Annotated in this window: 58 protein-coding genes and 1 pseudogene (1 of these 59 cut by a window edge); 24 read left to right on the plus strand and 35 right to left on the minus strand. The window is 75.4% G+C overall.

The genetic code is table 11. From position 1 onward, the window contains the following. Positions 1-147: 147 nt before the first annotated feature. Positions 148-2,502, minus strand: a complete 2,355-nt coding sequence (gene lon, locus ACI8AF_RS21400; protein WP_456541777.1) for an endopeptidase La — start codon at positions 2,500-2,502, stop codon at positions 148-150. A 139-nt stretch (positions 2,503-2,641) separates the two neighbouring features. Here lon and ACI8AF_RS21405 point away from each other — a divergent pair, with 139 nt between their 5' ends. Continuing rightward, positions 2,642-2,944: a LysR family transcriptional regulator gene (locus ACI8AF_RS21405; RefSeq protein ID WP_456541778.1), complete on the plus strand. Its 303-nt coding sequence runs from the start codon at positions 2,642-2,644 to the stop codon at positions 2,942-2,944. Positions 2,945-3,016: 72 nt separating this feature from the next. Here the strand turns inward: ACI8AF_RS21405 and ACI8AF_RS21410 are convergent. The 3 genes and pseudogenes from ACI8AF_RS21410 to ACI8AF_RS21420 form a co-directional block, all read right to left on the minus strand. After that, positions 3,017-3,708, minus strand: a pseudogene (locus ACI8AF_RS21410) (SDR family NAD(P)-dependent oxidoreductase). Positions 3,709-4,022: 314 nt separating this feature from the next. Beyond that, positions 4,023-4,652, minus strand: coding sequence for a hypothetical protein (locus ACI8AF_RS21415; protein WP_456541779.1), 630 nt, complete (start codon positions 4,650-4,652; stop codon positions 4,023-4,025). A gap of 54 nt (positions 4,653-4,706) precedes the next feature. Further along, positions 4,707-5,153, minus strand: coding sequence for a hypothetical protein (locus tag ACI8AF_RS21420; protein ID WP_456541780.1), 447 nt, complete (start codon positions 5,151-5,153; stop codon positions 4,707-4,709). Between the two features lie 106 nt (positions 5,154-5,259). Between ACI8AF_RS21420 and ACI8AF_RS21425 the strand changes: the two genes are divergently transcribed. Then, positions 5,260-5,751 carry a hypothetical protein gene (locus tag ACI8AF_RS21425; RefSeq protein WP_456541781.1) on the plus strand — a complete coding sequence of 164 codons (492 nt, stop codon included), beginning with the start codon at positions 5,260-5,262 and terminating at the stop codon, positions 5,749-5,751. Between the two features lie 3 nt (positions 5,752-5,754). Here ACI8AF_RS21425 and ACI8AF_RS21430 read toward each other — a convergent pair whose 3' ends face one another. After that, a complete protein-coding gene (locus ACI8AF_RS21430) occupies positions 5,755-5,943 on the minus strand; it encodes a hypothetical protein (protein ID WP_456541782.1) in 189 nt (62 codons plus the stop codon). Positions 5,944-6,152: 209 nt separating this feature from the next. Here ACI8AF_RS21430 and ACI8AF_RS21435 point away from each other — a divergent pair, with 209 nt between their 5' ends. The 3 genes from ACI8AF_RS21435 (at position 6,153) to ACI8AF_RS21445 (ending at position 7,171) form a co-directional block, all read left to right on the plus strand. Beyond that, positions 6,153-6,569 carry a hypothetical protein gene (locus ACI8AF_RS21435; RefSeq protein WP_456541783.1) on the plus strand — a complete coding sequence of 139 codons (417 nt, stop codon included), beginning with the start codon at positions 6,153-6,155 and terminating at the stop codon, positions 6,567-6,569. A gap of 49 nt (positions 6,570-6,618) precedes the next feature. Further along, positions 6,619-6,861 carry a hypothetical protein gene (locus ACI8AF_RS21440; RefSeq protein ID WP_456541784.1) on the plus strand — a complete coding sequence of 81 codons (243 nt, stop codon included), beginning with the start codon at positions 6,619-6,621 and terminating at the stop codon, positions 6,859-6,861. Positions 6,862-6,967: 106 nt separating this feature from the next. Beyond that, positions 6,968-7,171 (plus strand): cold-shock protein, encoded by a 204-nt coding sequence (locus ACI8AF_RS21445; protein WP_263551050.1) that lies wholly within the window; start codon positions 6,968-6,970, stop codon positions 7,169-7,171. Positions 7,172-7,243: 72 nt separating this feature from the next. Here ACI8AF_RS21445 and ACI8AF_RS21450 read toward each other — a convergent pair whose 3' ends face one another. Then, positions 7,244-7,705, minus strand: a complete 462-nt coding sequence (locus ACI8AF_RS21450) for a hypothetical protein (protein WP_456541785.1) — start codon at positions 7,703-7,705, stop codon at positions 7,244-7,246. Between the two features lie 168 nt (positions 7,706-7,873). Here ACI8AF_RS21450 and ACI8AF_RS21455 point away from each other — a divergent pair, with 168 nt between their 5' ends. Together ACI8AF_RS21455 and msrB are read left to right on the plus strand one after the other, a co-directional pair. After that, a complete protein-coding gene (locus tag ACI8AF_RS21455) occupies positions 7,874-10,426 on the plus strand; it encodes an ExeM/NucH family extracellular endonuclease (RefSeq protein WP_456541786.1) in 2,553 nt (850 codons plus the stop codon). Positions 10,427-10,586: 160 nt separating this feature from the next. Further along, on the plus strand, positions 10,587-11,006 hold the full coding sequence (msrB, locus tag ACI8AF_RS21460) for a peptide-methionine (R)-S-oxide reductase MsrB (RefSeq protein WP_456541787.1): 420 nt from the start codon (positions 10,587-10,589) through the stop codon (positions 11,004-11,006). Between the two features lie 46 nt (positions 11,007-11,052). Here the strand turns inward: msrB and hemQ are convergent, their stop codons facing one another. The 3 genes from hemQ to ACI8AF_RS21475 all read right to left on the minus strand — a co-directional run bounded on the left by hemQ (position 11,053) and on the right by ACI8AF_RS21475 (position 12,874). Beyond that, positions 11,053-11,781 carry a hydrogen peroxide-dependent heme synthase gene (hemQ, locus tag ACI8AF_RS21465; RefSeq protein WP_456541788.1) on the minus strand — a complete coding sequence of 243 codons (729 nt, stop codon included), beginning with the start codon at positions 11,779-11,781 and terminating at the stop codon, positions 11,053-11,055. 62 nt (positions 11,782-11,843) lie between these two features. Further along, the gene (locus ACI8AF_RS21470) at positions 11,844-12,371 is read right to left on the minus strand and encodes a YceI family protein (RefSeq protein WP_456541789.1); all 528 of its coding nucleotides are present in this window, start codon (positions 12,369-12,371) and stop codon (positions 11,844-11,846) included. Further along, entirely contained in the window at positions 12,368-12,874 is a 507-nt protein-coding gene (locus ACI8AF_RS21475; protein WP_456541790.1) for a hypothetical protein, read from the minus strand. Before ACI8AF_RS21475 ends, ACI8AF_RS21470 begins: the two co-directional genes overlap by 4 nt. Positions 12,875-13,024: 150 nt before the next feature. On the opposite strand from ACI8AF_RS21475, the gene ACI8AF_RS21480 reads away from it, so the two are divergent. Further along, positions 13,025-15,823: an ATP-binding protein gene (locus tag ACI8AF_RS21480; protein WP_456541791.1), complete on the plus strand. Its 2,799-nt coding sequence runs from the start codon at positions 13,025-13,027 to the stop codon at positions 15,821-15,823. Here ACI8AF_RS21480 and ACI8AF_RS21485 read toward each other — a convergent pair. From ACI8AF_RS21485 to hemE, 3 genes are read right to left on the minus strand one after another with little or no spacing between them, the layout of a single operon-like run. Then, on the minus strand, positions 15,783-15,947 hold the full coding sequence (locus tag ACI8AF_RS21485; protein WP_456541792.1) for a hypothetical protein: 165 nt from the start codon (positions 15,945-15,947) through the stop codon (positions 15,783-15,785). The two genes, ACI8AF_RS21480 and ACI8AF_RS21485, sit on opposite strands and share 41 nt — an antisense overlap. A 60-nt stretch (positions 15,948-16,007) precedes the next feature. Beyond that, the gene (gene hemG / locus ACI8AF_RS21490) at positions 16,008-17,372 is read right to left on the minus strand and encodes a protoporphyrinogen oxidase (RefSeq protein ID WP_456541793.1); all 1,365 of its coding nucleotides are present in this window, start codon (positions 17,370-17,372) and stop codon (positions 16,008-16,010) included. Beyond that, positions 17,369-18,421 (minus strand): uroporphyrinogen decarboxylase, encoded by a 1,053-nt coding sequence (gene hemE, locus ACI8AF_RS21495; protein WP_456541794.1) that lies wholly within the window; start codon positions 18,419-18,421, stop codon positions 17,369-17,371. Before hemE ends, hemG begins: the two co-directional genes overlap by 4 nt. A 125-nt stretch (positions 18,422-18,546) precedes the next feature. On the opposite strand from hemE, the gene ACI8AF_RS21500 reads away from it, so the two are divergent. The 4 genes from ACI8AF_RS21500 (at position 18,547) to ACI8AF_RS21515 (ending at position 23,913) form a co-directional block, all read left to right on the plus strand. Then, complete coding sequence (locus tag ACI8AF_RS21500) at positions 18,547-19,170, plus strand: DUF3000 domain-containing protein (RefSeq protein ID WP_456541795.1); 624 nt, start codon at positions 18,547-18,549, stop codon at positions 19,168-19,170. Between the two features lie 68 nt (positions 19,171-19,238). Continuing rightward, positions 19,239-20,480, plus strand: coding sequence for an HRDC domain-containing protein (locus tag ACI8AF_RS21505; RefSeq protein ID WP_456541796.1), 1,242 nt, complete (start codon positions 19,239-19,241; stop codon positions 20,478-20,480). A gap of 113 nt (positions 20,481-20,593) precedes the next feature. Continuing rightward, positions 20,594-21,802, plus strand: a complete 1,209-nt coding sequence (locus ACI8AF_RS21510; RefSeq protein ID WP_456541797.1) for a thiolase family protein — start codon at positions 20,594-20,596, stop codon at positions 21,800-21,802. Beyond that, entirely contained in the window at positions 21,799-23,913 is a 2,115-nt protein-coding gene (locus ACI8AF_RS21515) for a 3-hydroxyacyl-CoA dehydrogenase NAD-binding domain-containing protein (protein WP_456541798.1), read from the plus strand. The genes ACI8AF_RS21510 and ACI8AF_RS21515 overlap by 4 nt, the downstream gene beginning before the upstream one ends. 103 nt (positions 23,914-24,016) lie before the next feature. Here ACI8AF_RS21515 and ACI8AF_RS21520 read toward each other — a convergent pair whose 3' ends face one another. The 7 genes from ACI8AF_RS21520 to ACI8AF_RS21550 all read right to left on the minus strand — a co-directional run bounded on the left by ACI8AF_RS21520 (position 24,017) and on the right by ACI8AF_RS21550 (position 31,165). Next, positions 24,017-24,319, minus strand: a complete 303-nt coding sequence (locus ACI8AF_RS21520) for a thiamine-binding protein (protein WP_456541799.1) — start codon at positions 24,317-24,319, stop codon at positions 24,017-24,019. Then, positions 24,316-26,247, minus strand: a complete 1,932-nt coding sequence (gene dxs / locus ACI8AF_RS21525) for a 1-deoxy-D-xylulose-5-phosphate synthase (RefSeq protein ID WP_456541800.1) — start codon at positions 26,245-26,247, stop codon at positions 24,316-24,318. Before dxs ends, ACI8AF_RS21520 begins: the two co-directional genes overlap by 4 nt. A 94-nt stretch (positions 26,248-26,341) precedes the next feature. After that, positions 26,342-27,055, minus strand: coding sequence for an SGNH/GDSL hydrolase family protein (locus tag ACI8AF_RS21530; RefSeq protein WP_456541801.1), 714 nt, complete (start codon positions 27,053-27,055; stop codon positions 26,342-26,344). A 99-nt stretch (positions 27,056-27,154) separates the two neighbouring features. Further along, entirely contained in the window at positions 27,155-27,523 is a 369-nt protein-coding gene (locus ACI8AF_RS21535) for a hypothetical protein (RefSeq protein ID WP_456541802.1), read from the minus strand. A 48-nt stretch (positions 27,524-27,571) separates the two neighbouring features. Beyond that, complete coding sequence (locus tag ACI8AF_RS21540) at positions 27,572-27,799, minus strand: DUF4177 domain-containing protein (protein ID WP_456541803.1); 228 nt, start codon at positions 27,797-27,799, stop codon at positions 27,572-27,574. After that, positions 27,796-29,127, minus strand: a complete 1,332-nt coding sequence (locus ACI8AF_RS21545; protein WP_456541804.1) for a class I SAM-dependent RNA methyltransferase — start codon at positions 29,125-29,127, stop codon at positions 27,796-27,798. Before ACI8AF_RS21545 ends, ACI8AF_RS21540 begins: the two co-directional genes overlap by 4 nt. Continuing rightward, positions 29,120-31,165, minus strand: a complete 2,046-nt coding sequence (locus ACI8AF_RS21550) for an APC family permease (RefSeq protein WP_456541805.1) — start codon at positions 31,163-31,165, stop codon at positions 29,120-29,122. The genes ACI8AF_RS21545 and ACI8AF_RS21550 overlap by 8 nt, the downstream gene beginning before the upstream one ends. Positions 31,166-31,321: 156 nt before the next feature. On the opposite strand from ACI8AF_RS21550, the gene ACI8AF_RS21555 reads away from it, so the two are divergent. Both ACI8AF_RS21555 and ACI8AF_RS21560 read left to right on the plus strand, forming a co-directional pair. After that, positions 31,322-31,993 carry a potassium channel family protein gene (locus ACI8AF_RS21555; protein WP_456541806.1) on the plus strand — a complete coding sequence of 224 codons (672 nt, stop codon included), beginning with the start codon at positions 31,322-31,324 and terminating at the stop codon, positions 31,991-31,993. Then, a complete protein-coding gene (locus ACI8AF_RS21560) occupies positions 31,990-32,667 on the plus strand; it encodes a potassium channel family protein (RefSeq protein WP_456541807.1) in 678 nt (225 codons plus the stop codon). The genes ACI8AF_RS21555 and ACI8AF_RS21560 overlap by 4 nt, the downstream gene beginning before the upstream one ends. Here the strand turns inward: ACI8AF_RS21560 and ACI8AF_RS21565 are convergent, their stop codons facing one another. The 7 genes from ACI8AF_RS21565 to ACI8AF_RS21595 all read right to left on the minus strand — a co-directional run bounded on the left by ACI8AF_RS21565 (position 32,668) and on the right by ACI8AF_RS21595 (position 37,246). Further along, on the minus strand, positions 32,668-33,558 hold the full coding sequence (locus ACI8AF_RS21565) for a DUF3159 domain-containing protein (protein WP_456541808.1): 891 nt from the start codon (positions 33,556-33,558) through the stop codon (positions 32,668-32,670). 64 nt (positions 33,559-33,622) lie between these two features. Further along, positions 33,623-34,000 carry an OB-fold nucleic acid binding domain-containing protein gene (locus ACI8AF_RS21570; RefSeq protein ID WP_456541809.1) on the minus strand — a complete coding sequence of 126 codons (378 nt, stop codon included), beginning with the start codon at positions 33,998-34,000 and terminating at the stop codon, positions 33,623-33,625. After that, positions 33,997-34,803 (minus strand): alpha/beta hydrolase family protein, encoded by an 807-nt coding sequence (locus ACI8AF_RS21575; protein WP_456541810.1) that lies wholly within the window; start codon positions 34,801-34,803, stop codon positions 33,997-33,999. Before ACI8AF_RS21575 ends, ACI8AF_RS21570 begins: the two co-directional genes overlap by 4 nt. A 1-nt stretch (position 34,804) precedes the next feature. Further along, positions 34,805-35,539, minus strand: coding sequence for a DUF3710 domain-containing protein (locus ACI8AF_RS21580; protein ID WP_456541811.1), 735 nt, complete (start codon positions 35,537-35,539; stop codon positions 34,805-34,807). A gap of 2 nt (positions 35,540-35,541) precedes the next feature. Further along, positions 35,542-36,021: a dUTP diphosphatase gene (dut, locus tag ACI8AF_RS21585; RefSeq protein WP_456541812.1), complete on the minus strand. Its 480-nt coding sequence runs from the start codon at positions 36,019-36,021 to the stop codon at positions 35,542-35,544. Between the two features lie 9 nt (positions 36,022-36,030). Further along, the gene (locus tag ACI8AF_RS21590; RefSeq protein WP_456541813.1) at positions 36,031-36,930 is read right to left on the minus strand and encodes a hypothetical protein; all 900 of its coding nucleotides are present in this window, start codon (positions 36,928-36,930) and stop codon (positions 36,031-36,033) included. Between the two features lie 13 nt (positions 36,931-36,943). Beyond that, a complete protein-coding gene (locus tag ACI8AF_RS21595) occupies positions 36,944-37,246 on the minus strand; it encodes a DUF4193 domain-containing protein (RefSeq protein ID WP_456541814.1) in 303 nt (100 codons plus the stop codon). A 317-nt stretch (positions 37,247-37,563) separates the two neighbouring features. On the opposite strand from ACI8AF_RS21595, the gene ACI8AF_RS21600 reads away from it, so the two are divergent. Both ACI8AF_RS21600 and ACI8AF_RS21605 read left to right on the plus strand, forming a co-directional pair. After that, positions 37,564-38,610: a phosphotransferase family protein gene (locus ACI8AF_RS21600; RefSeq protein WP_456541815.1), complete on the plus strand. Its 1,047-nt coding sequence runs from the start codon at positions 37,564-37,566 to the stop codon at positions 38,608-38,610. A gap of 49 nt (positions 38,611-38,659) precedes the next feature. Next, complete coding sequence (locus ACI8AF_RS21605; protein WP_456541816.1) at positions 38,660-39,205, plus strand: LytR C-terminal domain-containing protein; 546 nt, start codon at positions 38,660-38,662, stop codon at positions 39,203-39,205. A 12-nt stretch (positions 39,206-39,217) separates the two neighbouring features. On the opposite strand, the gene ACI8AF_RS21610 is transcribed toward ACI8AF_RS21605, so the two are convergent. After that, positions 39,218-40,027, minus strand: a complete 810-nt coding sequence (locus tag ACI8AF_RS21610) for an inositol monophosphatase family protein (protein ID WP_456541817.1) — start codon at positions 40,025-40,027, stop codon at positions 39,218-39,220. A 68-nt stretch (positions 40,028-40,095) separates the two neighbouring features. Between ACI8AF_RS21610 and ppgK the strand changes: the two genes are divergently transcribed. From ppgK to ACI8AF_RS21635, 5 genes are all read left to right on the plus strand, one after another. Continuing rightward, positions 40,096-40,845 carry a polyphosphate--glucose phosphotransferase gene (gene ppgK / locus ACI8AF_RS21615; protein ID WP_456541818.1) on the plus strand — a complete coding sequence of 250 codons (750 nt, stop codon included), beginning with the start codon at positions 40,096-40,098 and terminating at the stop codon, positions 40,843-40,845. Positions 40,846-41,297: 452 nt separating this feature from the next. Further along, a complete protein-coding gene (locus ACI8AF_RS21620; RefSeq protein WP_456541819.1) occupies positions 41,298-42,431 on the plus strand; it encodes an RNA polymerase sigma factor in 1,134 nt (377 codons plus the stop codon). A 511-nt stretch (positions 42,432-42,942) separates the two neighbouring features. Then, complete coding sequence (locus tag ACI8AF_RS21625) at positions 42,943-43,158, plus strand: DUF7455 domain-containing protein (protein WP_448627903.1); 216 nt, start codon at positions 42,943-42,945, stop codon at positions 43,156-43,158. A 144-nt stretch (positions 43,159-43,302) separates the two neighbouring features. Next, complete coding sequence (locus ACI8AF_RS21630) at positions 43,303-45,552, plus strand: VanW family protein (RefSeq protein WP_456541820.1); 2,250 nt, start codon at positions 43,303-43,305, stop codon at positions 45,550-45,552. Between the two features lie 83 nt (positions 45,553-45,635). Then, complete coding sequence (locus ACI8AF_RS21635) at positions 45,636-46,772, plus strand: YihY/virulence factor BrkB family protein (protein ID WP_456541821.1); 1,137 nt, start codon at positions 45,636-45,638, stop codon at positions 46,770-46,772. Here ACI8AF_RS21635 and ACI8AF_RS21640 read toward each other — a convergent pair. Further along, positions 46,748-46,978 (minus strand): DUF3039 domain-containing protein, encoded by a 231-nt coding sequence (locus tag ACI8AF_RS21640; protein WP_456541822.1) that lies wholly within the window; start codon positions 46,976-46,978, stop codon positions 46,748-46,750. The genes ACI8AF_RS21635 and ACI8AF_RS21640 overlap by 25 nt on opposite strands. Before the next feature lie 50 nt (positions 46,979-47,028). On the opposite strand from ACI8AF_RS21640, the gene ACI8AF_RS21645 reads away from it, so the two are divergent. Together ACI8AF_RS21645 and ACI8AF_RS21650 are read left to right on the plus strand one after the other, a co-directional pair. Continuing rightward, positions 47,029-47,970, plus strand: a complete 942-nt coding sequence (locus tag ACI8AF_RS21645) for a pseudouridine-5'-phosphate glycosidase (protein WP_456541823.1) — start codon at positions 47,029-47,031, stop codon at positions 47,968-47,970. 3 nt (positions 47,971-47,973) lie between these two features. Continuing rightward, positions 47,974-48,849: a carbohydrate kinase family protein gene (locus tag ACI8AF_RS21650; protein WP_456541824.1), complete on the plus strand. Its 876-nt coding sequence runs from the start codon at positions 47,974-47,976 to the stop codon at positions 48,847-48,849. Here ACI8AF_RS21650 and ACI8AF_RS21655 read toward each other — a convergent pair. Then, positions 48,846-49,199 (minus strand): DUF3099 domain-containing protein, encoded by a 354-nt coding sequence (locus ACI8AF_RS21655; RefSeq protein WP_456541825.1) that lies wholly within the window; start codon positions 49,197-49,199, stop codon positions 48,846-48,848. The two genes, ACI8AF_RS21650 and ACI8AF_RS21655, sit on opposite strands and share 4 nt — an antisense overlap. A 117-nt stretch (positions 49,200-49,316) precedes the next feature. Next, entirely contained in the window at positions 49,317-49,904 is a 588-nt protein-coding gene (locus ACI8AF_RS21660) for an HhH-GPD-type base excision DNA repair protein (RefSeq protein ID WP_456541826.1), read from the minus strand. Positions 49,905-50,034: 130 nt separating this feature from the next. Between ACI8AF_RS21660 and ACI8AF_RS21665 the strand changes: the two genes are divergently transcribed. After that, positions 50,035-50,400, plus strand: a complete 366-nt coding sequence (locus tag ACI8AF_RS21665; RefSeq protein ID WP_456541827.1) for a hypothetical protein — start codon at positions 50,035-50,037, stop codon at positions 50,398-50,400. 34 nt (positions 50,401-50,434) lie between these two features. Here ACI8AF_RS21665 and ACI8AF_RS21670 read toward each other — a convergent pair whose 3' ends face one another. The 5 genes from ACI8AF_RS21670 to ACI8AF_RS21690 all read right to left on the minus strand — a co-directional run. Then, positions 50,435-52,783, minus strand: a complete 2,349-nt coding sequence (locus ACI8AF_RS21670) for an arylsulfatase (RefSeq protein ID WP_456541828.1) — start codon at positions 52,781-52,783, stop codon at positions 50,435-50,437. Between the two features lie 382 nt (positions 52,784-53,165). Beyond that, positions 53,166-53,861, minus strand: coding sequence for an alpha/beta fold hydrolase (locus ACI8AF_RS21675; RefSeq protein ID WP_456541829.1), 696 nt, complete (start codon positions 53,859-53,861; stop codon positions 53,166-53,168). Between the two features lie 16 nt (positions 53,862-53,877). After that, positions 53,878-54,594, minus strand: a complete 717-nt coding sequence (locus tag ACI8AF_RS21680; RefSeq protein ID WP_456541830.1) for a Crp/Fnr family transcriptional regulator — start codon at positions 54,592-54,594, stop codon at positions 53,878-53,880. A gap of 18 nt (positions 54,595-54,612) precedes the next feature. Continuing rightward, positions 54,613-55,461, minus strand: a complete 849-nt coding sequence (locus ACI8AF_RS21685; protein WP_456541831.1) for an ABC transporter ATP-binding protein — start codon at positions 55,459-55,461, stop codon at positions 54,613-54,615. After that, positions 55,458-55,780: the 3' end of a FecCD family ABC transporter permease gene (locus ACI8AF_RS21690; protein WP_456541832.1), read on the minus strand. The gene runs 736 nt beyond the window's last position; only the last 323 of its 1,059 coding nucleotides appear in the window; its start codon lies off the right edge, out of view; its stop codon occupies positions 55,458-55,460. Before ACI8AF_RS21690 ends, ACI8AF_RS21685 begins: the two co-directional genes overlap by 4 nt.

Raw genomic sequence — 55,780 nt, forward strand, 5'->3', positions numbered from 1 at the left:
CCCCCCCCCCCCCCCCCCCCCCCCCCCCCCCCCCCCCCCCCCCCCCCCCCCCCCCCCCCCCCCCCCCCCCCCCCCCCCCCCCCCCCCCCCCCCCCCCGGCGGGGAGGAGCCGGGCGACATCCCGGTCCGCAGCGGGCGCGCCTGGGCTCATGCCGCGAGCGAGGGCGCCGTGGTGGTGGCGGCCGGCTCCAGGGCGAGGGCGACGACGTCACGGACGTCACCGACCAGGTGGACGGTGAGCGCCGCCCGCACGGCCTCCGGGACGTCGTCGAGGTCGGGCTCGTTGCGGGCCGGGAGCAGCACCGTGCTGATCCCGGCGCGGTGCGCGGCGAGCAGCTTCTGCTTGACCCCGCCGATGGGCAGCACCCGGCCGGTGAGGGACACCTCGCCGGTCATGGCGACATCGCTGCGCACCGGCCGCCCGGACAGCGCGGAGGCCAGCGCGGTCACCATGGTGATACCGGCACTGGGCCCGTCCTTCGGTACCGCCCCGGCGGGCACGTGCACGTGCACCTCGCGTTCCCGCAGGTCGGAGACCGGCAGCTCCAGCTCCGCCCCGTGCGACCGCAGGAACGACAGCGCGATCTGCGCCGACTCCTTCATCACGTCGCCGAGCTGCCCGGTCATCCGCAGCCCGGTGCCGCCGGTCTCCGGATCCGCCAGCGACGCCTCCACGAACAGCACGTCACCGCCGGTGCCGGTCACCGCCAGCCCGGTGGCCACGCCGGGGACCGCGGTCCGCTCGGCCGGCTCCGGGGTGAACCGCGGCCGGCCCAGCAGCTCCCGCAGGAGGGGCCGGTCGACGACCACCGGACCGGAACCGGTGGCCAGCCGCGTGGTCACCTTGCGCAGGAGCCGCGCGAGCTGGCGCTCCAGGTCGCGGACGCCGGCCTCGCGGGTGTGCTCGGCGGCCAGCGCCCGCAGCACCTCGTCGGTGACCGTGGCTTCCTCGGCGGTCAGCCCGGCGCGCTCGAGCTGGCGCGGCAGGAGGTGGTCCCGGGCGATGACCAGCTTCTCGTCCTCGGTGTAGCCGTCCAGCCGCACGACCTCCATCCGGTCCAGCAGCGGGGCGGGGATGCCCTCGAGCACGTTGGCCGTGGCGAGGAAGACCACGTCGGAGAGGTCCAGCTCCACCTCGAGGTAGTGGTCGCGGAACGTGTGGTTCTGGGCGGGGTCGAGGACCTCCAGCAGGGCGGCCGCGGGGTCGCCGCGGTAGTCGCTGCCGAGCTTGTCGACCTCGTCCAGGAGCACGACGGGGTTCATCGACCCGGCCTCCCGGACGGCCCGGACGATGCGGCCGGGCAGCGCGCCGACGTAGGTGCGGCGGTGGCCCCGGATCTCGGCCTCGTCACGCACGCCCCCGAGGGCCACGCGCACGAACGAGCGGCCCATCGCGCGGGCCACCGACTCCCCCAGCGAGGTCTTGCCGACCCCCGGCGGACCGACCAGGGCCAGCACGGCGCCGCTGCGCCGGCCGCCCACCACGCCCAGCCCGCGCTCCTCGCGACGCTTGCGCACCGCCAGGTGCTCGGTGATCCGGTCCTTGACCTCCTCGAGGCCGGCGTGGTCGGCATCGAGCACCGCCCGGGCGCCGACCACGTCGTACGCGTCGTCGGTCCGCTCGTTCCACGGCAGTTCCAGGACGGTGTCCAGCCACGTGCGCGCCCAGCCGGCCTCCGGGGACTGCTCGGAGGTCCGCTCGAGCTTGTCGACCTCGCGCACGGCGGCCTGCCGGACGTGCTCGGGCAGGTCGGCGGCTTCCACGCGGGAGCGCAGGTCGGCCGGCTCGTCGCCGTCGCCGCCCTCCAGCTCGCGCAGCTCCTTGCGGATCGCGTCCAGCTGCCGCCGCAGCAGGAACTCCCGCTGCTGGCGGTCCATGCCCTCCTGGACGTCCTTGCGGATCGTCTCGGCGACGTCGAGCTCGCCCAGGTGCTCCCGCGCCCAGCCGATGGCCAGCTCCAGGCGCCGGGCGACGTCCGCCGTCTCCAGCAGGGTGAGCTTCTGCTCGGCCGTCAGGTAGGAGGCGTAGCCAGCGGTGTCGGCGACCTCGGCCGGGTCGCCGAGCCGCTGCACGCCGTCGATGAACTGCCAGGCGCCGCGCGCCTGCAGCACGGACACGACCAGGCCCTTGTACTCGCGGGCGAGCTCCTTGGTCCGCTCGCCGTCGACCTCCTCGGCCATCGGGGTGACGTCGACCCACAGGGCACCGCCGGGGCCGCTCGCTCCGGCGCCGATCCGGGCGCGGGCCAGGCCGCGCACCAGCGCACCCGGCTGCCCGCTCGGCAGCCGGCCGATCTGCTCCACGGCGGCGATCGCGCCGACCGCGGCGTGCCGGCCGTGCAGCCGCGGCGCCAGCAGGACGCGCGCCGAGCCGTCGGCGGAGCGCGCGGCCTCGACCGCGACCCGCACCTCGGCCTCGCTCAGGTCCAGGGGGACCGCCATGCCGGGCAGGACGACCACGTCGTCCAGCGGCACCAGCGGCAGGTTCTCGGTACTGCTCATCACGTCCTCCACGAGCCGGTGTCCTCTCACCGGTCGCGCGGACAACGCGGGCCCGGCGCGCCGCATGCCGGCGTTCGCCCACAGCGGAGCCGGGCGGCCGGGACGCGGCCCTGTTCCCCTCCGCTCCGCGGTGGTGGCCATGCCCCGTGGACGTGCACGTGCGCGATCTCCGGTACTTCCTCGCGGTCGCCGACGAGCTGCCGCGCAGCGGTCGTTCGTGTCGCAGCCGGCGCTCAGCCGGCAGATCCGCGCCCTGGAGCAGCACCTGCGCACCCCGCTGTTCGGACGGCGGCCCGCGGGGGTGGTGCTGACCCCGGCCGGTCGAGCCCTCGTGCCGCACGCCCGCAGCGTGGTCGCGGCCTGGGACAGCCAGTTGTGCGGGGGTGATGCCCTTCTCCTCCGCGAGGTCACCGAGGGGCCCATGAGGACCATCACGCCGTAGCCCGCGGCCGACCGCGCTGTCCGATGCGCGACCCGAGGGCGAGGCGGAATGGCGGCCGGCGGCGCCGAGCGGTCACCAGGGGACGGGGCGCCCGTCGCGGAAGAAGCCACCGGTCGGACCGTCATCGGGGAGGTCGACCGCGAACAGGACGCCGGCGGCACCCTCGGCGACCGGGCGACCACCCCGCCCGCCCATGTCGGTGGCCACCCAGCCCGGGCAGACGGCGTTGACCAGCACACCACGCGGCCGCAGGTCGGCGGCGAGCTTCACCGTCAGCATGTTCAGCGCCGCCTTCGACACCGAGTACGCCGGCACGCCGCCGGCACCGTCGGTCTCCCCGGAGGAGCCGGCGCCGCTGGACACGTTCACCACCCGCCCGCCGCGACGCAGCAGCGGTCCGAGCGCGACGGCGGTGCGCCAGGCCCCCACGAGGTTGACCGCGAGCGCGTCGGCGACCACCGTCAGATCGGCTTCCACGGCGCTCTGCCAGGTGTCGTAGTCGACCCCTGCGTTGTTGACCAGCACTCCAGCCCCCCGTGCTCGGCGCGCACCCACTCGGCCAGCGCCTCGACGCTGTCCGGGTCCGTCACCTCGAGCGGGCGGACCACGACCGGACCGGTCATACCCCGGGCGGCCTCCTCCCCCCGGCCCGGGTCGCGCGCACCCAGCACCGTGGTGACCCCTCGAGCGGCCAGGCGGCGCACGACCTCCCGGCCGATCCCGCGGTTGGCACCGGTCACCACGGCCACACCGGCGTCCCTCACCGTCGACCCGCCGTCACGTCCGGCTCCAGCCTGGGGCGATGGCGACGGGCGCGGCCGCCGACCGGACAGGCGTCATGACGCTCCTCCTGCGATGGCCGGTCGGTCGATGGCCGGTCGGTCACCTGGCAGCCACAACGAACCGGCACTCCGGCGCGGAGTCCAATGGCAACTCCCATGACGCGACCCCATGACCGACCGGGGCACGACCACTGCCTCGGGCGCGGCGGGGACCGGCAGCGCCCCCGGCCTGCGCGGACAGGGACGGGGGTGCGCCCCGCAGGTGAACCCAGGGTGGCGGTCGGACGACCGGTAGGTCAGCCGGGCGTGGTCCCGGTCACACCGATCGGTGCACGCGGCGCCGGGACGACGGCGTCGGGCTGCCGCAGGCCCAGCTCGACGAGCGCCTCCTCGAAGCTCTCGTGCAGCAGGACGAGCCGGTCGACCAACCGGCCCACGTAGTCGGCGGACGAGCGCACCGCCACCGGCCGCTGCATGAGGAACCAGAAGAAGCGGTCGAGGTCGCGGCCGTCGTCGTACTCGCGGTGCTCCTCGGCGGACGGGACGTACCCGATGGCGGCGAGGAACCGGGAGGCCACGCGGCGGTGCAGCGCCGCCGTCGTCCGGGCGTGGGCGCCGACCGCGTCGTCGATCTGGTCGGCGGTCATGCCGGCGGGCGGGTGCCAGCCGTCCGTCGCGGTCGGCGGGGGGACGACGAGCCCGACCGCCCGGCCCAGGAGCGGGACGAGCCGCGGGCGGTCGGCATCGGTGAGCAGGTCGTTGGCGTGCCGCAGGACGGCGGCCAGCTCGCGGTCGACGCAGGCGGGTGCGTCGCTGAAGCGCTCACCGGCGATGAGCGACGTGTACTCCAGGAAGCAGGCGCCGCGCGACGGGTGCTTGTGCTTCCCCCGGCTCAGCACCGGCATGGAGTCCGGGATGGCGGCCATGAGGCAGGCTAGCCGTGACCCCGGTCACAGCGGGGGTCTGCGCGCGCGGGTCCCTCAGGCGGCCGAGCGGTGGCGACCCGTGGTGCGCTCCACCGCCGACGACCAGCTGCTGGCCAGCGCGGCGATGGCCGCCATGGCCTCCTCGTAGATGCGCTCGTGCGACTCGACGGGCCCCGGGGCGATCATCTCGACGGCCGCCTCGGCCACCTCCTCGGCAGGAGCGTCCTCGGCGGCAGCCTCCTCGGCCGGGGCCTGCTCCACGGGCGCCTCTTCCGCGGCGGCCTCGGCCACGGCAGCGACCGCCACGGGGACCGAGACCATCGCCGCGGGGGTCACCGCGGCGATGGTCTCGGTCGCCGGGGCCGCGGCCTGCTGCGGGACCGGGACCGGGACCGGGACCGGCGTCGGCTCGGCGATGGTCAGCGCCACCGTGGGCGCCGGCCCGGCCGCGCCGGGAACCGGGATGCGGGGCAGCACCTGCGTGTCACCGGAGTTCGTCACGCCTCTCCGTATCGGCGGCTGCCGGAGGCTGCGTGACCGATCCTGTGAAAAGACTTGAGGCCCTCAACCGTCCCGAGGACGGGCCCCCGCGGGCCAGGATGCGGAGGTGGAGCCGTACCGCCCCGAGGCCTGGTCGGACCTCGCCGTCGCCGCGGTCGGCGCGTGCGCCGCGCTGACCGGGCTGCTCTTCGTGGCGGTCTCGATCAACCTCGCCCGCGTGCTGGAGTTCCCCGACCTGCCCGGGCGCGCGGCGCGGACCCTCGGTCTGCTCGTCGGCCTGCTCGGGGCCGGCGTGTGCGTCCTGGTGCCGGGCCAGCCGGTCGGCGCGCTGGCCGCGGAGCTGGGGGCCGTCGGGCTGCTGCTGGTGGTCGCCGCGCTGGTTCCGCTGCTCCGCGGCGGGACGTCGTCCGGGACGTCGCTGCGGCGGCTGGTCGCCCCGGTGCTCCTGCTCGTGCCGTCGGCGGCGCTCGTGGTAGGCGCGGTCAGCCTGCTCGCCGGCGCCGGCGGGGGGCTCTACTGGCTGGCGGTCGCCCTGGTGACCGGCATGGCGGGAGCCAGCGCCAACGCCTGGGTGCTCCTGGTGGAGATCAACCGCTGAGGGTCACCGGGCCAGCAGCATCGCCGTGACGTCGAGGTCGTGGGCCCCCTGAGCGTCGGCGTCGGTCCGGATCGCGAAGGCCACCGAGACGGCGCGGGCGAGCACCGCGCGGCCGCGCTCGTCGGCGGGCAGGAAGTGCGTGGCGGCCAGCCGCGGGCGGGCGACGGGGGCGAAGGCGGTGGCGGGGGGCACGGGGGACTCCTGTCGTCGGTGCGGGCCGGGCTGTCCCGGTCACCGACGAGCCTGCGGGCCGCACCGCACGCCTGCCGCGCGGGAACCGCACGATCAGCGCAAGACGGCGGTGCTCACCCGGACGGGTGACGCCGTCGCGGTTCCGCCCCTCTCCGGCTCTCGCCGGGGCACCGACCTGTCGTTGCTCCACCGTCGAGCGAGGAGAGGAGGTGGACGTGCGGATCCCGTTCCTGGTCTACGGACTGCTCTACGTGCTCGTGGAGCTGGTCGGGGCGCGCCTGGAGGAGATCGGCTGGCCCCAGCTGACCGCCCTGGACGTCGCCACGGCCGTCGTCCACTCGGTGTTCACCGTCTGCGTCGGGGTCGCCGTCCTCCTCGGGGTCGACGTCGTGATCCGCCACTGGCGCCGCTCGCGGGCGGCCTGGCACGCCGGGCAGGCGCACCTCGCGGCGGAGGCCGAGCCGGAGACGATCACCGTCCAGGCCTGGCGCGCCGAGCCCCTGGCGCTGCCCGCCGGCAGCGCCGGCGGCCCGTTCACCGGCCCGGACTACTCGACCCGGGACGACGGGGCGCTGCCGCTCTACGTCCCCTCGGAGATCCTCGACCGCGACGGCCGCCGCCTGTAGTGAGCCGGGGGTAACGCCGCCGACACATCGACGGCGCATGCTCCCGGGCATGACGTGGAGCCGGTACGCCGCGGGTGCGGCGGAGGTCGGGACGGCCGAGACGCTCTGCTGCGGCGAGTCCCGCACGCTGCACCGCCCGGTGGGCGTGGCGCACGCGGTGCCCGCCCCGGCCGTGGGCGGTGCCGGCCACGCGGTGTGCGGGGAACCGGTCACCGTGGTCGGCGGGCTGGACTGGCAGATGGTCTGGGGCGTCCCCCGCTGCCCCGCCTGCCGGCAGCTGGTCGGCTGCTGACGCGGGTCCTGCCCCATCTCGCCCCGGGTACGGCTAGTGTGCTGCGCGTCGGGAACACACTGCGCAATGGCAGGACCCCGATGCACCACTCAGCTAGGAGCAGGGAATGCCCGAAGGAACTGTCAAGTGGTTCAACGCGGAGAAGGGGTTCGGCTTCGCCACCCCTGACGGTGGTGGACCGGACGTCTTCGTCCACTATTCGTCCATCCAGACCAGCGGATACCGCTCGCTCGACGAAGGGCAGCGCATCTCGTTCGACATCGAGCAGGGCCAGAAGGGCCCGCAGGCGGCGAACGTCCACCCGCTCTGATCTGAGACACCGTCTCTCGACAGCGCCCCCGTCCGGTCCGCCGGGCGGGGGCGCTGCCGCGTCCGGCGCGGGTCAGCGGCGGCGCGGGACGTAGCCCCCGACGAGCGCGGCCATCAGCAGCGCGCCGTCGTCGTGGCCGAGGGCGTCGGCGGCCTGCGCCATCGCCCGCCAGCGCTCCCGCTCGACCTCGGTGGGTGCGTTCTCCACCCGAGCGGCCAGCTGCTCGAGCAGCCGCTCCCACTCCCCCTGCGGCGTCGGCCAGAGCCCGGCCAGCCGCCGGGCCTCCGCCGAGATGCCGGTGAACCGGACGATCTCGCCGGCGTAGTTGGTCAGCGCCTCGACGTACCCGGCCGACACCAGCGCCCGCGCCGCGGCCGCCACCTCCGGCTTCGCCAGACCGCTGGCCGGCACCACCTGCCCGAGGTAGGGCGCACCCCCGTGCGTGGGCGCGTCCACCAGCCGCGCGATCGCCCGCAGCACCGGCAGGTCGCGGGTGAACCAGACGTCGTCCAGCGGTCGGTCCAGCGGCTCCACGGGGACACACGGTACGGGCACCCCGCAGCTGCTGAGCAGTGGCAACCTTGTCACCGACGGTCAACTTGACGTCACTGTGGGATAAGCGAGGATGGCCAGGTTCGTAACTCCGGTCGTCCGAGGAGCCCCGTGTCCCCACGCCCGTCCCTCCGTCCCGCAGTCCTGGGGGTGACCGTCGGCGCGCTCGCCGCCGGGAGCCTGGTGCTCGCACCCGCCGCCTCCGCGGCCCCGACCGACGCCCGCGTCACCGAGATCCACTACGACGACGCCGGCGGCGACGAAGGCGAGTCGATCGAGGTCACCGCGCCGACGAACGCCGACCTGACGGGCCTGCGGATCCACCTCTACAACAGCAACGGCGGCACGGTGTACAGCGCGACCGCCGGCATCCCCGTGCCGGCCGGCACCGACGGCGTCGCCGTCCTGACCTTCCCGACCGACGGCGTGCAGAACGGCTCTCCCGACGGCATCGCGCTCGTCGACGCTACGGGCACGGTCCTCGAGTTCCTCAGCTACGAGGGCACGTTCACCGCCGTCGGCGGCCCGGCGAACGGCCTGACCAGCACCGACATCGGCGTCAGCGAGAACGGCGCACCGGAGGGGCAGTCGCTCCAGCGGCTCCCCCTCGGCACCGGCTGGGGCGACTGGACCGGCCCGGCGAGCAACACCTTCGGCACGCGCAACGGCGGCTCCACCCCGGACCCCGACCCGGAGCCGGCGGAGCTGACCTGCGACGCCGGGACCGTGACCATCGGCTCGGTGCAGGGCCCGGCCGACGCCAGCCTGCGCGACGGGCAGACGGTCACCGTGGCCGGCACCGTCGTCGGCGACCTGCAGGAGGGCGGGTTCGCGGGGGTCCACGTGCAGGACGGCGGGGACGGCGACGACGCGACGTCCGACGGCATCTTCGTGTACGGCTCCTCGCTGCCGCCGCTCGAGCTCGGCGACTCGGTCGTCGTCCGCGGCACCGTGGACGAGTACAACGGCCTCACCGAGCTGACCGCGCCGACCGCCGTCGCGTGCGGCACCGCCGCGCTCCCCGAGGCGGCCGTGCTGCCGCTGCCGTCGACCGACGCCGAGCGCGAGGCGTTCGAGGGCATGCTCGTCGCGCCGTCGGAGACGCTGACGGTCACCGAGGTGTTCGACCTGACCAGCTACGGCGAGCTGCTGCTGGCCTCGGGCGGGCGGCTGCTGGCCCCCACCGAGGCCGCCGAGCCGGGCGATCCCGCGCGGCGGGTCGCCGAGGAGAACGCGCGCCGCTCCATCGTCCTGGACGACGGCCGCACGACGGACCTCTCCCCCGACGACGCGCCGCTGCTCGAGCCGCCGTACCTGGAGCCCGGAGGCCCCGTCCGCGTCGGGGACACCGCCGTCCTGGAGCCCGTGGTGCTCAGCTACGGCTTCGGCAACTGGCGCCTCCAGCCGGCCGACGGGACGGCGGAGGGCGCGACCTTCGAGGCGACCAACCCCCGGCCGGCCGCTCCGGCCGAGATCGAGGGCGCGCTGCGGATCGCCGACTTCAACGTCCTGAACTACTTCGTCGACTTCCCGTCCGAGCACGGCGACGACGCCCGGGGCGCGCCGGACGCCGAGGAGCTCGCCGAGCAGCAGGCGAAGATCGTCGCGGCGATCACCGCCCTGGACGCCGACGTCATCACGCTGCACGAGATCGAGAACTCCGCCGTCCTGACGCCGGACACCCCCTACCGGGCGGTGGAGACGCTGCTCGCCGCGGTCGAGGCCGCCGACGGCCACGACTGGGACTTCGTGCGCGCCCACGAGGACACCGACGTCATCACCAACGCGATCGTCTACCGCACCGACCGGGTGACCGCCGTCGGCGAGCCGGTGGTCCCGGCCGACCTGACCGCGTTCGCCAACGCCCGGACGCCGATCGCGCAGACGTTCTCCTACGACGACGAGGTCTTCTCGGTCATCGCCAACCACCTCAAGTCCAAGGGCAGCGCCTGCACGGCCGGCAACGACACCAGCGTCGGCGGCCCGGGCAACTGCAACGCCGACCGGGTGCGGCAGGCGGAGGTGCTCGTGGACCTCGCGGCCACCGTGGCGGGGACCGCGGGGGACGACGACGTCCTGCTGACCGGCGACTTCAACTCCTACCGGTTCGAGGACCCGCTCGACGTGCTCCGCGAGGCCGGCTTCCAGGAGGTCGACACCCCGGGTCGGCACACCTACGTGTTCGACGGCGGCTCCGGCTCGCTCGACCACGTGTTCGCCAGCCCGTCGATGTTCCCGAAGGTCACCGGGCACACGATCTGGGACACCAACGCGGTCGAGTCCTACGCCTACCAGTACGACGGCTACGAGCCGCTGTTCGCCCCGGACCCGTACCGGGCGAGCGACCACAACCCCTCGGTCGTCGGCATCACGCCGGAGACCGTCGAGGTGCCGGCGTCGGCCTCCCTGTCGGACGCCGCGCCCTTCCGCGGCGACCGGGTCACCGTGAGCGGGACCGGCTTCACCGCCGGGACGACGGTCCGGGCGACGCTGCCGGCGCGCGGCGGCGAGGTGCTCGGCACCGCGACCGCCGCGGAGGACGGCACGGTGACCCTGTCCTTCCGCGTGCCGGTGCTGCTGCCGCAGGGCAGCTACCAGGTGGTCCTCTCGGCGGCCGACGGCGAGACGGCGGCGACGTCCTTCACGCTGCGCCCGGTGCTGCAGGAGGCCTGGCTGCGGCTGCTCGGCTGGCTGGGGGGCTGACCCCGGCGGCCCGAGGACGACGGCCGCGCCGCCCCGACCGGATCCGGGCGGCGCGGCCGTCGCGCGTCTCAGCCGCGCGGGTCGGTGAGGCGCGGGCGCAGCGCGGGAGGCCGGGTTCGGACGCTGACCACGGGTGGCGCGGCCGCCGTACCGTGAGGTCATGACCGCATCCGCTGAGCAGCAGCCGAAGGTCGTCAAGAGCGACGAGGAGTGGCGGGCGCAGCTCTCGCCGGAGGAGTTCGCCGTCCTGCGGCAGGCCGGCACCGAGCGGCCGTGGACCGGCGAGTACGTCGACACCAAGACCGTCGGCGTCTACTCGTGCCGGGCGTGCGGGGCCGAGCTGTTCCGGTCGGAGACGAAGTTCGACTCGCACTGCGGCTGGCCGTCGTTCTGGGAGCCGTCGGCGTCGGACGACGTCGTCCTGCGCGAGGACCGCAGCTACGGGATGGTGCGCACCGAGGTGCTGTGCGGCACCTGCCACAGCCACCTGGGCCACGTCTTCGACGACGCCCCGCAGACGCCGACCGGCGACCGCTACTGCATCAACTCGCTGTCGATCCGCCTCGAGCCCGCGTCGTGAGCGGAGGCCGGGAGCGCAGGATTCCTGCGCTCCCGGCCTCCGGAACTCACGGCAGGTCGGTGACGAGCTCGGCGACGGGCTTGCGGACGCCCGTGTAGAACGGCACCTCCTCGCGGACGTGCCGGCGGGCCCGGGAGGCGCGCAGGTCGCGCATCAGGTCGACGATGCGGTGCAGCTCGTCGGCCTCGAAGGCGAGCATCCACTCGTAGTCGCCCAGGGCGAACGAGGCGACGGTGTTGGCGCGCACGTCGGGGTAGCCCCGGGCCATCCGGCCGTGCTCGGCCAGCAGCTCGCGGCGCTCCTCGTCGGGCAGCAGGTACCACTCGTAGGACCGCACGAACGGGTAGACGCAGACGAAGCGCCGCGGCTCCTCCTCGGCGAGGAACGCCGGGATGTGGCTGCGGTTGAACTCGGCCGGCCGGTGCAGCGCCATCTGCGACCAGACCGGGTCGAGGTGCCGGCCGAGGGCGGTGCGGCGCAGCCGGCCGTAGGCCTCCTGCAGCGCCTCCGCCGACGGCGCGTGCCACCAGACCATGAGGTCTGCGTCGGCCCGCAGCCCGGAGACGTCGTAGGTGCCGCGGACGACGACGTCCTTGCCGGCGAGCTCCTCGAACAGGGCGGCGACCTCGTCGGCGGCGGCGCCGCGCTGCTCGTCGCCGAGCGGACGGGCGAGCCGGAACACCGACCACATCGTGTAGCGGATCGTGGCGTTGAGCTCGTTCGCCCGCTTGCCGGTGCTGCGCCCCTCGGGCTGTCCCTGGGTCTGCTCGCTCATGCCCCCATCATCCCCCGCACCCGGCACCCGCCCGACGGCGGCGGGCGCCGGTGCGAGGAGGCTCACGGCAGGGCGGGGGTGAGCCAGGCGTCGATCGCGATGCGCACCGTGCGGCCGACGACGACCGACGGCACCCGGATGCCCACCGCGGTCCGGTCGAGGACGCCGGCGGCGCGGACCCGCAGCCACGCGCCGTCCGGGGCCGCCGCCTCCGGCCCGCCCACCAGGGTGAGCGGCGCCGAGGTCCCGCGGAGCGCGAGCAGGCCCTCGGCGGTCCACGCGCCGTCGCCGTCCCGGGAGAACCGGTCGGCCGACCAGGTCATCACCGGGTGCCGGTCGATGTCGAGGAACCGCGGCTTGCGCAGGTCCGAGTCCCGCTTCGCGATGCCGGTGTCCAGGCTCTCCAGGTCGATCTCGGCCTCGACCCGCAGCGGGGCGGAGTCCGGGCCGAGCTCCACCCGGCCCCAGCGGCAGGCGACCGAGCCGTGCACGGCACGGCCGAAGTTGCCGACGCCGAAGGTGACGCGGGTGCGGCTGTCGGAGACCGACCAGGTCCCGGCGGCCAGCCGGGCCTGGAGCTGCGCCGTCACGACCGCACCGCCTGCGGGACGTCGGCGCGCACGACGCGGCCGAGCTCGAGGCGGTCGGCGCCCGGCAGCAGCGCCGGGTCCTCGCCGGGCAGCAGCGGGGTGCGCGCGATCCGGTCCTGCACCTCGGTGTGCGCCTCCAGCGAGGTGGCGGTGCCGAGGACGACGATGCGGTGGTCGGCCGACTCGAGCACGAGGCCGCCGACGAGGCCCTCGACGTCGCGGATCGCGGGGTTGATCCGCTCCCGGCCGCCGAACTCGGCGGCCCGGGCGACGGCGGGGTCGCCGGTGCCGTTGACCCAGGTCAGCTGGGCGAACAGCGGCGCCCGGCCGGCGGCTGCGCCGTCGAAGGCGTCGACGACCCGGTAGACCCGCTCGCCGGCCGGCGCCGAGCCCTCGTCGGGCCAGAAGGCGATCGTGGTGCTCTCGGCGCCGTCGAGGTGGGCGACCTCGACCGAGCCGACGGGCTCGCCGCTGGGCGGGGTGGCGGTGACGGTGGCGAACACGGGTGCTCCCTCCGGTTCAGGGGCCGGCGGTTCCGGACCCGGCGCGGAGAACGATCCGGCGCCGGGAGACCGGGGACATCCGTGGAACCACGGGACCCGGGCACTGAAACGCGGTACTCAGGGCACCGCGGGCCCGGGATACTGCGCGCCGTGTTCGTCGGACGCACCGCCGAGCTGGACGAGCTCACGGAGCGCATCGCCGCGGCCGCCGGGGGCCGGGGCGGCCTGCTGCTGCTCTCGGGGCCCGCGGGCATCGGCAAGACCCGGACCGTGGAGGAGGCGACCGCCACCGCGCCGGCCGTCGCCTGGGGCCGGTGCGTCGACGACCCCGGCGCACCTCCGCTGTGGCCGTGGCGGCGGGTGATGCGCACCCTGCCCGCCGTCCGGGCGGCGGTCGCCGAGGCGCTCGCGGGGGTGGACGGCGCTGCCGACCTGGAGGCCGCCCGCTTCGCGCTGGTCGCCACCACCACGGAAGCGCTGCTCGACGCGGCCGAGCCGGACGGGCTGGTCGTCGTGCTGGAGGACCTGCACTGGGCCGACGAGACGTCGCTGCGGCTGCTGCGCCACCTCGCCGGCGAGCTGCACGGCTCGCGGCTGCTCGTCGTCGGCACCTACCGCGACCCGGCCGGCCCGGTCGCCGAGCGGCTGGACGCTGCGCTGCCGGACCTGCTGCGCTGGCCGTCCACCGGCTCGCTGCCCCTGGCCCCGCTGACCGAGGACGACGTCCGGGCCTTCCTGCCCGGGGCGACGGCCGACGCGGTCGCCGCCGCGCACCGGCGCAGCGGCGGCAACCCGCTGTACCTGCGCGCGGTCGCCCGCGCACCCGCCACGGGGGACGGCGACGGCGGCACCGAGCTGCGGCACCTGGTGCGGACGACGCTGACCGCCCTGCCGCCGGCCGCGCTGGACCTGCTCGACACCGCGGCCGTCCTGGGCGAGGAGGTGGACGCCGACCGGCTGGCCGCGGTGACCGGGCGCCCGCCCGGCGAGGTGCGCGCCGGGCTGGACGCCGCCGTGCGGGCGGGCGTGCTGACCGCCGTGCCGGACGCGCCGGGCCGGCGGCGCTTCGCCCACGCCGTCGTCCGCGACGCCATCCACGCCGACCTCTCCCCCAGCACGCGCGAGGAGCTGCACCGCCGGGCCGCCGAGGCGCTGGAGCGGTTCGCCGGGGACGACGACACCGGTGCCGGCGTCGTCGCCGGGCACTGGCTGCGCGCGGCCGCGGAGCCCGCCACCCTGCGCCGGGCGGCGGCGTGGGCGCGCCGCGCGGCGGTCGCCGCGACCCGCTCGCTGGCGTTCGAGGAGTCGGCGCGGTTCCTCGAGACGGCGCTGGACGCCGCCGACCGGGCCGGCGTCGAGCCCGGCGAGCGGGCCGAGCTGCTGCTGGAGCTGGCGACGGCGGAGTTCCGGGCCGGCCGGTCCGGCGAGGCGCTGGAGCACGCCACCGCCGCCTCCGACCTGGCGGCCGCCTGCGGGCGGACCGACCTGCACGCGCCGGCCGCGCTGACCGTGCACGACATCGCCGCGCCCGGCTTCCCACCCGCCGTCCTGCGGATGTGCGAGCGGGCGCTGGCCGACCCGGCGCTGCCCGCCGCGCTGCGGACCCGGCTGCTCGCCCAGTCGGCGTCGGTGCTGGCCGACGCGGGGCGGCTGGCCGCCGCCGCGGCGCGGTCGGCCGAGGCGCTGGCCCTCGCCGAGGGGACCGGGGACCCGGAGGCGGTGCTCGACGCCGTGCGGGCGCGGATGAAGGCCAGCCCGGCCGCGCTGCCCCGCGAGGAGCGGATGCGGCTCGGGCTGCTGGCGATCGAGCACGCCGGGACGGCGGGCCAGCCGCTGGTCGAGCTGTGGGGCGCGAAGTGGCGGATCGACGCGGCGCTCGAGGCCGGCGACACCGCCACCGCGGAGGACGAGCTGGCCCGCGTCAGCGCGCTGGCGCGGCGCACCCGGCTGCCTCTGGTCCGGTGGCACGACCTGCGGCTGCGGGCGTCGGTGGCCGCGCTGTACGGCCGGTTCGACGAGGCGCTCGCCCTCAACGAGGAGGCCCGGGTCGTCGGCGAGGAGGAGCTGGCGCAGGACATCTCGGCGGCCGGCATGTCGGGGGCGTTCCTGTACCAGCACTCCCTGGTCACCGGTGTGCAGATGGACCTCGACGCCAACCCGGTGCGGCTGCTGCAGCTGGCCGACGACGTGCCGATCGTGCAGGCGAGCAGGGCGGTGACCGCGCTGGTCGGCGGGCTGCGCGACGAGGCCGCGGCGCGGTACGCCCAGCTGCGCCCGCGGATGGTCGAACCCGACTTCGTGGAGTCCGCAGGGGTCGCGGAGACGCTGGTGCCGCTGGTGGAGGCGTTCGGCGACGCGGCCGCGGCGGGCGACCTGACCCCGATCGTCGCCGGGCTGCAGCGGGTCGCCGCGAGCGGTGCCGGCGTCTACTGCTGCGGGTCGGTGGCGGTGCTGCTGGGCCGGCTGGCCGTCGTCCGGGGCGAGTGGGACGCGGCGGTGGCGCACTTCGAGGAGGCGCTGGCGGTGGACACCCGCACGGGTGCCCGCCCGGCCGCGGTGAACGACCGGGTCGGGCTCGCGGGTGCGCTGCTGGCGCGGGGCCGGGCCGCCGACCTGGCGCCGGCCGGGGAGCTGGCCCGGTCGGCGCTGGCGGAGGCGCGGCGGCTCGGCATGCCGGGGCCCGAGCGGCAGGCTGCGGCGCTGGTGGAACGGGCGGGCCGGGCCGCGCGCGCGGCGGACCCGCTCACCGAGCGGGAGCGGGAGATCGCCGCGCTCGTCGCCGAGGCCCTGACCAACCGGCAGATCGCCGATCGGCTGGTGCTCTCCGAGCGGACGGTGGAGAGCCACGTGCGGAACATCCTGGCCAAGCTCGGGCTGGCCAACCGCACGGAGATCGCGACGGCGGTCGTCAGCGGGCCGTCGCGGTCCGCTCCTCGGTCCGGCCGCTGACCTGGGCGGAGTGCGCGGCGCGGCAGTCGTCGCAGACGGCCATCCAGACGCTGTGCCGGAGGCAGCGGACGGGGCGGTCGGGGATCAGGTTCTTCTTGTCGTGGAGGTGGTGCTGGTGGTTCACCCCGAGCGCAACGCCGGCACCCGTCCCGGCATGCCCGCGCCCTCCCGTGGCGTCGGCCACCTACCCGAGCGCGTCCAGCGCGTGGTGGGCGTCGCGGATGCAGGCGGGGACGCCGACACCGCGGAAGGCCGCGCCCGCGATCGCCAGCCGCGGGACCTCGCTGACCGCGGCCCGGACCGCGTCCACCCGGTCCTGGTGGCCGACCAGGTACTGCGGCAGCCCGCCGCCCCACCGCGTCAGGTGCGTGGCCACCGGCTCGGGGCGCTCCAGGTCCAGCAGGTCGGCCACGTCGGCGACGACGGCGGCGGTCAGCTCGTCGTCCCCCCGCTGCAGCTCCGACTCGTCGCGGAACCGGCCGACCGAGGCGCGGACCAGCAGGTGCTCCCCCGCGAGGTGCGGCCACTTGGCCGAGGAGACGGTGACGCCCTTGACCAGCCGGCCGGCCACCGGCGGCACGAGCAGCCCGGAGCCGGCGGCGACCGGCTGCACCGGGAACGCCATCGCGACCACGGCCATCGAGGCGTACGGGATGCCGGTCAGCGGCTCGACCGCGGCCGGGACGACGTCGGCGAGCAGGCGGGCCGCCTTGGGCGCGGGCGCCGTCACGAGGACGGCGTCGGCGGTCAGCGTCTCCGGCCGGGCGGCCGGCCCGACCGAGAGCTCGAAGCCGCCGGCCGTGCGGCGCAGGCGGTGCGCGGGCGTGCCCAGCCGCACCTCGGCGCGGGCGGCGGCGACCAGCGCGGCCGGCAGCGCGCCGAGGCCCTCGCGCACGGTGGTGAACACCGGTCCGTCGTCGTCCCCCCGGCTGCGGGTGCCGGCGTCCCGCGCGGCCGCCGCGGCGGCCAGCACCGACCTCGCCCCCGGCAGCTGCGCGGCGAGCGCCGGCATGGTCGCGGCGAGCGAGAGCTCGTCGGCCCGGCCGGCGTAGACCCCGCCGAGCAGCGGCTCGACCAGGCGGTCGACCACCTCGTCGCCGAGCCGCTCCCGCAGCAGCACGCCCACGCCCACGTCGCCGTCGAACGCCGGCGGCGGCAGCTCGGCCTCGGCGCGCACCCGCGCGACGCCGTCCGGGGAGAGCAGCCCGTCGAGACCGTCGGCCGACGCCGGCACGCCCAGCACCGTGCCGGCCGGCAGCGGGTGCCGCCCGTCGGGCAGGACGACGGCGGCCTGCGTGGTCGCCGGCGCCACCAGCTGGTCGCCCAGGCCGAGCGCCTCGACCAGCGCGACCGCCTCGGGCACCCGCGCCAGCAGGGCCTCGGGCCCGGTGTCGTACCAGTGCCCGGCCAGCTCGACGCGGTGCAGCTTGCCGCCGATCCGGTGGCCGGCCTCGAGGACGACGATCCCGTCGTCCGGGTGCCGGCGGCGCCACTCGAACGCGGCGGCCAGGCCGGTGATGCCGGCCCCGACGACGACCAGCCGGCTCATCGGGCCGAGAGCTCGTGGACCAGCTCGACGACGTGGGTGAGCACGTCGGGGTCGGTCTCCGGCAGCACCCCGTGGCCGAGGTTGAAGACGTGCCCCCGGGCGGCGCGGCCCTGCTCGACCACCCGGCGCACCTCGCGGTCGACGGTCGCGCGGTCGGCGAGCAGCACCGCGGGATCGAGGTTGCCCTGCAGCGAGTAGGCGGGGCCGACACGGCGGGCGGCCTCGTCGAGCGGCACCCGCCAGTCGACGCCGACGACGTCGGCCCCCGCGTCGCCGATCAGCGGGAGCAGCTCGCCGGTGCCGACGCCGAAGTGGATCCGCGGCACGTCCCGCTCCCCCAGCCCGTCGAACACCGCGCGGGAGTGCGGCAGCACCCGCTCGGCGTAGTCGGCGGCCGACAGCACGCCGGCCCAGCTGTCGAAGAGCTGGACGGCGCTCGCGCCGGCGTCGACCTGGGCGCGCAGGAAGGTGGCCGCGGAGATCGCCAACCGGTCGAGCAGCCGGCCCCAGGCCTCCGGCTCGGCGTACATGAAGGCCTTGGTCCGGGCGTGCTCCTTGGACGGGCCGCCCTCGATCAGGTAGGTGGCCAGGGTGAACGGCGCCCCGGCGAAGCCGATCAGCGGCGTCGCGCCCAGCTCGGCGACCAGCCGGCGGACGGCGGTCTGCAGGAAGCCCAGCCGCTCGGGCTCGAGGGGCGGCAGGGCGTCGACGTCGGCGACCGTGCGGACCGGCGCGGCCACCACGGGGCCGACGCCGGGTTCGATCTCGATGTCGACGCCGGCGACGACCAGCGGCAGCACGATGTCGGAGAAGAGGATGGCCGCGTCCACGCCGTGCCGCCGCACCGGCTGCAGGGTGATCTCGGTGACCAGGTCGGGGTCCTGGCAGGCCTCGAGCATCGCCGTCCCGGCGCGCAGCGCCCGGTACTCGGGCAGCGACCGGCCGGCCTGGCGCATGAACCAGACCGGCGTGCGGTCCACCGGCAGCCCCCGGGCGGCGCGGACGAGGGCGGAGTCGGCAGCGGCGGCGCTGTCGGGTGCGGCGTTCACGACCGCCGAGTCTCCCAGACGGAGAACGGCACACCCTCTGCGACCAGGGAATCACGCACGGAAGCGGGCTGGCCGGATGCGGCGTGGCGGGCGCGCGACGGCCGATCTCGCCCTACCCTGCGTGCGTGGAGCCGCACAGCCTGGCGGGCGGCGGGGACGCGGCCGACGGCGCGCCCCCCGCGGCGTTCCGGGCTGCGCTCGAGGCCATGGCCAGGGTCGCCCCCCGCGAGGAGATCGTCCTCGAGACGATCCCGGCGCCGCAGCGCCTGGCCCCCTTCGCCCACGCCCTCGGCGCGCAGGTCTTCGAGCCCGACGGCGACGAGGAGGTCGAGGTCGCCAGCGGCCGGTTCATCCTGCTGTTCGACCCGAACGGCCACCAGGCCTGGGACGGCACCACGCGCTGCGTCGGCTACGTCTCCGCGGTGACCGACGAGACGCTCGTCGACGACACGATGTTCTCCGAGGTCGCGTGGAGCTGGCTCACCGACGCCCTGGCCGACGCCGGCGCCGGGCACCACGCCGTGGGCGGCACGGTCACCCGCACCGCCTCGACCCGCTTCGGCGACCTGGCCGGCCCCGAGCACTCCGTCGAGGTGGAGATCCGCGCCTCGTGGACGGCGGAGGACAACAGCCAGCTCGACCGGCACCTGTCGGCCTTCCTCGAGGTGCTGGGCACCGCGGCCGGGCTGCCCCCGCCCGGAGTGCACCTGCTGGGTCCCTCCGGCCGCCCGGGCGGCGAGACCACCTAACATCGCAGGGCGGCCGTGCCTGCTGCACGGCATCGAGACTGCGAGAAGGTGGACGAGCGCTGAGCACCGTGCCGCTGAGAGACGAGGCCACTCCGGCGCCCGAGGAGGACGCGCCGTCCGCCGTTCCGCTGCTCGCCCCGCGGGACGGCCTGCCGCCGGTCATCGAGACGTCGACCCAGCTGGTGGACTACGCCGCGGCGCTGCGCGCCGGCAGCGGCCCGGTCGCCGTGGACGCCGAGCGGGCGTCGGGCTACCGCTACGGCCAGCGCGCCTACCTCGTGCAGCTCCGCCGCGCCGGCTCGGGCACCGGGCTCGTCGACCCCGTCCCCCTGCCGGACCTGTCGGTGGTCCAGGAGGCGATCGCCGGCGAGGAGTGGGTGCTGCACGCGGCCAACCAGGACCTGCCGTGCCTGGCCGAGATCGGGCTGGTGCCCGGGCGCATCTTCGACACCGAGCTGGCGGCCCGGCTGGCCGGCCTGCCCCGCGTCGGGCTCGGCGCGGTCGTGGAGTCGCTGCTCGGGTACTCGCTGCAGAAGGGCCACTCCGCCGCCGACTGGAGCACCCGGCCGCTGCCCGAGGAGTGGCTGGTCTACGCCGCGCTCGACGTCGAGGTGCTGATCGAGCTGCGCGACGCGCTGGCCTCGCTGCTGGAGGAGCAGGGCAAGACCGAGTGGGCGCGGCAGGAGTTCGACGCGATCCTCGCGTCCGGGCCGCCCGCGCCGAAGCCCGACCCGTGGCGGCGCACCTCGGGCGTGCACGGGCTCCGCAACCGCCGGCAGCTGGGCATGCTGCGCTCGCTGTGGCAGGCCCGCGACGACCTGGCCCGCCGGCGCGACCTCGCCCCCGGCCGGGTGCTGCCCGACGCCGCGATGGTGTCCGCCGTCCAGGCCGACCCGAAGACCGAGGCGGCCCTGCTGGAGCTGCCGGTGTTCCGCGGCCGCGCCAACCGCAAGCTGGTGAGCACCTGGTTCGGCGCGCTCGCCCGCGGCCGCGCGCTGCCCGATGCGGAGCTGCCGCTGCAGAGCCGGCCGGGCGACGGCCCGCCGCCGGTGAACCGCTGGGCCGACCGCGACGCCGCCGCCGCGGCGCGGCTGCAGCACGCCCGCGCCGGGCTGGCGGAGCTGTCGCAGGAGCACTCCGTGCCGGTGGAGAACCTGCTCTCCCCCGACCTGGTGCGGCGGCTGATGTGGACCCCGCCCGAGCCGCGCACCGCCGAGGTGGTCGCCGAGGCGCTGCGGGCCGGCGGCGCCCGCGAGTGGCAGGTCGAGCTGACCCGCGACCTGCTGACCGAGGCCGTCACCGCCGCCTGAGCGCGGGCCGCCCCGCCCTCCGGGGTGCCGTGCCGGGCCCCGGCGGTTACCAGCGGGTAACTTGAGCCGCGCCGGTCGCTACCGGCCGGTAATCACCCCGCTGCGGAGGTCCCATGTCCCGCTCCCTGCGCGAGGTCGTCTTCGTCGACGGCGTCCGCACCCCGTTCGGCAAGGCCGGCCCCAAGGGCCTGTACGCCGAGACGCGCGCCGACGACCTGGTCGTCCGCTGCATCCGCGAGCTGCTGCGCCGCAACCCGGCGCTGCCGGCCGACCGGATCGACGAGGTCGCCATCGCCGCGACCACGCAGATCGGCGACCAGGGCCTGACCATCGGGCGGACGGCGGCGCTGCTCGCCGGGCTGCCGAGGTCGGTGCCCGGCTACGCGATCGACCGGATGTGCGCCGGCGCGATGACCGCCGTGACGACGACCGCCGGCGGCATCGCCTTCGGCGCCTACGACGTCGCCATCGCCGGCGGCGTCGAGCACATGGGCCGGCACCCGATGGGCGAGGGCGTCGACCCCAACCCGCGGATCGTCAGCGAGAAGCTGGTCGACCCCTCGGCGCTGGTCATGGGCTCCACCGCGGAGAACCTGCACGACCGCTTCCCGCACCTGACCAAGGAGCGCGCCGACGCGTTCGCCCTGGCCAGCCAGCAGAAGTACGCCAAGGCCGTCGCCAACGGGCAGATCGGGCCCGAGCTGGTGACCGTCGCGACCCGCTCCGCCGAGAACGGCTGGGGCCTCGCCACCGTCGACGAGCCCCCGCGACCGGGCACCACCCTCGAGGGCCTGTCGACCCTCACGACGCCGTTCCGCCCGCACGGGCACGTCACCGCCGGCAACGCGGCGGGCCTCAACGACGGCGCCACCGCCTGCGTGCTCGCCGACGAGGAGACCGCGCGCGAGCTGGGGCTGCCGATCGGCATGCGGCTGGTCGGCTACGGCTTCGCCGGCGTCGAGCCCGAGGTCATGGGCGTGGGCCCGGTGCCCTCCACCGAGAAGGCGCTGGCCCGCACCGGCCTGTCCATCGAGGACATCGGTCTGTTCGAGCTCAACGAGGCCTTCGCCGTCCAGGTGCTCGCCTTCCTCGACCACTTCGGCATCGCCGACGACGACGAGCGGGTGAACCCGTGGGGCGGGGCGATCGCCGTCGGCCACCCGCTGGCCTCCTCGGGCGTGCGGCTGATGACCCAGCTGTCCCGCCAGTTCGCCGAGCGGCCCGGCGTCCGCTACGGCCTGACCGCCATGTGCATCGGGCTCGGCATGGGCGGCACCGTGATCTGGGAGAACCCGAACTGGGAAGGGGCTGCTGCCGCGTGACCGCCGTCTTCGAGAACGAGGTCGTGACGGCCGCGCACGTCCGGTACCTGCGGGTGCCCGGGCTGGCCGGCGAGCTCGCGCTGATCACCCTGGACAACGGGCACGACCACACCCGGCCGTCCACCTTCGGCCCGGGCGGGCTCGCCGCGCTCGACGCCGCGCTGGACGAGGTCGCGGCGCACTCCCCGACGCCGGTGGCCGTCGGCGTCACCGGCAAGCCGTTCGTCTTCGCCGTGGGCGCCGACCTCTCCGGCGTCCCGGCGATCACCTCGGCGGCCGACGCGCGGGAGATCGCCTCGACCGGGCACCGGGTGTTCCGCCGGCTCAAGGACTCGGCCGTCCCGACGTTCGCCTTCGTCAACGGCGCCGCCATGGGCGGCGGCCTGGAGCTGGCGCTGCACTGCCACTACCGCACCATCGCCTCGACCGCCGTCGTCGCCTTCCCCGAGGTCTTCCTCGGCCTGGTGCCCGGCTGGGGCGGCACGCAGCTGCTGCCGAACCTCATCGGCATCGACCCGGCGGTCACCGTGGTCGTCGAGAACGCGCTGGCGCAGAACAGGATGACGCCCGGCCCGAGGGCGGCGAAGCTGGGCATCGCCGACGTCGTCCTCGAGCCGGCCGACTTCCTCGAGCGATCCCTGGAGTGGGCGGCCGGTGTGCTGTCCGGCGACGTCGCCGTGGCGCGTCCCGACGTCGACCGCTCGGCCTGGGACGACGCGATCGGCCGCGCGCGGGAGATCGTGCGGGCCCGCACCCGCGACGCCTCCCCGGGCGCGCGGCGCGCCGTGGAGCTGCTCGACCTGGCCCGGTCCGGGGTGGACGGGGAGGCGTTCACCGCCGGCACCTCCGCCGAGGAGGACGCCCTGACCGACCTGCTCATGAGCGACGAGCTGCGGGCCGGGCTGTACTCGTTCGAGCTGGTCGACAAGCGGGCGAAGCGGCCGGCCGGCGCGCCGGACGAGGGCCTGGCCCGCAAGGTCACGAAGGTGGGCGTGGTCGGCGCCGGGCTGATGGCCTCGCAGCTGGGGCTGCTGTTCGTGCAGCGGCTCGAGGTGCCCGTCGTCCTCACCGACATCGACCAGGCCCGCGTCGACAAGGGCGTGGCCTACGTGCACGGCGAGCTGGACGAGCTGGCCGCCCGCGGCCGGCTGTCGAGCGACCGGCTCAACCGGCTCAAGGGCCTGGTGTCGGGCGCGCTGGACAAGGCCGCCTTCGCCGACGCCGACCTCGTCATCGAGGCCGTGTTCGAGGAGATGTCGGTCAAGCAGCAGGTGTTCGCCGAGGTGGAGGCCGTCGTCTCCGCCGAGTGCGTGCTGGCCACCAACACCTCGGCGCTGTCGGTGACCGAGATGGCCTCGAAGCTGGAGCACCCCGAGCGCGTGGTCGGGCTGCACTTCTTCAACCCGGTCGCCGTCCTGCCGCTGCTGGAGGTCGTGCGCGCCGAGCGGACCGACGACGCCGCGCTGGCCACGGCCTTCGCCGTGGGCAGGCAGCTGAAGAAGTCCTGCGTGCTGGTCGCCGACGCCCCGGCGTTCGTGGTCAACCGGCTGCTCACCCGGTTCCTCGGCGAGATCACAGCGGCCGTGGAGCAGGGGACGCCGGTGGCCGTGGCCGACCGGGCGCTGGACCCGCTGGGCCTGCCCATGACGCCGTTCGAGCTGCTCACGCTGGTCGGCCCGCCGGTGGCGCTGCACGTGGCCGAGCGGATGCACCAGGTCTTCCCCGACCGGTTCGCGGTCGGCGAGGGGCTGCGCCGCATGGTCGAGCTGGGCAAGACGAGCGTCCACTCCGAGCCCGGCGTGGTCGACCCGGACCTGGCCGGCACCGGCCATGGCTCGCCCGCCCACCCGGACCCGCTGACCGAGGACGAGGTGCGGGTGCGGGCCGAGCGGGCGCTGGCCCAGGAGATCCGGCTGATGCTCGACGAGGGCGTCGTGCAGGCGGTGCAGGACATCGACCTGTGCATGCTGCTCGGCGCCGGCTGGCCGTTCTGGCTGGGCGGGATCTCCGCCTACCTGGACCGGACCGGGGTCAGCCAGGCCGTCACCGGCTCGCGCTTCCTCCCCCGCGGGGTCGCCTCGCTGCCGGCTCGAGCGGCCACGACCAGCTGACCTGATCCCGGAGGGTCCTCCCCCACGGTGCGCCGTGGGGGAGGACCCTCCGCCGTGCGGGAGGACGGCGCCCGGCGCTACCCGCGCCGTGTCGCCGGGTGCGTCAGCGGAACTTGGCGGTGAGGCTGTCCATGCTGCGCTGGACGGACGCGATCTTGACGTGCGAGAGGCCGCCGTTGGCGCCGGCCAGCAGCATCGCCTCGTGGGCGGCGCGCAGGGTGTCCCACACCCGGTCGGCCTCGCCCTCGAGCGTCGTGCCGAGCGCGCCGACCTCGTACCGCAGCCCCGAGCCGGCGATCACCTCGATCGCCGCCTCCACGTGGGCGTGCGGGTCGTCCGGGGTGCCGGGCGGGGAGGGGGCGACCTGGATCTCCGCGATCACCCACTCCCCCGTCGGCTCGGTCACTGCTGGCCCTCGACCGACGGCTCGCTCTGGACGGCGCCGGGCGCGCGCTCGGCCCGCTCGGCGAGCACCGCCGTCCACTCGGCGATGCGGCGGGCGACGTCCTGCTCGGTGAGCCCGGCGTCGGCGAGCACCTGGCCGCGGCTGCCGTGCTCGAAGAACTGCTGCGGCAGCCCGAGCGACCGCACCGGGACGTCGATCTGCCGGTCCTGCAGCGCCTGGGTGAGCGTGGTGCCGATGCCGCCGGCCCGGCCGCAGTCCTCGACTGTGACCACCAGGCGGTGGCCGACGGCAAGGTCGACCAGCTTCGACGGCACCGGGATGACCCAGCGCGGGTCGACGATGGTCACCTCGATGCCGTGGTCGGCGGCCCGCTCGGCGGCGGCCAGGCAGGTCGGCGCCATCGAGCCGACGGCCACCAGCAGCACGTCGGGCCGCGCGCCGCGGCGCAGCACGTCGACCGGCCCGCGGCGGTCCAGCGCGGGGATGTCCGGCGGCAGCGACCCCTTGGGGAAGCGCAGCACGGTCGGCCCGTCGGTCACCTCGACGGCCTCGCGCAGCGCCTCGCGCAGGGTGGCCTCGTCGCGCGGGGCGGCCAGCTGCAGCCCCGGGACGACGGACAGGACCGACATGTCCCACATGCCGTTGTGCGAGGCGCCGTCGTCCCCGGTGACCCCGGCGCGGTCCAGGACGACGGTCACCGGCTGCCGGTGCAGCGCGACGTCCATCAGCAGCTGGTCGAACGCCCGGTTGAGGAAGGTCGAGTAGACGGCGACGACGGGGTGCAGCCCGCCCATCGCCAGCCCGGCCGCCGAGGTGAGCGCGTGCTGCTCGGCGATGCCGACGTCGAAGGTCCGCTCGGGGAACCGCTCGGCGAACGGCGCCAGGCCGGTCGGGTGCAGCATCGCCGCGGTGATCGCGACGACGTCGGGCCGCTCGGCGCCGATGCGCACCAGCTCGTCGGCGAAGGCGTCGGTCCACGCCTGGCCGGTCTTGCGGACGCTGGCGCCGCTGTCGGGGTCGAACACGCCGGTGGCGTGCCAGGCGTCGATCTGGTCGGTCTCGGCCGGCGGGTAGCCGAAGCCCTTGGTGGTGACGGCGTGCACGATCACCGGGCGGCCGAACGAGCGGGCGCGGCGCAGCGCCGACTCCATCGTCTCGAGGTCGTGGCCGTCGACCGGTCCGAGGTACTTCAGCCCGAGGTCCTCGAACATGCCCTGCGGCGAGAGGACGTCCTTGAGGCCCTTCTTGATCGCGTGCAGCGCGTCGTAGAGGGCCGAGCCGACCACCGGCGCCTTGTGCAGCGCCTGGCGGACCTGCAGCAGGGCCTGCTCGTAGCCCGGCCGCAGCCGCAGGGTGGCCAGCGCGTCGGCGACGCCGCCGATCGTCGGCGAGTAGGAGCGGCCGTTGTCGTTGACGACGATGATCACCGGCCGGTCCTGCGCGGCGGCGATGTTGTTCAGCGCCTCCCAGGCCATGCCGCCGGTGAGGGCGCCGTCGCCGACGACGGCGACCACGGGCCGCCGGTCGCCGCGGATGGAGAAGGCCTTGGCCAGGCCGTCGGCGTAGGACAGCGCGGTGGAGGCGTGGCTGTTCTCGACCCAGTCGTGCTCGCTCTCGGCACGGGAGGGGTAGCCGGAGAGGCCGCCGCGCTGGCGCAGCCGCTCGAAGCCCTCGACCCGGCCGGTGAGCATCTTGTGCACGTAGGCCTGGTGGCCGGTGTCGAAGACGATCGGCTCGCGCGGGGAGTCGAAGACCCGGTGCAGCGCGATGGTCAGCTCGACCGCGCCGAGGTTGGGGCCGAGGTGCCCCCCCGTCTTCGCGACGCTGGTGACCAGCGCGTCGCGGATCTCCGCCGCCAGCACCGGTAGCTGGTCGGCGGGCAGCGCCCGGAGGTCCTCGGGGCCCCGGAGCGTCGGCAGGAGCGGCACGGCGCGGCTGGTGTCCTCTCTGGTGGCGGCGCGGCCGGGGAGCGGGCCGCCGATCCACTGTAGCCGCGGGCGGGCGACCGCTCAGACCGAGCGCTCAGGCGCCCACCAGCCCGCGCACCGACGCGGCGAGCCGGTCGGCGAAGACCTGGTGCCCGAGGTCGCTCGGGTGGATGGTGTCGGCCCACAGCCGCGCGTCGTCGCGGTCGAGCCAGTCCTCGGCAGCGGGGTCGACGAACGCCAGGCCGGCGTCGTCGGCCGCCGCGCGCACCGCGCGGTTGATCCAGTCGATCGTCGCCTCGGGGGTGCCCGGGTTGTCGGCCGCCCCGACGACGAGGACGCGGGTGCCCGGGGCGGCCAGGTCGCGCAGCGCCGCGAGGGTGGTGCGGGCCGCCGGGGCGAGCACCCCGGGCGAGCTGCGCCGCTCGTTGAGGCTGCCCTGGACGACGATCAGCGCGGGGTCGCCCTCGACGGCGAGCCCGAGCCGCTCGGCGAAGACGGCGTCGTACGGCCCCGGGACGCTGTAGCCGCTGCCGCCCGCACCCAGGACGCGCACGTGCCAGCCCAGCTCGGCCGCGGTGCGCACGGCGTAGCCCTGGTCGTCGGTGGCGCCGCGGCCGACCGTCCAGGAGTCGCCGACGAAGACCACCGTCGGGGCGTCGTCCGGGACGGCGGGGCCGCCGTCGAACACCGGCCCGGCCGGGCTCGCCCCGGCGATGCGGGGCAGCAGCACGGCCAGCCCGACGGCGACCGCCAGCACCGCGAGGACGGCGACCGCCCTCGCGGTGCGAACCCCGCGCTGAGCAGGCACGACCCGGGAAGGTACGACCAGCGGGGCCCCGGTGGGGGCGGTTCGTGCGGGATCGGGACCGTCGTCCTCCTCACAGGTGACTTCCGTCCCACGCGCGCCTCACAGCCGGGGGACCCAGCGCTCCCCGCGCAGCGCGCCGGCGACGACCTCGACACCCCGCGCGGCCGCGGACAGGCGGGTGCCCTCGCGCTCGTACGCGGCGACGGCCGCCTCGATCGCGTCGGGGGGCAGGTGGTCGGCGAGCTCGACGCGCACCGTGCGCCAGCCCTCGCGGGCGGCCTCCAGGCCGGCCCGCACGTGGTCGCCGGCGAAGCGGGCCAGCAGCACCGGGTAGCGGCGCAGCACCTCGTGCGCCCGGTAGTCGGGCGGCACGAGGTCGTACAGCCACGACACCGCCGTGCGCTCCCAGTCGGGAGCACCCGGCGGACGGACCTCCTCCGGCCACCCGGGCGGCACGCTCGCGTCCACCCCGCCAGTCTGCCGCATCCGTCGAACACATGTTCGACGAACGTGAGCTCAGTCCTTCGGCCGCTTCAGCCAGAACTGCTCGAAGCCCCACGTGCCGGCGCCGCTGGAGTGGTAGCTCACCAGCTCCCAGCCCTCGGCGCCGAGCCGGTTGAGCACCGAGCTGGTGTCGCCCTCCTGCCGCTCCATCGGCCCGCCGGGGAGCTTGACGCTCACCCCGGCCTTCTGGCTCTCGGCGTCGTTGGCGGTGATGACCGAGACGTACTCCCAGGAGGTCACCCGAGCACGGTAGCCGCCGCCGGGACCAGCACCGCCACGCACTCCACGTGCGCGGTCATGGGGAAGGCGTCGAACCCGCGGATCCCGGCGAGCCGGTAGCCCGCCCCGGCGAACGCCGCGACGTCGCGGGCCAGCGCGGCGGGGTCGCAGGCGACGTAGACCACGGCCCGCGCCCCGGTGCCGGCCAGCAGCCGGCTCACCGCCGCGCCGGCGCCGGCCCGCGGCGGGTCGAGGACGACGACGTCGGGCGCGCTGCCGAGCTCAGCCAGCAGCCCGGTCAGCCCCTCGGCGTCCACCTCGCCCTGCCAGACCTCGGCCTGCGGCAGGTCGGCGAGGTTGGCGTCGGCCGCGGCGCACGCGGCGGCGTCGGCCTCCACGCACACCACCCGGCCCGTCGGCCCGACCAGCGGCGCGAGGGCGCCGCCGAACAGCCCGGCGCCGGCGTAGAGGTCGAGCACCGTCTCCCCCGGGCCGACGTCGGCGAACGCGGTCACCGCGGCGACCAGCGCGTCGGCGGCGGCCGGGTGCACCTGCCAGAAGCCGGTGCCCTCGACCTCCCAGTTCCGGCCGGCCGCCGTCCGTCCCGCCCGGCCGGCCGGCTCCTCCGGCACGTCCGAGCCGGGCCGCAGGACGCGCGTCGTCTGTGGCTTGCCGCGGCGGTCCAGCCGGGTCGTCGTGACGACGCCGGCGGCGTCGACCGAGACGTCGACCGCACCGGCGCCGGGCCACCGGCGGTCCAGCACGGCGCGCGCGGCCGGCTCGGCGGTGATCGGGCAGTCGTCGAGGCGGACGACGTCGTGCGAGCGGTGCCGCCGCAGCCCGGGCGCGCCGGTGCGGTCGACGGCGAACCGCGCCCGCGACCGCCAGCGCAGCGGCCCGCCGGGGAGCTCCTCGACCACCACGTCGACGTCCTCGAGGGAGGCCAGCCGGGCCAGCTGCTCGCGGACGACGGCGGCCTTGAGCCGCCGCTGCTCGGCCGGGGCGACGTGCTGCCAGTCGCAGCCGCCGCACCGCCCGGGGCCGCTGTACGGGCACGGCCGCTCCACCCGCTCCGGGTGGGCCTCCAGCACGGTGACGGCGTCGGCGCGGCAGTAGCCGGGGTGCCGGTCCTCGGTGACGCGGGCGACCACCCGCTCCCCCGGCAGGGCGTGCCGCACGAACACCACGCGGCCCTCGTGCCGGGCGACGCAGTGCCCGCCGTGGGCGACCGGCCCGACGGTCAGCTCCAGCTCGCGGCCGGTCCACCCCGGCGAGGTGCCGGAACGGCCCTGCTGCAGGGGCCCGCGGCGAGCCTGCGAGCCGTGGGGGGCAGCAGGGTCCTCATCCATAGGGGGTGGCCTGGACCTCGTCGTCCGTGATCCCGCGCCGCAGGTCGCCGGGCATGGGCTTCTCGCCGCGGTGCCCGTTGTCCTCGTGGCCGATCGAGCTCTCCAGCTGCCACGGCACCGTGGTGATCATGACGCCGGGGGTGAACTGCAGCCGCGCCCGCAGCCGCAGCGCGCTCTGGTTGTGCAGGACGTTCTCCCACCAGTGCCCGACGACGTACTGCGGCACGAAGACGACGACCAGCTCGCGCGGGCTGTCGCGGCGGATGGCCTTGACGTAGTCGAGCACCGGCCGGGTGATCTCGCGGTACGGCGACTCCAGCACCGTCAGCGGCACCGGGATGTCGTAGCGCTCCCACTCCGCCTGCAGCGCCCGGGTCTCGGCGTCGTCGACGTTGACCGTCAGGGCCGTGAGCGCGTCGGGGCGGGTGGCGCGGGCGAAGGCGAGCGCCCGCAGCGTCGGCTTGTGCACCTTCGAGACGAGCACGATCGCGTGCACCTTGCTGGGCAGCAGCCGCGCGTCGGAGTCGGGGACCAGCTGCGCGGCGACGTTCGAGTAGTGCCGGTTGATCGCCTTCATCAGGACGAACAGGACCGGCATGGCCAGCAGCACGAGGTAGGCGCCACGGCTGAACTTGGTGACCACGATGATCAGCAGGACGACGGTGGTGAGCGTGCCGCCGATGAAGTTGATCACCTGCGAGCGGCGCATCCGCGCCCGGGCCGCGGCGTCCTCGGAGAGCCGGATCTCCCGGTTCCAGTGCCGCACCATGCCCCACTGGCCGATCGTGAAGCTGGTGAACACCCCGATGATGTAGAGCTGGATCAGCCGGGTGACGTCGGCGCCGAAGGCGACGATCAGCAGCGCGGCGAAGCCGGCCAGCAGCAGGATGCCGTTGCTGAAGACGAGCTTGTCGCCGCGGGTGTGCAGCTGGCGCGGCAGGAACCGGTCCTGCGCGAGCACCGAGCCCAGCAGCGGGAAGCCGTTGAAGGCGGTGTTCGCGGCGAGGATGAGGATCAGCGCCGTCGCCGCCTGGATGTAGAAGAAGCCGACCGAGGTGTCGCCGCCGAAGGTGGCCGCGGCCAGCTGCGCGATCACGGTGCGCTGCGGATCGGTCTCGCAGTTGCCCGCGAAGCCCTCGAGGTCGCAGGTGAACTCGGTGTACTTCACGTCGCCGAGCAGGGCCAGCGCGGTCACCCCGGCGAACATGGTCGCGGCCAGCCCGCCCATGATCGCCAGCGTGGTGGCCGCGTTGCGGCTCTTCGGGGGCTTGAACGCCGGGACGCCGTTGGCGATCGCCTCGACACCGGTGAGGGCGGTGCAGCCGGAGGCGAACGCGCGCAGCGCGAAGAACAGCAGCGCCAGCCCGGTCATCTGCGAGAAGCCGGGCTCGGGCGTGATCGTGTAGCCGGCGCTCTCGGCCACCACCGGGTCGTCGGTGAAGAAGTCCCGGAACAGCCCTGTGGCGATCATCACCATGATGCCGCCGATGAACAGGTAGGTCGGGAGGGCGAACGCCCGGCCCGACTCCCGCACGCCGCGCAGGTTCAGCGCCGCCAGGAGCGCCACCAGCCCGACGGCGATGAGCACGCGGTGCTCGTTCCACGAGGGGAAGGCCGAGATGATGTTGTCGGTGCCGGCCGAGACCGACACGGCCACGGTGAGCACGTAGTCGGTGAGCAGCGCGCTGGCCACCACCAGGCCGGCGAACTGCCCGTGGTTCTTCATCGCGACCTCGTAGTCGCCGCCGCCCGAGGGGTAGGCCCGGACCACCTGGCGGTACGACAGCACGACCGTGACCAGCAGCAACACCACGGCGATGGCCAGCCACGGGGCGAGGTAGAGGAACGCGGTGCCGGCCAGGGTCAGCACGATCAGGATCTCCTGGGTGGCGTAGGCCACGGAGGAGAGCGGGTCGCTGGCGAAGATCGGCAGCGCGAGGCGCTTGGGCAGCAGCGACTCCCCGACCCGGTCGCTGCGGACGGGGCGGCCGAGGACGAGGCGTTTCGGGAGTTGTCCGAGGTCGGACAGCGATGGCACGGCGGCGATCGTACGAGCGTGTGGCACCCCGTGCCGCCACCCCGACGCCGCGACCCGCCCGGGAGGGGGAGATCCCGTCGGCGCGGCCGCTGCCGGTCACCTGGCGGGTGTAGCTTCGCGCCGTCCCGGCTCTCTCGCGTCGACAAGGAGTTCCACGTGCACGTGGTCGTGATGGGCTGCGGGCGTGTCGGCTCCGCGATCGCCCGACGACTGGAGGAGATCGGGCACAGCGTCGCGGTGATCGACCAGGACCCGGAGGCGTTCCGCCGGCTGGGCCCCGACTTCGCCGGGCGCCAGGTCACCGGGCTCGGCTTCGACCGGCAGACGCTGCTCGACGCCGGCATCGACTCCGCCGGCGCCTTCGCCGCGGTGAGCAGCGGCGACAACTCGAACATCATCAGCGCCCGCGTGGCGCGCGAGACCTTCGGCGTCCAGCACGTCGTCGCGCGCATCTACGACGAGAAGCGGGCCGAGATCTACGAGCGCATGGGCATCCCGAGCGTGGCCACCGTGCCGTGGACGGCCAGCCGGCTGCTGCGCGAGCTGCTGTCGGTCAAGGTCAGCGAGATGTGGCGCGAGCCCACCGGCCAGGTGCTGCTCGAGCGGGTCACCGTCACCGAGTCCTGGGTGGGCCGCAAGCTGGTCGAGTTCGAGGCGGCCTCGGGGGCCCGCGCGGCCTGGATCGTGCGCTTCGGCGACGCCCAGCTGCCGACGTCGTCCACCGTCCTGCAGGACGGCGACCACCTCGTCGTCGCCGTCACCGACGCGATCGCCCCGCGGGTGCACGCGGTGGTCGAGCACGGCGCCGAGGGGGGCAGGGAGCGATGAGGGTCGCGATCGTGGGCGCCGGCGCCGTCGGCCGGTCCATCGCCGGCGAGCTGCTGGCCAACGGGCACACCGTGATGCTGATCGAGAAGGACGGCCGCAAGGTGCGCACCCGCGCGGTGCCCGGCGCCGAGTGGGTCCAGGCCGACGCCTGCGAGGTCAGCTCGCTGGAGGAGGCGCAGCTGGCGACCTGCGACGTCGTCGTGGCCGCCACCGGTGACGACAAGGCCAACCTGGTCGTGTCGCTGCTGGCCAAGACCGAGTTCGCGGTCAACCGCGTCGTCGCCCGGGTCAAGGACCCGCGCAACGAGTGGCTCTACACCGAGTCGTGGGGCGTCGACGTCGCCGTCTCCACCCCGCGGGTGCTCGCCGCCCTGGTCGAGGAGGCGGTGACCGTCGGCGACGTCGTCCGGCTCATGAGCTTCCGCAAGGGCGCGGCCAACCTGGTCGAGATCACCCTCGCCGAGGACACCCCGTGGGTGGGCAAGCCGCTGCGCGAGGTGCCCCTCCCCCGGGAGACGGTCCTGACCGCGATCCTGCGCGGCGAGCGGGTCATCAACCCCACGCCCGACGAGCCGCTGGAGGCCGGCGACGAGCTGCTGTTCGTCGCGCACGCCGAGGTGGAGGAGCAGCTGCAGGCGGTGCTCGCCCCCGAGGGCGCGGCCGGCGCCCTCTAGCTAGGCCGCCGGGGCCTCGCCCTCGCGGCGCCGGGCCGGCGGCTGGTCGGCGGCTGGCTCGCCCTCCGCCGCGGGGCCGCCCGGCTCCTGGTAGCGGTGCCGGTGCAGCCGGGACACCACCCACAGCGTGACCAGCAGCTCGGCCGCGGTCACCGGGATGCCCAGGACCAGCGACGCCGTCCCGAGCAGCTCGACGTCGTTGCGCTGGTACAGCAGCCCCTGGACGGCGACCCGCAGCAGGAACGTGCCGCCCCACAGCGCGGTCAGCCAGGAGTAGGCCCGCAGCATGCGCGGGTCCTCGCGCCAGTGCTGCTCGGGCTCGGGGTCCTTCGGCCGCTCCCCGGTCTCGGGGTCCGGCGGCGGGCGGTGGTGCAGGGTGGCGCTCACCCGGTCGATCCGGTTGCGCAGCCCCGGCAGCCGGTGCGAGGCCATCGCGCCGAGGTGGCTGGGGGCGAGGAATTCGGCGATGTAGCCGACCAGGGGCCGACGCACGAGGATCGAGCCGATCAGGACGACGCCGATCCCGGCGTTGCGCACGATGCCCAGCACGAAGAAGTCGCGGGCCTGGCCCGAGGCGGCCGCGATCGCCACCGCGACGGCGACCCCGATCAGCCCGCTGATGCCCTGCTGGATGCTCTCCCGGCGGACCAGCCGCAGGAGGAAGACGAGGACGGCCGCGCCGAGCGCGGTCCAGATGCCGATCCGCAGGCCGCCGAGGCTGTTGGCGACGATGAACGCGACGGTCGGCAGGGTCGCGTCGACCATGCCGCGCCAGCCGCCGAGCTGCTCGAGCACCAGGTGGCGGTCGAAGGCCAGCGGCGACGACGGCGTGCCGTCGGCGCCCGCCGGCTCGTCGCGGTGCTCGTCGCGGTGCCCGTCCGGTGCGCTCACCGACGCCTCCCGCCCTGTCGCTGCCCCCGGTCCTCCCCCGGCCCCGGTACCCGGCGGCGGGTGGTCAGCCGGCACCCAGCTCGTACCACGGGTTGTAGATGACCCGCTTCCCGTCGAAGGCGGCGAACCGGCCGCGGGCGGTGATCGTCCGGCCCGGCTCGATGCCCGGGATGCGCCGCCGGCCCAGCCAGACGAGCGTCACCGAGCCGGAGCCGTCGAACAGCTCCGCCTCGAGCGTGGGCACCGTCTCGCGCGGGGTGTAGACCACCGACTTCAGCCGCCCGGTCACGGTGACGACCGCGCCCTTGCGGCACATGCTCACCGGTTCGCAGCCGACCTTCGCCGCCTCGGCGCGGAGCGCCTCGGCGTCGATCTGGTGGTCGTCGGCGGTCAGGCGCTCGAGGGTCCTCGAGAACCAGCCGCGCGACTTCGCCTCAGTCACCGCTCCAGCGTAATCCGCCCGACGCGCCCCGTACGGCGCGCCTCGAGCCAGTCGCGGGCGATCCGCCAGCCCGGCCCGGCCGGGTCGATCAGCGCCATGTGGTCGCCGGGCAGCACGCGGACCTCCACCACGTCGCCCACGGCCGCCGCGGCGCTGGCGTAGGTCTCGCTCTGGCTCACCGGGACGACGTCGTCGTCGAGACCGTGCACGCAGAGCACCGCCGCGCCGGTCGGCAGCAGCCGCGCCGGGTCGGCCTCCGCCCACCGCTCGGGCGCCTCCGCCGGGGCCGCGCCGAGCAGGTCGCGGGCCGCGCCCGAGCCGAGCCCCTGCTCGTCGGCCAGGGCGAGGTCGAGCACGCCGGCCTGCAGCACCGCGGCGGTGACCCGCACCCGCGGCCCCGCGCCCGCGGCGCCCGGATGCAGGTGCGCCCGGCCGGCGGCCCAGGCCGCGAGGTGGCCGCCGGCGGAGTGCCCGACGACGGCGAGCTCCCCGAGGTCGAGCCGGTCGGGCGCCAGGTCGGGCAGCGCGTCAAGCGCGGCGGCGACGTCGGCCAGGGTCGCCGGCCAGCCACCCCCGCTCCCGACGCGGCGGTACTCGACCGCGACGGCGGCCCAGCCGGCGGCGGCGAGGTCGGCGGCCAAGGGCCGGGCCAGCTCGACGCCGTACGCGGCCCGCCAGAACCCGCCGTGCAGGACGACGGCGACCGGCGCCGGGCGGGCCGGAGCACGGGCATCGCCGTCGGGGAGGGTCAGCTCGAGGAACTGGTCGGGTCCCGGCCCGTAGGCGACCGTCCGGGTGGGCACGTCAGGCGTCGGGCGCGGCGTGCCGGGCGGTGGCCTTGCGGGCGGCCTGCACGGCCTGCTGCGCGGCCTGCTGGGCCGCGACCTGCGCGGCGGCCTGCGGCGGCAGGGTCATGGGCAGCTGCTCGCGCACCGGCATCGGGTCGGTCCCGCGGACGACGACGATCTGCCGGAACGCCTCCTCCAGCGGGGCGGCCGCGGCGGGGTCCTCCCCGGCCGGGCCGGCGATCATGCCGCGCAGGAACCAGCGCGGGCCGTCGACGCCGATGAACCGGGCCGACCGGCGGACCGGCCTGGGCGCCGTGGTCTGCCCCTGCTGCGGCGGCTGCTGGACGAGCACGCTGCCGGCCAGCTCCGGACCGAACGGCCCGTCGACCTCCTTGAGGGAGGCGCCCTGGCCGGACGCGCCCTTGGCGAGGTCCTCGCGGACGGCGTCCCAGATGCCGGCCGCCCGCGGCGCGGCGAAGGCCGACACCGACAGGGTCGACTCCCCCGACCGCAGGGTGGCGCCGATGACCTTCTGCTGCTGGTTGACGTCGACCCGCAGCTCCATGCCCGCGATGGCGGGCAGCCGCAGCGAGCCGAGGTCGACGCGGTTCACGCCGTCGTCGGGGGCGTCGGCCTCGTCGTAGGGCCCGCTGGTCTCGGCGCGCTCGCGCTCGCGGTGCTGCGGCTCCGGGGGGACGCCGCGCTCGCGGAGGCTGCGGTCGATCCGGTTGCGCCGTCGTCCGAACGGCATGGTCAGTCCTCTCCTGCGGCGAGCCCGTCGTGCCCGCCGGTCGATCCGTGCCCGCCCGCGCCGCGGGAGCTGCCGGGCAGCTCCTCCACGGGGACGAACCGTGCGCGCACCACGGGCTGCACCACCAGCTGGGCGACGCGGTCACCGCGGCGCAGCGTCAGCGGCGTCGTCGGGTCGAGGTTGATGAGGTTCACCTTGATCTCGCCGCGGTACCCCGCGTCGATCGTGCCCGGCGCGTTGACCAGGCTGAGCCCGAGGCGGTGGGCCAGGCCCGAGCGCGGGTGCACGAAGCCGGCGTACCCCTCGGGGATGGCCACGGCCACGCCGGTGCCCACGAGCGCCCGCTGCAGCGGCGCCAGCTCGACGTCCTCGGCGGCGCAGAGGTCGGCGCCCGCGTCACCGGGCAGCGCGTAGGCCGGTGCCGTCGCGGCCGGGGAGGTGAGCCGGAGCGGGACGTCCACCTCGCGTGCTGGGTCGGCCACCCCGCGACCTTAGCCGCGCCGCCCCGCGGCGCCGCGCAGGTCTGCGACGACCCGGCGGGCCAGGGTCTCCGTGGCCCGGCGGTTGCTGCGGCCGGCGATCGCCGCACCCACCAGGAAGGGGGCGGCGACGGGCAGACCGCGGGTCAGCCGGCGGCCCATGCGGCGGCTCAGCGACCGCAGCCCGGCGGTGGTGAGGGTCGAGACCAGGCCGGTGCGGCCCGTGCCGTCGACGGCGCGCTGGGCGGACCAGCTGCCCAGGTAGGCGGCCGCCCGTGCCCGGGCGTCGCCGGGGGCGGGGCGGCCGTGCAGTTCGTGGAGCTCGCCGAGCAGCACGACCTCGACCGCGGCGACCAGCACGGTCTCCGCGCCCAGCTCGAGCGGCAGGGCGAGCATCGAGGCGGGGGCGAGCCACTGGGCGGCGGTCAGGCCGCCGGTGGCCGCGCCGACGGCGGCGGTGATCCGGCCGTAGCGGGCGACGAGCGCCTCGCCGATCTCGTCGTCGGTCAGGCCGGGGTAGGCGGCGCGCAGCCGCGCACCGTCGCGGATCGGCAGCCGGGGCGCCGCGGCGGCCAGCAGGTCGCCCAGGAACGCCCCGGGCGACCGCTGGCCGTTCTCGCGGTCGTCCGGCGGCGGTGCGGCGCTCGCCGTCCGGTCCCGCCAGGCGCCGGCCGCTCCCGCCAGCGCGCCGAGGACGTCGCGCAGCCCGGCCGCCGCCGAGGGGGCGGACCCGGACGCCGGGGCGTCGGGTGCCGCGGTGCCGAGCAGGCCGCCGACCGCGTCGGCCACCGCCCGTGCGGCGCGCCCCAGCGGGCCGCCGTCCTCGGGCTCGGGCGGCGGGGCCGCCGCGCGCACCGGGCGCGGCGGGGGGACGTCCCTCGCCGCGCCGGTGCGTGGACCGTGCTCGGTCATGGCTGCCGTCCGCTCAGGCCGCGCAGTCCCGGCAGTACATCTGGTCGCCCTTGGTGGCGGCGAGGCGGCTGCGGTGCTGCACGAGGAAGCAGCGGGAGCAGGTGAACTCGTCCTCCTGCTTGGGCAGCACGCGGACGGTGAGCTCCTCGTTCGACAGGTCCGCGCCGGGGAGCTCGAGGTTCTCGTTGAAGTCGGTCTCGTCGACGTCGACCGATGCGGACTGCGCCTCGGCGCGCCGGGCCTTGAGCTCCTCGAGCGAGTCCTCGCCGAGCTCGTCGGCCTCGCTGCGCCGTGGGGCGTCGTAGTCGGTGGCCATGGGGTGTGCCCCTCCTCCGGGGTTCCTCGCGGGCGTCGTGCCCGCAGTGCGTCTGACGTCGGCGAGGTGCGCCGCCGTCCGGTCCGGCCGCCTGCGGGCGACCGGAGGTCTGGTGCCGGGACCCCGAGAACGAGGCCCCGACGAGGTCGAGCTCCGGCTCCGCGTCGTTCCCTTCGGCCGCCGGGGCGCCTCCGGTTGCGGAACCGGCAGCCCCCCAACGCCAGGAGGCCCCCGTTTGTGCCCGGCGCGGATGCGCCCACACCTCGGTCCGGAAAGGGCCTGGCGGGGCGCGGAGCGCCAGAGGTTACCCTGCCGCCGTGTCGACTCCCGTGGGTGCTGATCCAGCCGTCGTCGGGCCGTACCTGGCCTCCGTGCTCGGGGACGAGAAGTGGCGCTCGGTGTCCGTCGACCTCATCGCCGCGGGCATGTCGAACCTCACGTACACGGTCACGCCCGAGGGCGGTTCGCCCGACGACGCGGTGATCCTGCGGCGCCCCCCGACCGGCGCGGTGCTGGCCACCGCGCACGACATGGGGCGGGAGTACACGGTCATCACCGCGCTCGGCCCGACCGCGGTCCCCGTCCCGCGGACGCTGCACCTCTGCCAGGACACCGCCGTCCTCGGCGCCCCCTTCTACGTGATGGAGCGGGTCGCGGGCGTGCACGTGGTGAACGAGATCCCGCCCGGCTACGCCGACGAGCCTGACCAGCGGCGGGCCATCGGCGAGGGGCTCGTCGACGTCCTGGCCGACCTGCACACCGTCGACTACGTCGAGGTGGGGCTGGCCGAGTTCGGCCGGCCCGAGGGTTTCATGGCCCGGCAGGTGCGCCGCTGGACCAAGCAGTGGGACGCCACCCGCGACCGCGACCGGCCCGGTCTCGACGCCCTCGCCGCGAAGCTGGCCGAGACCGTGCCCGACACCCAGCGGCACGCGGTCGTCCACGGCGACTACCGGCTCGACAACTGCCTGCTCGACCCCGAGCGGCCGGGCGGCATCCTCGCCGTCCTGGACTGGGAGATGTCGACGCTCGGCGACCCGCTGGCCGACCTCGCGATGCTGCTCGTCTACTGGCCGCAGGCCGGGGAGAACCTGCCGGCGACCCAGGCGGCGGTCACCGCGCTGCCCGGCTTCCCCACCCGGGTCGAGGTCGCGCAGCGCTACGCCGAGCGCACCGGCCTCGACCTGACCGACCTCCACTGGTACGTCGGGTTCGCCTACTTCAAGTTCGCCGCGATCGTGGCCGGCATCGTCGCCCGCTCGGCGGCCGGGGCGATGGCGGGCAAGGACACGTCCGGCTACGCGGAGCGCATCGATCCCTGCGTCGAGCTAGGACGCGCCGCTCTGGACCGAGGTGCCATCTAGGGCCCGCGTGTCGTCCTAGACTCCCGCCGGATTCCAGCGAGGAGGGCACGTGACGAGCGTGGGTGAGCGGACCGACCGGCCACCGGTGCGGGCCCGGAGCGGACGGCGTCCCATCCCGCCGCTGATCTTCCTGCTGGTGCTCGCCCTGGCGGCGCTCGGCGTGTGGTGGAACGTGCTGCGCACCGAGGAGACCCGCCAGGCGGAGCAGGAGGCGGCCTGCACGACCGCCCAGGAGGCGGCGCCGTCGATGGACCCGACGACGATCAACCTGCGCGTCCTCAACGCCACCGACCAGCAGGGCCTGGCCGGCACGGTGGCCTCGCAGCTGCAGGCCCTCGGGTTCGTGGTCGACGAGATCTCCAACGACAGCAGCGGCCGCGAGGTGACCGGCGTCGGCGAGATCCGGCACGGCCCGCGCGGCGCCGACGCCGCCCGCTTCACGACCGTCTACCTCAGCGGCGCGACCACCTACGAGGACACCCGCGCCACGGCCGTGGTCGACGTCGTCATCGGGCCCGACTTCGCCGGCCTGGCCAGCCCCGAGCAGGTGGCCGCCGCCCTGTCGGCCGGCGCCAGCGCGCAGGCCGCCTGCTAGGAGCCGCCGACCTCAGTGGAGGTCGGCCAGCAGGGCCACGAACTCGTCGGCGACGGCGGGGGCGACCGCGATGCCCAGCGGATCGGCGAACGCCCGGCCCGGCAGGCCGGTGACCACGGCGCCGGCCTCGGCGGCCACCAGGGCGCCCGCGGCGAAGTCCCACGGGTTGAGGTGCTGCTCGAAGTAGGCGTCGACCCGGCCGGCGGCGACCGCGCACAGGTCCAGCGCGGCCGACCCGTACCGGCGGATGTCGCGGACCTGCGGCAGCAGCTCGGCCACGACCGCGCCCTGCCGGCGGCGCTGCTCGGCCCGGTAGCCGAAGCCGGTGGCGACCAGGGTCCGCTCCAGCGACTGCGGCGCGCCCACCCGCAGCGGCACGGGGTCGGCGCCCGGCGCCGCCAGGTGGGCCCCGCCGCCGAGGGTGGCGGTGAACAGCTCGCCGGTGGCCGCGTTGAGCACGGCGCCGGCCCGCACCCGCCCGTCGACCTCGGCCGCGATGGAGACGGCGTAGGCGGGCAGCCCGTAGACGAAGTTCGTCGTCCCGTCGATCGGGTCGACGATCCAGCGCACCCCGCTGGTGCCGGCGCGGTCGCCGCCCTCCTCCCCCAGCAGCCCGTCGTCCGGGCGGGCGTCCAGCAGCCGGCCGAGGATCAGCTCCTCGCTGGCCTTGTCGACGGCCGTGACCATGTCGACCGGGCTGGACTTCACGTCCACCGACGCCGAGGCGCCCGCGCGGCCGCGGGCGACCAGGGCCGCCGCCTCCCGGGCGGTGGCGACGGCGAGGTCGAGCAGGTCGTGGTCGGCCGGGCGCGGGGAGGTCACGGGGCGATCCTGCCCGAGCGGGGGACGGCGGGGGGCCGGGTGTCGGGCTGATCACTACGCTGACGCCCGTGGCGCACGGCTTCGGAGTGGACATCGGCGGCAGCGGCATCAAGGGCTGCACGGTCGACCTGCACAAGGGTGAGCTGATCGGCGAGCGGGTCCGCATCGAGACCCCGCAGCCGTCGCTGCCCGAGCCGGTCTACGACGTCGTCGGCCAGATCGTCGCCTCGTTCGACTGGACGCACCGCATCGGGGTCACCTTCCCCGGCGTGCTCAAGCACGGCGTCGTGCACACCGCGGCCAACGTCGACAAGAGCTGGCTCGGCACGAACCTCGCCGAGGGCCTGCGCGCGCGCATCCCCAGCGACCACGTGGAGACGCTCAACGACGCCGACGCGGCCGGGGTGGCCGAGGTCCGCTACGGGGCCGGCCGCGACCGCAAGGGCGTCGTCCTCATGCTCACCTTCGGCACGGGGATCGGCAGCGCCCTGTTCGTCGACGGCGTCCTCGTGCCCAACACCGAGTTCGGCCACATCCAGGTCGACGGCGAGGACGGCGAGCGGCGCGCCTCGGCCGCGGCCAAGGACCGCGAGGAGCTCAGCTACCCCGAGTGGGCGAAGCGGGTCGACCGGTACCTCGACGTCCTCGAGGGCAGCGTGTGGCCCGACCTGATCATCGTCGGCGGCGGGGTGAGCAAGAAGGCGCACAAGTGGGTGCCGCTGCTGTCCACGCGCACCGAGGTGGTCGCCGCCGAGCTGCAGAACGACGCCGGCATCGTCGGCGCGGCGCTCGCCGCGCACGAGCACATCGGTCGCTAGGCGCGCCCGCCCGCCTCGTCGGAGCGAGGGAACCCCGGCCGGAACGGTGGAATAGCCGTTGACGGTCGTTACAATGGGAGAGCCCCACCCCGTCGTCCACCAGCCGGGAGGGATCCCCCGCTCGACCGCCGGTCAAACGCCGTACCGGTCTGCGCGGGTCCGTCCGGCGGCCGCGCGGCGGTCGGGGCCGCTGCCCGGGAACCAGTCGGTGTCCCGGGGAACGACCCAGCACGGGAAGGAACCCCTGAGTGCCCGCCGACAAGCCAGCACCGGAAGCAGCCGCCGCGAGCACCCCCCCTCGCTCCAGGACGGTCGCCGCCGGTACCCGGGCCCCTCGGGCCACCGCTGCGGTCGCCCCGGAGAAGGCCGCCGCCAGAAAGAAGGCTCCCGCGAAGGCCGCGGGTGGGCGCACCAAGCCGACCATCGCCCCCTCCCCCGCCGCCGAGGGGGCCGTGCTGACCGCCGTCGCCGACGGCGAGCCCCCCGCTGAGGGTCTGGCCCTGGACGAGGCCGTCGTCGCCGGCACCGACGGTGTCGCCGAGGGCCCGGCCGAGGGCGAGGTCGCCGCGGCCGCCGAGGAGGAGGCCGAGTCCGGCGACTTCGAGTGGGACGACGAGGAGGAGTCCGAGGCGCTGCGGCAGGCCCGCAAGGACGCCGAGCTCACCGCCTCGGCCGACTCGGTCCGCGCCTACCTCAAGCAGATCGGCAAGGTCGCGCTGCTCAACGCGGAGGAGGAGGTCGACCTCGCCAAGCGCATCGAGGCCGGCCTCTACGCCGCCGAGCGGCTGCGCCAGGTCGAGGAGGAGGGCCAGAAGCTCTCCCCGCAGATGCGCCGCGACCTCAACTGGATCGTCCGCGACGGCGAGCGGGCCAAGAACCACCTGCTCGAGGCGAACCTGCGCCTGGTGGTCTCCCTCGCCAAGCGCTACACCGGCCGCGGCATGGCGTTCCTGGACCTCATCCAGGAGGGCAACCTCGGCCTGATCCGCGCGGTCGAGAAGTTCGACTACACCAAGGGCTACAAGTTCTCCACGTACGCCACCTGGTGGATCCGGCAGGCGATCACCCGCGCCATGGCCGACCAGGCCCGCACCATCCGCATCCCGGTGCACATGGTCGAGGTCATCAACAAGCTCGGCCGCATCCAGCGCGAGCTGCTCCAGGACCTGGGCCGCGAGCCCACCCCGGAGGAGCTGGCCAAGGAGATGGACATCACCCCGGACAAGGTGCTGGAGATCCAGCAGTACGCCCGGGAGCCGATCAGCCTCGACCAGACCATCGGTGACGAGGGCGACAGCCAGCTCGGCGACTTCATCGAGGACTCCGAGGCCGTCGTCGCGGTCGACGCGGTGAGCTTCACGCTGATGCAGGACCAGCTGACCAGCGTGCTGCAGACCCTCTCCGAGCGGGAGGCGGGCGTCGTCCGGCTGCGGTTCGGCCTCACCGACGGCCAGCCGCGCACCCTCGACGAGATCGGCCAGGTCTACGGCGTCACGCGCGAGCGGATCCGGCAGATCGAGTCGAAGACGATGTCGAAGCTGCGCCACCCGAGCCGCTCGCAGGTCCTCCGGGACTACCTCGACTAGCGGCAGACGCCGCTGTCGCCAGGGCCCCGTCCGCCACCGGCGGACGGGGCCCTCGTGGTCTGTGAGCCCGGTCACGCGGAGGCGGGTGCGCCGGTGGCGGTCGCGGCGCCGGGTCGGACGTGGCGCCGCCGTCACCTGCGGCATCGCGCCGGCGCCGTCCGGATCTCGACTCGGTCACGATCTCACCCGTCCGCGCTATGGCGGCGGTGTACGCCGCTCGGCCACGGGTAAGCCGCGTACCGTGGGCCTCGTCAGACAAGCAGAGGACCCACCCACCGGCCGCCGGCCGGTGCGCACCACCCAGCCCGACAGCACCACCAGCGCGACCGAGTAACGCACCGCACCAGTGACGTCCCCTGCTGGCTCGTTCCCTCTCGTCCCACCGGTTCCCGCCCCCGGCGAGTCCCGGTCGGAATGGACGGGGAGCGGGAATGGGAGGGGCCATCCTGGCGCTGTGCAGGAGGCCGATCCGCAGCCGCGGGTCCGTGCGGTAGAGAGCGAGTGATCCCAGATGACCCAGACGCTGACGACGACCCCGCCCACCGACGACCTGGTCGTGCCGTTCCACTGTGACCGTTGTGGCGCCCTGGCCAAGGTGCGCGTCGTGCTCGCCAGCGGTAGTGACCTCGTCTTCTGTGGTCACCACGCCCGTGAGTACGAGAGCAAGTTGCGTGACATCGCGGTCGACATCATCGAGACTGACGGTGAGCAGCGCATCACAACGTGAGAGAGGCGCTATCTTGGCGCCGCAATGAAGCTCTCTCCCGACGATGCCGCCGCGTCCTCCGTCCCGCTCCGTGCGGGCGAGGGGCCGGCGGCTCCGTCGTTTCCGGGGACGCCCGAACGACGGCGACCCGAGGACGACCCCGCCATGCAGCAGCACGCCGGCGCCGAGCAGGCCGCCGCACCCGACGAGACCACGCGCCTCTCGGGCGGTCCCGCCGGCACCCCGCCGCCGACCGGGGGCCCGTCCACCGGTCACGGCCAGTCCGCCGTCGCCAGCCGCCCGGGTCAGCCCGGGCCGCAGGCGACCGAGCCCGTCCCGGGCGCGGTCCCGCCGCCGGCGTACGTCGAGCAGGCCGATGACACGCGGCCGGTCTCGAAGGAGTGGATGAAGGTCTCCCCGGAGACCCCCGCGCCGCAGGAGCCCGCCCCCGCGGCGGCACCCTCCGCCGCGGCCGCGCCCGTCGCCGACGAGGACCGGTCGACCCAGCAGCTGCCCGGCCACGTCGAGCCGCCCGCGGCGCCGCCCACGGACGACACCACGCGGCTGCCGGCCGACGACGGCCCCGGCACCCCCGGGGAGCCGCCCTCCGGCGGCGGCACCGGCGGTGGCGTCGGCCCGGACGGCACCGGCGACGACGCCCCGCAGCGCCCGTGGTGGCGGCGGAAGGCCGTGCTGGTCCCCGCGGCCGCGGTCGTGGTCCTCGGCGGCGCCTACGGAGCCGACGTGCTCCTCTCCGCCGGGGACGTCCCCCGCAACACCGTCGTGGCCGGCGTCGAGATCGGCGGCCTCTCCCCCGCCGAGGCGGCCCGCACGCTCACCGACGAGCTGGGCGCCCGCGTGGCCGCCGACCACACCGTCGTCGCCGACGACTTCTCGACGACGCTCTCGCCGGCCACCGCGGGCATCGCGCTGGACGTCGACGCCACCGTCGACGTCGCCGACGACCAGCCGCTCAACCCGTGGACCCGGGTGACCTCCTTCTTCACCGACCGCGAGGTCGAGCCGGTGCTCGACGTCGACGAGGCCGCCCTCGACGGGCAGGTCGAGGCGATCGCCGGGCAGGTCGACGTCGCCGCGGTCGAGGCCTCCATCGCCCTCGACGGCACCACCGCGTCCCTCGTCGAGCCGGTCGACGGTCGCGCCATCGACCGGGAGGGCGCCGCCGAGGCGATCACGTCGGCGCTGGCCTCCGGCGCCGACCCGGCCGAGCCGATCGAGCTGCCGGTCGAGGTGGACGCCCCCGTGGTGGACGCCGCCGAGGCCCAGCGCGTGCTCGACGAGACCGTGACGCCCGCGCTCGCCGCGCCGGTCGAGCTGGTCAGCGACGACGGCGCCACCTCGGTCGAGATCCCGGTGACGGCGATCGCGGCGGCGCTGCGCTTCACGCCCCTGGAGGACGGCGTCCTCGCCGTCTCCCTCGACCCGGCGGCGCTGCAGAGCGAGCTCGGCGAGGAGCTCGGCCAGTTCGGCACCCCGGCGCAGGACGCCACCTTCGAGGTCCAGGGCGACGCGATCACCGTCGTCCCGTCGGTCGACGGCACCGGCGTCGCGCCGGCCGCGCTGGCCGAACAGCTGCTGCCGGTGCTCGCCGCGCCGGCGCCGCGCACCCTCACCGCGCAGCTCGGACCGGTGCCGGCGTCCTTCACCACCGAGCAGGCGCAGTCCCTGGGCATCGTGGAGCAGGTCAGCACCTTCACCACCAACTTCACCAGCCAGGCCAGCGGCACCAACATCCGCGTCGTCGCCGCCGAGGTGGACGGCGCGATCGTCCGGCCGGGCGAGATCTTCAGCCTGAACACCTACACCGGCCCGCGCGGCACCGCGCAGGGCTACGTGCCGGCCGGCGTCATCAGCGGCGGCCAGATCACCCAGGCGGTCGGCGGTGGCGTCAGCCAGTTCGCGACCACGATGTTCAACGCGGTCTTCTTCGCCGGCCTCGAGGACGTCTACCACAAGCCGCACAGCTTCTACATCAGCCGCTACCCGGCCGGCCGCGAGGCGACGGTGTACGAGGGCCAGATCGACCTGGTCTGGAAGAACGACACCGACACCGGCATCTACGTGCAGACGGAGTGGACGCCGAACTCGCTGACGGTGACCTTCTGGGGCACCCGGCACTACGAGATCGAGTCGATCAGCAGCGACCGGCGCAACATCCGGCAGCCGGCCGTGATCGAGAAGCCCGACGACGGGAACTGCACGCCGCAGTCCGGCTCGACCGGCTTCGACATCACCGTGACCCGGGTGTTCAAGGACCTGAACACCGGCGCGGAGATCCGGCGCGAGAACTTCAACACCCACTACGCGGCCGAGGACATCATCCGCTGCGTGCCGGTGGCACCCACCACGTCGGAGGGCACCGCTCCCCCGGCGGGCACGACACCGGGCGGCTGACCCGTCCTCCCTGCGGGGGAACCGACAGGCCGGACGACGGTCGGTGCGGCTCCCCCGCAGGTGGGCGCGTGCACACTGGGTCCATGAGCGCGGTCCTGCCGAGCGGTTCCCCGGCGCGCGCCGGGGACGAGCAGGACGCCCTGCCCCGCCCCGCGGCCGGGGTACCGACGACGGAGGAGACCCCCGCCGAGGGGTCCGGGTCGACCCGCGCCGACCTCTCCGGCGCCGGCCGCACGGCCGGCTGGCCGGCCTGGGTGCGCACGCCGCTGCAGGTCGCCGGCCGGACGGTGGCCAAGGCGTGGCAGGACCGGATCCTCGGGCTGTCGGCCGAGGCGTCGTTCTGGCAGATCCTCTCGGTGCCGCCGCTGCTCATCGGGCTCCTGGGCAGCCTGGGCTACCTCGGGACCTTCATCGGCACCGGGTCGGTGCAGGAGGTCGAGGACCGGCTGCTCACCGCCTCGGCGGAGGTGCTCACCCCCGACGTCGTCGACTCGCTGGTCGCGCCGACCCTGAACGACATCCTGGGTTCCGGCCGGCTGGACGTGGTCAGCGTCGGGTTCCTGCTCTCGCTGTGGGCGGGTTCCTCGGCCACCGCCACGTTCATCAACACCGCGGTCATCGCCTACGACCAGCGCGACGTGCGGGGGCCGATCGCGACCCGGCTGATGGCGCTGTGGCTGTTCGTCGTCGGCCTGGTCGTCGCCGTCCTGACCCTGCCGCTGCTGGTGCTCGGCCGCGAGGTGCTGGTGAACCTGCTGCCCGGCACCTGGCGGCCGGTCGCGACCGTGCTCATCAACGCCGTCTACTGGCCGCTGGTCGTGGTGGGCCTCGTCCTGGTGCTGACCAGCTTCTACCACGTCATGCTGCCGCGGCGGCTGCCGTGGCGGCGGCACGTGCCCGGTGCGCTGCTGGCGGTGGCGTTCTCGCTCGTCGCCGCCCTGGTGCTGCGCACCTACGTCGCCGACATCCTGGTGACGGCGCTGCCCTACGGCGCGCTGGCCACCCCGATCGCGGCGCTGCTGTTCTGCTTCTTCTTCGCCATGGGCATCCTGCTCGGCGCCGAGCTCAACGCGACGATCCAGCAGCGCTGGCCGGCGCCGCTGCGCCGGCACGAGCGACGCCGCCAGGCCCGGCGGGCGGCGAAGCTCGCGTCGGAGGCGCGGAAGCTCGGCCTCGGCGACTCAGCCGCCGACCCTCACTCGGGGCGCAGCGACTCGTAGATCTCCTTGCACGCCGGGCACACCGGGCTGCCGGGCTTGGGCGCCTTGGTGACCGGGAAGACCTCGCCGCAGAGCGCCTGGACCATCGTGCCCATCACCGCGCTCTCGGCGATCTTGTTCTTGCGGACGTAGTGGAACACCTCGTCCGGCTTGTCGGTGTCGGCGTCCCGGACGTCGGGCTTCTCGAGGATGTCGGTGCTGCTCATGGTGCCTCCCTGCGGACCGGCGGTCGCTCGTCGACGTCCATGATGGCAGCGTGCAACCCTCCTCCCCTGTTCCCGGCACGGTCCTCTCCCCCGAGGTGGCCATCTCCCCGGACGTGGCACAGGCGCTCGCCGCCGGACGCCCCGTCGTCGCCCTCGAGAGCACGCTGCTCGCCCACGGCCTGCCGCGCCCCGACAACCGCAAGGCCGCCGACGACGTCGAGGACGCCGTGCGCCGCGGCGGCGCGGTGCCGGCGACCATCGCCGTCCTGGACGGCGTGCCGCACGTGGGGCTGGAGCCGGCGCAGGTGGACCGCATCTGCGGGGACCCGGGGCTGGCCAAGCTCGGCATCCGGGACCTGCCGGTGGCGGCTGCCCGCGGCCTGTCCGGGGCGACGACGGTGTCGAGCACCGCGCTGCTGGCCGCCCGGAGCGGCATCGAGGTGTTCGCCACCGGCGGGCTGGGCGGCGTGCACCGGCAGTCGGCCGAGACCTTCGACGAGTCCGCCGACCTCGGCGCCCTGGCGAGGACGTCGATCGTGGTCGTCTGCGCGGGCGTGAAGTCGATCCTCGACGTGCCGGCCACCCTGGAGCGGCTGGAGTCGCTGTCGGTCACCGTCGTCGGCTACCGGACGACGACCTTCCCCGGCTTCTACGTCGCCGACTCCGGCTCGCCGCTGGACTGGTCGGTGGACGACCCCGCGGAGGCGGCCGCCGTCTTCGCCGCCCGGCGCGAGCTGGCGGCCGGCTCGGTCGTCGTCGCCAACCCGCTCCCGGACGACGAGCAGCTCGACCCGGCGCTGCACGACCGCGTGATCGCCGACGCGCTCGCCGCGGCCGACGCCGCCGGCGTGCGCGGCAAGGCGGTCACCCCGTTCGTGCTCGACCACCTGCACCGGGCCAGCGAGGGCGCGACGCTCGCGGTCAACGTGCGGCTGGTGCTGCGCAACGCCGAGCTGGCCGGCCGGATCGCCGCGGCGCTGCGGGCCGGCTGAGCCGTGCGCCCCGTCCTCGTCGTCGGCGACCTGGCCACCGACGTCGTCGCCGTCCTGGACGGCGATCCCGCGCCCGGGTCGGACCGGCCGGCCGCCATCCGCACGCGCGGCGGCGGGGCCGGCGCCAACGTCGCGGTGCACCTGGCACGGCTCGGCGTCCCGGTGCGGTTCGCCGGCTGCGTCGGCGACGACCCGGCCGGGGTGGCGCTGGCCGGCGAGCTCGCCGCCGCCGGCGTCGAGCCGCTGCTGCGCACGGTGCCCGGGACCCCCACCGGCACGATCGTCAGCCTGGTCGAGCCGGACGGGCAGCGCAGCATGCTCGCCGACCGCGGCGCCAACCTGGCCCTGCGCCCCGGCGACGTGCCGCCGCTGCCGGCCGGCGGTCACCTGCACCTGTCGGGCTACACGTTGCTCGACGACCGGCCCCGCGCGGCCGGGCTGGCCGCCCTGGCGGCGGCGGTCGAGGCCGGGGCCACCGTGTCGGTGGACCCGGCAAGCACCGGACCGCTGCGCCGCTACGGCGTGGACCGCTGGCTGGCCGACACGGCCGGCGCGACGCTGGTGCTGCCGAACGCCGAGGAGGCGCTGCTGCTCACCGGCTGCGGCGACGTCGCCGACGCCGCCCGCGCGCTCGCCGGGTGGCACCGGTGCGCGGCGGTCAGCCTGGGCGCCGACGGCGCCCTCTGGGCGTCGGGCGCGCAGGTCGTGCACCGGCCGGCGCACCCTGCGACGGTCGTGGACACCACCGGAGCCGGCGACGCGTTCGCCGCCGGGCTGCTCTCGGTGTGGCTGGCCGACCCCGACGGCGACCCGGCGACGGCGCTGGACGCCGGGCTGGCGCTGGCCGCGCGGGTGGTGGGGCGGGCGGGCGCCCGTTAGCCGTCGATGATCCGCGAGCGCTCGATGGCCTTGAGGTCGGGCGTCTCGAGGGTGCGCTCGGGGCGGTAGCGGTTGACGTGCTGCTTGCTCTTCGGCGGCCCGTCGTTGGCCATGACGACGGCGATCCACGGCAGGACGGTGCCGAGGATGGCCAGCAGCAGCACCAGCCAGAGGATGTGCGTCGCGGTGTACACCACGGCCGCCGCCACGATGCTCAGCGCGCGGACGCCCATGGTGAGCACGTAGCGCTTCTTGCGGGCGGCGTACTCGTCGAACTGGCTCGGCTGCGCGTCGGTGATCAGCACCGGCTCGGCCCGGCGGGAACGTGCGGTCTCTCGGCTCGAGGCCACGGCTGTGCCATCCCTCCGCCGGCCGATCGCGTGAGGTGTCCACGCGGACGGGGTCCGGCTCGCACGGCCCATCGTGCCACCGCTTCCGGGCCGGTGCAGGTGCCTCTTGCTGGACCTTCAGGCGCCGGCCCGGGCCGCCTTCGCGGCCTGCTTCTGCGCCTGCTTGAACGCCCGTACCTCGGCGAGGGACTCGGCGCCGGTGATGTCGGCGACCGAACGCCGGGACCCCTCCTCGCCATAGGCGCCGGCCGCCTCCCGCCAGCCGGCCGGCGTCACGCCGTACTGCTTGCCGAGCAGCGCGACGAAGATCTTCGACTTCTGCGCGCCGAAGCCGGGCAGCTCGCCGATCCGCCTCACCAGCGTGGCGCCGTCCGGGGCGTCGGCCCACAGGTTCTCGGCCCGGCCGTCGTAGCGCTCGACCAGCAGCCGGCACAGCTCCTGGGTGCGCGCGGCCATCGAACCCGGGTAGCGGTGCACGGCCGGCGGCCCCTGGAAGTGCTTCGCCAGCTCCTCCGGCTCCGCGAGGGCGAGGGCCGCGGCGTCGAGGGTGTCGACGCCGAGCCGGTCGGCCAGCAGGCGGGGGCCGGCGAAGGCGCGCTCCATCGGGAACTGCTGGTCGAAGAGCATGCCGAGCAGCAGCGCGAGCGGGTCGCGGCCGAGCAGCTCGTCGGCGCGCGGGTCCTGGGTGAGGGTCACGGTCGGCACCGGCGCATCCTCCCCCATGGGCTCACGGCGCGACGTCCGTTCCGGCGGTGCTGGTTTGCGCGGGGCGATGTCCGGGCAGGTGCCGGGCGCCGAGCCGAGGCCCGCACGTGGCCGGGACCGGAGGTCGTCCGTGGCGGGTCCACAGGAGCCGGCGTCGTCCCGCCCACGGCCGGGAGCCGGACCTACCCCGGTCGCCGAGGCGATCGGGGGGTCGCTGTCCCGGTATCCCTGGCGCGCGCTCACCGTCGAGATGGTGACGGCGATGGCGCTGGCGGCGGCTGACGGGGCGCGCGTGGACCAGCAGGGCACACACGCCGTCGCCGGGCGGGACGAGCGCCTCCCGGCGGTCGCGGAGGCCCTCCAGGCCGATCCGCAGTGGCGGCGGCGTCCGGCGGACGTGGTCGCCCGGTGCCTGGCCGAAGCCATGGCGACCCGGGAGGAGGAGCGCTTCTGGTTCGACGTCGAGCTGGACTGGCTCCTCGACCCGCCGTCCTGAGTCGAGGCGGACACCTCGCGAGCGGACCGGCCGGCTACTGCCGGGCCATCGCCAGGCGCATCCCGCTGTCGCTGTCGGTGATCAGCTCACCGGAGACGTCGACGGTCACGGTGTGCAGGGTCCCGGTGAAGCGGAACGGAGCGCGGTAGTCCGGGGTCACCGGCGAACCCGGGTCGGCGCCGCAGGTGAGGGAACCCGGGTTGATGATGATCGGGATCGTCACCGCGAACTCCTGCTGGGCCACGAGGTCGCCGTCCACGTAGAGCTGTGCCCGTCCCGGCGCGCCACGCCCCTGGGCGAAGTCCGGCCGGCCGGTCGGCTCGAACTCGAACCGGAGCTGGTGCCGGCCCGCCGGCACCGCCGACGGGGCGCTCACCCGGTGGATCAGGCGCGCGAGGTAGTTGTGCGCGTAGTGCGGCCGACCGTCGACGAGGTAGAAGCTCCACCCGCCGACCCCGCTCCCCTGGGCCAGCAGCACGCCGTTGGCACCCTCGGTCAGTTCCACGTCGGCGGTGATGCTGTGCGGGCGGTTGAGCAACCGCGGCCCGGCGAAGTACGGCACCGCCGAGGTGCGGGGCCGGAAGACGTACGTGTCCCGAGGCTCGGCGACCTGTGGACGCTCGGTCATCATCCGGGCCGTTCCGCTGCCGTCGATGGGCAGGACGTCGTACTTCCCGGCCTCGACGTACCACTGGGCGATCAGCTCGATGAGCTTGTCCGGGTGCCGGTCGGCCACGTTCCGGTTCTCCGTGACGTCCTCGGCGACGTGGTAGAGCTCCCAGTGGTGAGCGTCCAGGTCGGCCAGGTCGGCCCTGGAGATCGGAACGCCGAAGGGCTTGCCGGCCTCGCTGAAAGAGGGGCCGGGCCACGGGCAGACGGCACGCCAGCCGTCCGAATCGATCGCTCGGTGCCCGAGCATCTCGTAGTACTGCGTGTGGTGCCGGGTGGGCGCGTCCGGGGCGTCGAAGGTGTAGGCGAAGCTCGTACCGTGCAGCGGCGCCTGGGTCACGCCGCGGATCGTCTTCGGCGGCTCGATGCCCAGCACCTCGAGCACGGTGGGCACGATGTCGATGATGTGCGCGAACTGCGTGCGGAGCTGCCCCCTCGCCGCGATGCCCGCCGGCCAGTGGACGACGAACGGGTCGCTCACCCCGCCGCGGTAGGTCTCGCGCTTCCAGCGGCGGAACGGCGTGTTGCCGGCCCAGGTCCACCCCCAGGCGTAGTGGTTGAACGTGGTCTCGCTGCCGAGCTCGTCGAGCTTGGAGACGACGTCACCGAGAGGTTCCGGGGCGTTGTTGAAGAACTGCAGCTCGTTCGGCGTGCCCGTGGGCCCACCCTCGGCGCTGGCCCCGTTGTCCGAGACCACCATGAGCAGGGTGTTCTCCAGTTCCCCGGTCTCGCGGAGGAAGTCCAGCACCCGTCCGATGTGGTGATCGGTGTGGGACAGGAAGCCGGCGAACACCTCCATCATGCGGCTGTACAGCCGCCTGGCCTCCGGGGACAACTCGTCCCAGTCCGGGACATCGGGGTCGCGGCGGGAGAGTTCGGCCTCGGCGGGCATGACGCCCAGCTGCTTCTGCCGCTCGAAGACCCGCTCCCGGTAGACGTCCCATCCGTCGTCGAACGCCCCGGCGTACCGGTCGGCCCACTCGCGGGGGACGTGGTGCGGGGCGTGCGTGGCCCCCGAGCACAGGTGCAGGTAGAAGGGTTTGTGCGGGGCCACCTGCTTGGCGTCGGCGATGAAGTCGATGGCCCGATCGGCGAGGTCCTCGGTGAGGTGGTAGCCCTCCTGCGGCGTGCGCGGCGGGTCGACCTGGTGGTTGTCGTGGACCAGCTCGGGGTGCCACTGGCTGGTGTCCCCACCGAGGAACCCGTAGAACCGCTCGAAACCGCGGCCGAGCGGCCAGCGGTCGAACGGTCCGGCCGCGGATTCCTGCTCCGACGGCAGCAGGTGGTACTTGCCGACGAGGTAGGTGCTGTAGCCGTGTTGCAGCAGCATCTCCGAGAGGAACCCGTTCTCGAACGGGATGTTGCCGTTGTACCCGGGATAGCCGGTGGCGATCTCGTTGATCGCCGCCATCGCGTTCGCGTGGTGGTTGCGGCCGGTCACGATGCACGACCGCGACGGCGAGCGGAGCGCCGTGGTGTGCATGTTCGTGTAGAGCAACCCGTTCGCCGCCAGCTCGTCGAGGTTCGGGGTCGCGATCGGGCTGCCGTAGCAGCCGAGCTGCCCGTACCCGGTGTCGTCGAGGACGATGACCAGGACGTTCGGGGCACCCGGCACGGCGCGCACCGGCTGCGGCCACGCGGGTGTCGACCCGTCCGTGGTGCGGCTGATGGTGCCCGGGAAGGTCGTTCCGGGCTCGTACTCGGTCAGCGGCATGAGGGCTCCCAGAGCTCGACGGCAAGGCCAGGGACGGAGAGGCCGGACAACCCGCGCCGCGCAGCCAGCACGTCACCCTCGCCGTATGAACCGCCCGGCCTTCAGCCACCCCCTTGGTCCCGGGCGCGGTGTCGGCGCACGGGATGACGTCGCGGCAGCGCGGCGGTCCCCAGGGCTCGGTCATCCGTTCCCGGCGGAGCCACGTACGTCCGCCACCGGCACGGACCCGGGACACGCTCGTGCTGGACCAGGGGCATGCCGAGCAGCACCGCGAGCGGGTCGCGGCCGAGCAGCTCGCCGGCACGCCGGTCCAGGGTGACGGTCAGGGGCGGCACCCACCCGCTCCCGCCGCACCGGCACCGGAGGAGGTCGCGACCGGTCCTCAGCCCACCGCGACCGGTACCCGGGACAGGGTCGCGGCCAGGCCCTCGGGATCGGCGAGCATCGGCGAGTGGGACGTGGCCAGCCGCGCCACGTGGTCGGCCTTGCGCGCCAGGACCTCCTGCGACGCCGCCGTCAGGGCGAGGTCGTCCTCGAGCACGACGTAGGTCGTCGGGTGGTGCCGGTCGGGGGCCGCGCAGGGTTGCGTGACGGCCGCACCGCTGCTGTAGCCCAGCCGGGCGAACGCCTCCCGGGCCGTAGCCTCCGGCACGTCGGCGAACAGGTGCCGGCGCGCCGTCTCCCAGTCGGGAATCCGGGCGGCGGTCATGTCCGCGGTCATCTGCACGTAGTCCGCGACGGCGCGGGCGCCCTCGGACTCCAGGATCGTCTGGCCGCGCTCGGGCCAGAAAGCGCCCACGTAGACGGTGTGCGCGATGGCCGGGTGGTCGGCGACCTCGGTGAGCACGACGCCGCCGTAGGAGTGCCCCACGAGCACCACGGGCTCACCGGCCGCGTCCAGCAGCCGGCGGACCTCCGCGGCGTCGTCGGCGAGATCCCCCAGGCCCTCGGGGTCCGGCCCGGTGCTGGGCAGCTCGGCCACGAGCACCCGGTGCCCAGCGCGTTGTAGCGCGGCCGCGGTGTCGGCCCAGTACGAGCCGTCGGTGAAGCCGCCGTGCACCAGCAGGTAGGTGGTCATGCGCGGCAGTGTGGGCTCAGCGGGCGGTCGTGTCAGGAACCCCGGTTCCACCCTCCTGGCTCAGCAGGAGCGGGTCGAGGATGTCGATGTGGTCCGGGTGCGTGCGGATCGCGCCGGACCGGCGCAGCTCGCGCAGCACCCGCACCACGACCTCCCGGACCGTGCCGACGGACTCCGCCAGCTGGCGCTGGCTGACGGCGACCCGGAGCGTCGCCGGCGCCGGGCCCGGGCCGGCGACCTCCTGCGCCGCCAGGTCCAGCAGGTGGCGGGCGACGCGCTCGCGCACGCTGGAGAACGCGCTGCCGGTGATCTCGTGGATGTAGGCCAGCGTGCGATCGGCCAGCTCCCCCAGCAGCGCCTCCATCACCGGCGGATCGTGGAGCGCGGCCCGCCGCACCACATCCGGGGAGAGCAGCAGCAGCCGCGAGTGCACCACCGCCTGGATGCCGACCGGCACCCGGAAGCCGGACGCGTACATCGACACCGCGCCGATCAGCGCCCCGCGCCGGCAGTAGCGGATGGTCAGCGTGCGGCCGTCGGGAGCGGTGACGAAGGCCCGGACCAGGCCGCCGACCACGAGCTCCAGGTGCTCGGCGTCCTCCCCCTCCCGGTGCAGCATCGCGCCCACCGGGATCTCGACGAGCCGGGCCTGCGCCAGCAGTCCTCGGACCGCCGGGCCGGACAGCGGGGCGAAGCGGGAGGCACCGAGCGCCGACCGGACCTCGTCGTCCATGCGGGCACCGTAGGACGGTCAGGCCCGGGACGCGGCCGGTCCCGACGCGGGCTCCGGGGACCGCGTCGTCGTCGTGTGGTGGCGGCCGATCGGCAGCATCAGCGGCTTGCCCGACGTCGGGTCGACGACGACCCGGCTGTCGAGCCCGAAGACGGCGCGCACGGTCTGCTCGGTGAGCACCTCCGCCGGCGTCCCGGCCGCGTGGATCCGCCCGTCGGCGAGCGCGACGAGGTGGTCGGCGTAGCGGGCGGCGAGGTTGAGGTCGTGCAGGACCATGACGATCGTCGTCCCGCGGGTGCGGTTGAGGTCGGTCAGCAGGTCGAGGACCTCGATCTGGTGGGCGACGTCGAGGAACGTCGTCGGCTCGTCGAGCAGGAGCAGGTCGGTCTGCTGGGCCAGTGCCATGGCGATCCAGACCCGCTGGCGCTGGCCGCCGGAGAGCTCGTCGACGGCGCGGTCGGCCAGGGCCGTCGTCTGCGTCGCCTCCAGGGCCGCCGCCACCGCGGCGTCGTCCTCCTGTCGCCAGCGGGTGAAGATCCCCTGGTGCGGGTTGCGGCCGCGACCGACCAGGTCGGCGACGGTGATGCCCTCCGGCGCGATCGGTGACTGCGGGAGCAGGCCCAGGGTCCGGGCGAGCTCCTTGGCGGGCATCCGGTGCACCGACCGGCCGTCGAGCAGCACCTGGCCGGTCCGGGGCGCGAGCAGGCGCGACATCGACCGCAGCAGCGTGGACTTGCCGCAGGCGTTCGCGCCGACGATGGCCGTGATCTCCCCGGTGGGGACGACCAGGTCGAGGTCCTCGATGACGGTCCGCTCGCCGTACCCGAGCGTGAGGTCCTCCGCCGCGAGCGAGCGGGTGTCGGTCACAGCGAGCCTCCGGCGCGGTTGGTGCGGACGATCAGGTAGATCAGGTACGGGGCCCCGAGCACGCCGGTGACCACGCCGACCGGGTAGCGGGTCTCCAGGGCGAACTGGCCGACGAGGTCGGCCACGAGCACCAGCAGCGCCCCGACCAGCCCGGCCGGCACGAGCAGCGAGCCGTTCGGGCCGACCAGGCGCGCCGCGATGGGCCCGGCGAGGAAGCACACGAAGGCGATCGGGCCGCAGGCGGCCGTGGCGAAGGCGATCAGGCCGACCGCCGCGACGATCGCCACGACCCGGGTCCGCTCGACGCGGGTCCCCAGCG

It is taken from the genome of Blastococcus sp. SYSU D00669, assembly GCF_054050715.1.

What these genes read in the sequence shown, in the direction of transcription:
- lon (WP_456541777.1), bottom strand. Translation starts at nt 2,502, where the DNA reads ATGAGCAGTACCGAGAACCTGCCGCTGGTGCCGCTGGACGACGTGGTC.
- ACI8AF_RS21405 (WP_456541778.1), top strand. Translation starts at nt 2,642, where the DNA reads ATGCCCCGTGGACGTGCACGTGCGCGATCTCCGGTACTTCCTCGCGGT.
- ACI8AF_RS21415 (WP_456541779.1), bottom strand. Translation starts at nt 4,652, where the DNA reads ATGGCCGCCATCCCGGACTCCATGCCGGTGCTGAGCCGGGGGAAGCAC.
- ACI8AF_RS21440 (WP_456541784.1), top strand. Translation starts at nt 6,619, where the DNA reads ATGACGTGGAGCCGGTACGCCGCGGGTGCGGCGGAGGTCGGGACGGCC.
- ACI8AF_RS21445 (WP_263551050.1), top strand. Translation starts at nt 6,968, where the DNA reads ATGCCCGAAGGAACTGTCAAGTGGTTCAACGCGGAGAAGGGGTTCGGC.
- msrB (WP_456541787.1), top strand. Translation starts at nt 10,587, where the DNA reads ATGACCGCATCCGCTGAGCAGCAGCCGAAGGTCGTCAAGAGCGACGAG.
- hemQ (WP_456541788.1), bottom strand. Translation starts at nt 11,781, where the DNA reads ATGAGCGAGCAGACCCAGGGACAGCCCGAGGGGCGCAGCACCGGCAAG.
- hemG (WP_456541793.1), bottom strand. Translation starts at nt 17,372, where the DNA reads ATGAGCCGGCTGGTCGTCGTCGGGGCCGGCATCACCGGCCTGGCCGCC.
- ACI8AF_RS21510 (WP_456541797.1), top strand. Translation starts at nt 20,594, where the DNA reads ATGTCCCGCTCCCTGCGCGAGGTCGTCTTCGTCGACGGCGTCCGCACC.
- ACI8AF_RS21545 (WP_456541804.1), bottom strand. Translation starts at nt 29,127, where the DNA reads ATGGATGAGGACCCTGCTGCCCCCCACGGCTCGCAGGCTCGCCGCGGG.
- ACI8AF_RS21560 (WP_456541807.1), top strand. Translation starts at nt 31,990, where the DNA reads ATGAGGGTCGCGATCGTGGGCGCCGGCGCCGTCGGCCGGTCCATCGCC.
- ACI8AF_RS21580 (WP_456541811.1), bottom strand. Translation starts at nt 35,539, where the DNA reads ATGCCGTTCGGACGACGGCGCAACCGGATCGACCGCAGCCTCCGCGAG.
- ACI8AF_RS21590 (WP_456541813.1), bottom strand. Translation starts at nt 36,930, where the DNA reads ATGACCGAGCACGGTCCACGCACCGGCGCGGCGAGGGACGTCCCCCCG.
- ACI8AF_RS21595 (WP_456541814.1), bottom strand. Translation starts at nt 37,246, where the DNA reads ATGGCCACCGACTACGACGCCCCACGGCGCAGCGAGGCCGACGAGCTC.
- ACI8AF_RS21625 (WP_448627903.1), top strand. Translation starts at nt 42,943, where the DNA reads ATGACCCAGACGCTGACGACGACCCCGCCCACCGACGACCTGGTCGTG.
- ACI8AF_RS21630 (WP_456541820.1), top strand. Translation starts at nt 43,303, where the DNA reads ATGCAGCAGCACGCCGGCGCCGAGCAGGCCGCCGCACCCGACGAGACC.
- ACI8AF_RS21635 (WP_456541821.1), top strand. Translation starts at nt 45,636, where the DNA reads ATGAGCGCGGTCCTGCCGAGCGGTTCCCCGGCGCGCGCCGGGGACGAG.
- ACI8AF_RS21640 (WP_456541822.1), bottom strand. Translation starts at nt 46,978, where the DNA reads ATGAGCAGCACCGACATCCTCGAGAAGCCCGACGTCCGGGACGCCGAC.
- ACI8AF_RS21670 (WP_456541828.1), bottom strand. Translation starts at nt 52,783, where the DNA reads ATGCCGCTGACCGAGTACGAGCCCGGAACGACCTTCCCGGGCACCATC.
- ACI8AF_RS21675 (WP_456541829.1), bottom strand. Translation starts at nt 53,861, where the DNA reads ATGACCACCTACCTGCTGGTGCACGGCGGCTTCACCGACGGCTCGTAC.
- ACI8AF_RS21680 (WP_456541830.1), bottom strand. Translation starts at nt 54,594, where the DNA reads ATGGACGACGAGGTCCGGTCGGCGCTCGGTGCCTCCCGCTTCGCCCCG.